Origin of the sequence: Neorhodopirellula pilleata, assembly GCF_007859915.1 — a bacterium.
Classification (GTDB): domain Bacteria; phylum Planctomycetota; class Planctomycetia; order Pirellulales; family Pirellulaceae; genus Rhodopirellula; species Rhodopirellula pilleata.
On sequence record NZ_SJPM01000001.1, the window covers coordinates 344187 to 401857 of the forward strand.

37 protein-coding genes and 1 other RNA gene (2 of these 38 cut by a window edge) are annotated in these 57671 nt (G+C 56.0%); 13 read left to right on the top strand and 25 right to left on the bottom strand.

Translation table 11 applies throughout. From position 1 onward, the window contains the following. Positions 1–746, top strand: the 3' portion of a protein-coding gene (locus Pla100_RS01035; protein ID WP_231602528.1) for a sodium:solute symporter family protein. It extends 712 nt beyond the left edge of the window; the window shows 746 of its 1458 coding nt (coding positions 713–1458); its start codon lies off the left edge, out of view; it ends in the stop codon at positions 744–746. Between the two features lie 48 nt (positions 747–794). Here the strand turns inward: Pla100_RS01035 and Pla100_RS01040 are convergent, their stop codons facing one another. From Pla100_RS01040 to Pla100_RS01070, 7 genes are all read right to left on the bottom strand, one after another. Then, positions 795–1250, bottom strand: a complete 456-nt coding sequence (locus tag Pla100_RS01040; protein WP_146575842.1) for a molybdenum cofactor biosynthesis protein MoaE — start codon at positions 1248–1250, stop codon at positions 795–797. Next, positions 1243–1509 carry a MoaD/ThiS family protein gene (locus Pla100_RS01045; protein WP_146575843.1) on the bottom strand — a complete coding sequence of 89 codons (267 nt, stop codon included), beginning with the start codon at positions 1507–1509 and terminating at the stop codon, positions 1243–1245. Before Pla100_RS01045 ends, Pla100_RS01040 begins: the two co-directional genes overlap by 8 nt. A gap of 121 nt (positions 1510–1630) precedes the next feature. Then, complete coding sequence (moaA, locus tag Pla100_RS01050; RefSeq protein WP_146575844.1) at positions 1631–2611, bottom strand: GTP 3',8-cyclase MoaA; 981 nt, start codon at positions 2609–2611, stop codon at positions 1631–1633. A 5-nt stretch (positions 2612–2616) separates the two neighbouring features. Further along, on the bottom strand, positions 2617–3696 hold the full coding sequence (locus Pla100_RS01055; protein WP_390620542.1) for an SMP-30/gluconolactonase/LRE family protein: 1080 nt from the start codon (positions 3694–3696) through the stop codon (positions 2617–2619). 130 nt (positions 3697–3826) lie between these two features. Beyond that, positions 3827–5671: a mechanosensitive ion channel family protein gene (locus Pla100_RS01060; protein WP_231602530.1), complete on the bottom strand. Its 1845-nt coding sequence runs from the start codon at positions 5669–5671 to the stop codon at positions 3827–3829. A 69-nt stretch (positions 5672–5740) separates the two neighbouring features. Further along, positions 5741–7558, bottom strand: coding sequence for a hypothetical protein (locus tag Pla100_RS01065; protein WP_146575845.1), 1818 nt, complete (start codon positions 7556–7558; stop codon positions 5741–5743). 1316 nt (positions 7559–8874) lie between these two features. Further along, positions 8875–12573 carry a caspase family protein gene (locus Pla100_RS01070; protein ID WP_146575846.1) on the bottom strand — a complete coding sequence of 1233 codons (3699 nt, stop codon included), beginning with the start codon at positions 12571–12573 and terminating at the stop codon, positions 8875–8877. 175 nt (positions 12574–12748) lie between these two features. Here Pla100_RS01070 and Pla100_RS01075 point away from each other — a divergent pair, with 175 nt between their 5' ends. After that, positions 12749–14785 carry a vWA domain-containing protein gene (locus Pla100_RS01075; RefSeq protein ID WP_231602532.1) on the top strand — a complete coding sequence of 679 codons (2037 nt, stop codon included), beginning with the start codon at positions 12749–12751 and terminating at the stop codon, positions 14783–14785. An 87-nt stretch (positions 14786–14872) separates the two neighbouring features. Next, the gene (locus tag Pla100_RS01080; protein ID WP_146575847.1) at positions 14873–15481 is read left to right on the top strand and encodes a hypothetical protein; all 609 of its coding nucleotides are present in this window, start codon (positions 14873–14875) and stop codon (positions 15479–15481) included. Positions 15482–16028: 547 nt separating this feature from the next. Here Pla100_RS01080 and leuD read toward each other — a convergent pair. The 8 genes from leuD to Pla100_RS01120 form a co-directional block, all read right to left on the bottom strand. Continuing rightward, positions 16029–16619, bottom strand: coding sequence for a 3-isopropylmalate dehydratase small subunit (gene leuD, locus Pla100_RS01085; RefSeq protein WP_146575848.1), 591 nt, complete (start codon positions 16617–16619; stop codon positions 16029–16031). 164 nt (positions 16620–16783) lie between these two features. Further along, positions 16784–18268, bottom strand: a complete 1485-nt coding sequence (gene leuC / locus Pla100_RS01090) for a 3-isopropylmalate dehydratase large subunit (protein ID WP_231602533.1) — start codon at positions 18266–18268, stop codon at positions 16784–16786. Between the two features lie 247 nt (positions 18269–18515). After that, a complete protein-coding gene (locus tag Pla100_RS01095) occupies positions 18516–18716 on the bottom strand; it encodes a hypothetical protein (protein WP_146575849.1) in 201 nt (66 codons plus the stop codon). Positions 18717–18835: 119 nt separating this feature from the next. Continuing rightward, positions 18836–20689, bottom strand: coding sequence for a glutamine--fructose-6-phosphate transaminase (isomerizing) (gene glmS / locus Pla100_RS01100; protein ID WP_146575850.1), 1854 nt, complete (start codon positions 20687–20689; stop codon positions 18836–18838). Positions 20690–20836: 147 nt separating this feature from the next. Continuing rightward, the gene (locus Pla100_RS01105) at positions 20837–23746 is read right to left on the bottom strand and encodes an FG-GAP-like repeat-containing protein (RefSeq protein ID WP_197167618.1); all 2910 of its coding nucleotides are present in this window, start codon (positions 23744–23746) and stop codon (positions 20837–20839) included. A 263-nt stretch (positions 23747–24009) separates the two neighbouring features. After that, positions 24010–25179, bottom strand: a complete 1170-nt coding sequence (locus Pla100_RS01110; RefSeq protein ID WP_146575852.1) for a DUF1559 domain-containing protein — start codon at positions 25177–25179, stop codon at positions 24010–24012. Positions 25180–25443: 264 nt separating this feature from the next. Next, positions 25444–25629: a hypothetical protein gene (locus tag Pla100_RS01115; RefSeq protein ID WP_146575853.1), complete on the bottom strand. Its 186-nt coding sequence runs from the start codon at positions 25627–25629 to the stop codon at positions 25444–25446. A 174-nt stretch (positions 25630–25803) separates the two neighbouring features. Continuing rightward, on the bottom strand, positions 25804–28794 hold the full coding sequence (locus tag Pla100_RS01120; RefSeq protein ID WP_146575854.1) for an FG-GAP-like repeat-containing protein: 2991 nt from the start codon (positions 28792–28794) through the stop codon (positions 25804–25806). A 472-nt stretch (positions 28795–29266) separates the two neighbouring features. Here Pla100_RS01120 and Pla100_RS01125 point away from each other — a divergent pair, with 472 nt between their 5' ends. Further along, positions 29267–32263, top strand: a complete 2997-nt coding sequence (locus Pla100_RS01125) for an FG-GAP-like repeat-containing protein (protein ID WP_231602534.1) — start codon at positions 29267–29269, stop codon at positions 32261–32263. Between the two features lie 21 nt (positions 32264–32284). Here Pla100_RS01125 and Pla100_RS01130 read toward each other — a convergent pair whose 3' ends face one another. From Pla100_RS01130 to Pla100_RS01140, 3 genes are all read right to left on the bottom strand, one after another. Then, complete coding sequence (locus Pla100_RS01130) at positions 32285–34258, bottom strand: cytochrome c3 family protein (protein WP_146575856.1); 1974 nt, start codon at positions 34256–34258, stop codon at positions 32285–32287. Positions 34259–34387: 129 nt separating this feature from the next. Continuing rightward, complete coding sequence (locus tag Pla100_RS01135) at positions 34388–36076, bottom strand: MBL fold metallo-hydrolase (RefSeq protein ID WP_146575857.1); 1689 nt, start codon at positions 36074–36076, stop codon at positions 34388–34390. Further along, entirely contained in the window at positions 36073–38454 is a 2382-nt protein-coding gene (locus Pla100_RS01140; protein ID WP_231602726.1) for an FG-GAP-like repeat-containing protein, read from the bottom strand. The genes Pla100_RS01135 and Pla100_RS01140 overlap by 4 nt, the downstream gene beginning before the upstream one ends. On the opposite strand from Pla100_RS01140, the gene Pla100_RS31430 reads away from it, so the two are divergent. Beyond that, a complete protein-coding gene (locus tag Pla100_RS31430) occupies positions 38336–38641 on the top strand; it encodes a hypothetical protein (protein WP_231602744.1) in 306 nt (101 codons plus the stop codon). The genes Pla100_RS01140 and Pla100_RS31430 overlap by 119 nt on opposite strands. A 46-nt stretch (positions 38642–38687) precedes the next feature. On the opposite strand, the gene Pla100_RS01145 is transcribed toward Pla100_RS31430, so the two are convergent. Next, positions 38688–39137 carry a cupredoxin domain-containing protein gene (locus Pla100_RS01145; RefSeq protein WP_146575859.1) on the bottom strand — a complete coding sequence of 150 codons (450 nt, stop codon included), beginning with the start codon at positions 39135–39137 and terminating at the stop codon, positions 38688–38690. A gap of 452 nt (positions 39138–39589) precedes the next feature. Here Pla100_RS01145 and Pla100_RS01150 point away from each other — a divergent pair, with 452 nt between their 5' ends. The 4 genes from Pla100_RS01150 to Pla100_RS01165 all read left to right on the top strand — a co-directional run bounded on the left by Pla100_RS01150 (position 39590) and on the right by Pla100_RS01165 (position 46217). Further along, positions 39590–41014, top strand: a complete 1425-nt coding sequence (locus Pla100_RS01150) for a hypothetical protein (RefSeq protein ID WP_231602536.1) — start codon at positions 39590–39592, stop codon at positions 41012–41014. Positions 41015–41233: 219 nt separating this feature from the next. Then, positions 41234–42619, top strand: a complete 1386-nt coding sequence (gene ectB / locus Pla100_RS01155; protein WP_146575860.1) for a diaminobutyrate--2-oxoglutarate transaminase — start codon at positions 41234–41236, stop codon at positions 42617–42619. After that, positions 42616–45333, top strand: coding sequence for an amino acid adenylation domain-containing protein (locus Pla100_RS01160; protein WP_146575861.1), 2718 nt, complete (start codon positions 42616–42618; stop codon positions 45331–45333). The genes ectB and Pla100_RS01160 overlap by 4 nt, the downstream gene beginning before the upstream one ends. Further along, on the top strand, positions 45333–46217 hold the full coding sequence (locus tag Pla100_RS01165; RefSeq protein WP_146575862.1) for a serine aminopeptidase domain-containing protein: 885 nt from the start codon (positions 45333–45335) through the stop codon (positions 46215–46217). Before Pla100_RS01160 ends, Pla100_RS01165 begins: the two co-directional genes overlap by 1 nt. Positions 46218–46220: 3 nt before the next feature. On the opposite strand, the gene Pla100_RS32130 is transcribed toward Pla100_RS01165, so the two are convergent. Continuing rightward, entirely contained in the window at positions 46221–46472 is a 252-nt protein-coding gene (locus tag Pla100_RS32130) for an FmdB family zinc ribbon protein (protein WP_146575863.1), read from the bottom strand. 124 nt (positions 46473–46596) lie between these two features. Here Pla100_RS32130 and Pla100_RS01175 point away from each other — a divergent pair, with 124 nt between their 5' ends. The 3 genes from Pla100_RS01175 (at position 46597) to Pla100_RS01185 (ending at position 51877) form a co-directional block, all read left to right on the top strand. Beyond that, positions 46597–47415 carry a methylamine utilization protein gene (locus tag Pla100_RS01175; RefSeq protein ID WP_231602537.1) on the top strand — a complete coding sequence of 273 codons (819 nt, stop codon included), beginning with the start codon at positions 46597–46599 and terminating at the stop codon, positions 47413–47415. A 461-nt stretch (positions 47416–47876) separates the two neighbouring features. Next, positions 47877–50474 (top strand): DUF1592 domain-containing protein, encoded by a 2598-nt coding sequence (locus tag Pla100_RS01180; protein WP_146575864.1) that lies wholly within the window; start codon positions 47877–47879, stop codon positions 50472–50474. After that, on the top strand, positions 50471–51877 hold the full coding sequence (locus Pla100_RS01185; protein ID WP_146575865.1) for a DUF1552 domain-containing protein: 1407 nt from the start codon (positions 50471–50473) through the stop codon (positions 51875–51877). The genes Pla100_RS01180 and Pla100_RS01185 overlap by 4 nt, the downstream gene beginning before the upstream one ends. A 111-nt stretch (positions 51878–51988) precedes the next feature. Here the strand turns inward: Pla100_RS01185 and Pla100_RS01190 are convergent, their stop codons facing one another. Next, the gene (locus tag Pla100_RS01190) at positions 51989–53038 is read right to left on the bottom strand and encodes a ThiF family adenylyltransferase (protein ID WP_146575866.1); all 1050 of its coding nucleotides are present in this window, start codon (positions 53036–53038) and stop codon (positions 51989–51991) included. Positions 53039–53058: 20 nt separating this feature from the next. Further along, an RNA gene (gene rnpB, locus Pla100_RS01195) (RNase P RNA component class A) lies at positions 53059–53505 on the bottom strand. 308 nt (positions 53506–53813) lie between these two features. Between rnpB and pyk the strand changes: the two genes are divergently transcribed. Further along, positions 53814–55277, top strand: a complete 1464-nt coding sequence (gene pyk / locus Pla100_RS01200) for a pyruvate kinase (protein WP_231602539.1) — start codon at positions 53814–53816, stop codon at positions 55275–55277. Positions 55278–55335: 58 nt separating this feature from the next. On the opposite strand, the gene Pla100_RS01205 is transcribed toward pyk, so the two are convergent. The 3 genes from Pla100_RS01205 to Pla100_RS01215 all read right to left on the bottom strand — a co-directional run. Beyond that, the gene (locus Pla100_RS01205; protein WP_146575867.1) at positions 55336–56127 is read right to left on the bottom strand and encodes an Fpg/Nei family DNA glycosylase; all 792 of its coding nucleotides are present in this window, start codon (positions 56125–56127) and stop codon (positions 55336–55338) included. After that, positions 56120–56935 carry a glycosyltransferase family 2 protein gene (locus Pla100_RS01210; RefSeq protein ID WP_146575868.1) on the bottom strand — a complete coding sequence of 272 codons (816 nt, stop codon included), beginning with the start codon at positions 56933–56935 and terminating at the stop codon, positions 56120–56122. The genes Pla100_RS01205 and Pla100_RS01210 overlap by 8 nt, the downstream gene beginning before the upstream one ends. A gap of 611 nt (positions 56936–57546) precedes the next feature. Further along, a protein-coding gene (locus Pla100_RS01215; RefSeq protein WP_197167620.1) for a hypothetical protein crosses the window boundary here: on the bottom strand, positions 57547–57671 show its end. Its footprint extends 172 nt past the window's final position; 125 of the gene's 297 nt are visible here — the last part of the coding sequence; its start codon lies off the right edge, out of view; its stop codon occupies positions 57547–57549.

Here is a 57671-nt window from a genome sequence, read left to right on the forward strand (position 1 = left end):
TGACGGCGGCGTTGGGATCGATTCCGCAACAGGACGTGTTCCAGCGGGTTACCAGTGCCAAAGACGAAAAGACAGCGGTTCGCGGGACTTTGTTGGGCGGGATGTTTTACTGTATGTTCGCGTTCGTGCCGATGTTCATCGCCTACGCGGCCGTTGTCATCGATCCAGAATACTTGGCCCAATTCGCCAGCGAAGACAACCGCGAAGTCCAACGGGCGTTGCCTTCGGCGATCATGTTGTCAACGCCGTTTTGGGCTCAGGCTTTGTTTTTAGGTGCACTCGTATCGGCGATCCTTTCGACCGCAAGCGGTACGCTGTTGGCCCCCACCAGTTTGATCGTCGAGAATGTCATCAAGCCGTTCGCACCTGAGATGAGCGACCACGTGATGTTGCGATGGTTGCGAGTGGTGCTGTTGATCTTTGCCGGTGTCGCACTGTACCAAGCCCTCAGCAGCAACAACACGATGTACGAGATGGTGCAACAAGCCTACAGCGTTCCGTTAGTCGGAGCACTCGCACCGTTGGCAGTCGGATTGGCTTGGAAGGGTGCCACGACCCAAGGCGCCTTGTGTAGTATCGTCGCGGGCGTGAGTACGTGGTTGCTGGTCGGTTATTTCTCGCCTGACTTCATCGTGCCTTCTCAACTGTGTGGCTTGGCGGCAAGCTTGATCGCCATCGTCGTCGGTTCGCTGTTGCCCCAAATGAGCGGCGGTGGCCCAGCGACTACTCCTCACCCGTCTGAGTGAATGCTACGCGGTTGAACCCAAACGTCGGCTAAAGAGAGCAACGAAGCCTTAGGTTCGCGAGATTTGCCAACGCGGCACTTTCCAAATCGGCACCTGCCGTTTCATTTCGACGATGAACTCATCGATGAACCGGATCGCTTCGTCGCGATGTTCGCCCGCGACTTGTAAGACGAACGAGCATTCGCCGGCCGCCACGAACCCTTCACTGTGATCGACATCCACGGCGAGTATGCCGTGTCGTTGAGCCTGGGCGGCGGCCAATCGCGTTAACTCGCGAGTCGTCATGGGTTGATAGACTTGGTACTTCAAACCCTCGATCGGCTTTTCACGAGCGGCGTTTAGGTCTTCCACGTCGATAGATTTTTCATTCGGCCGGACGATCCCTCGAAACATGATGACCGCACCGGCGTTATCAATCGACGCCGGCGGGAACGGATATGGCGAATGGATCGGCCCGTTGGTCACGCGGACTTCAACGAGCGTCTCAATGGGGCGTTCATCCACCGCTAATCAATCCGATCAAAGCGACTTCGTCATCAGCCTCGATGAGCGATTCGGGTGCTGCGAATTCTTGATTGACGGCCAACCGGCTGACCGCGATCGACGGCTCGAGCGCGGGATATTGCCTTACCAGTTCGGAGATCATGTCGGACACTCGGATCGGAAATTCAACGTTGCTGACCAAAGCCTCGTTGGCTTGAAGCGTTAACGCCTGCGGGCCAAAGACAAGGATTCGGCATGACGGGTTGGTGGGGATTTTCATTGATGACTTCGTTTCCATTTAGAGCCTATCCGAAAAGGGGTCTGACCCTTTGGGGGCGAGTCAATTTTCGTTGCTTTTCTGGTTTCGCGGGAGAGGGTCAGACCCCTTTTCGGATAGGCTCTTAGCCTCCGATCGCGTGCATGGGACGAGATGGTCGCAGGAACGTCAGATCGTCGGTACCGTGGCCGGCTCGTTTGGCGGTGATGGCGGCGACGATCAAATCACGGATCGGCTGGTCGTCTTCACTAGTACGCAACAAGGCACGCACGTCTCCGTTGTCTTCGCCGAACAAACAATTTCGCAGCTGACCGTCCGCCGTGATGCGAAAGCGATCGCAACTGTGACAGAAAGGCTCGGTCACCGATGCGATCACGCCCACCCGACCATGGCCGTCGGCGAATTCATAGTCTTTCGACGGTGACGAGGTGTTCGCCGCAACAGGCTTCAGTGGTCCGAAGTGATCCGCAAATCGTCGCAAAATCTCTTTCGCCGAAAAGACGGATGTTTCGTCCCATTGACCGTCACTGTCGAGCGGCATGAACTCGATGAACCTGATCGGGATATCCGTTCGTCGTGTGAATTCGCCGAACGCGGTGATCTGGTGTTCGGTCAAGCCTCGCATTGCGATCGAATTGATTTTGACCCGCATCCCGATCTCGTGGGCCGCGTTGATGCCGCAGAGAACTCGGTCGAGTTCATCACGACGGGTTGTTGTTTGAAACGAAGCCGCGTCGAGTGCGTCCAGACTCACGTTGACGTATCGCAACCCGGCCGCGAAAAGTTCCTCAACTTGATCGGCCAGAAGAACGCCGTTGGTCGTCAGCGCGATCTTGCCAAGACCTTCGATACGGCTTAAGGATCCGACCAGACGATGCAATTGAGATCGAACGAGCGGCTCGCCTCCGGTTAAACGCACGTCATCGACGCCCAACGAAACGGCCACTCGGGTGAATCGCTCGATCTCCTCGAACGTCAAAATCTCGCTGCGGGGTTGATAGTCGGGGGTATGCTCGGGCATGCAGTAAGTGCATCGCAGATTACAGCGATCCGTGACGCTGATGCGAAGACTACGGTGAACTCGCCCAAAGCGATCGACTAACATTCCATTTACTTCATGCGGACGCGGCAAAGGTTGGCATCGTTGGTGATGAATAACCATGACTCACTCGGGTCGAACGTGCAATTGCTGGTCCGTCCACCGGTTACAATTCGGCCGATCAGCTTGCCTGCGGGCGTCATCACGTAAATTCCTCCCGGGCCGCTGCCGAACAACGTGCCGCTGGAATGCACCGCCATCCCGTCGGGTAGACCGGGGAATTCTTTCATGAACTCCGATGCGTCGGCCAGTTCTCGTTGGGGCCCCAGCTTACCATCTTCCTTGAGGTCGAATGCGACCCACACCGGTCGCTGCGGATCGCTTTGAGCGATGTAAAGCGTTTTTTCATCCGGCGACAAACCGATTCCGTTAGGGCGAGTCATCTCAGTGGTCAATAACTCGATCTTGCCATCGGCCGAACGCCGATATACGCCAAAATGATCGAGCTGTCGCAGTGGATCGCTTTCACGGTTGGGAAGGCCATACGGCGGATCGGTGAAGTACAGGTTGCCCGCTTGGTCGAATACCAAGTCGTTGGGGCTGTTGAGCCGTTTTCCATCATATCGATCGGCGAGGGTCAACTTGCCGCCTCCGGGCGTCAACATGGAAACGCGGCGATCCCCGTGTTCGCACATGCACAGTCGGCCTTCGCCGTCGAGCATCAAACCGTTGCTGCCCGGTTCGAGTCCGTAATAGGAAACCCCGGTGTAGCCGCTCGGGTTCATGAACGTGTCGATGCCGCGACCGGGCGTCCAGCGAAAGATCGTGTTTCGCGGAATGTCCGAGAACAACAAGCATCCCGATTCGAATTCGCATCCATCGACGCTCGCGTTGCTCGGTACCCATACCGGCCCTTCGGTCCAGGTAAACCCGCTGGCTAAGACTTCGATCTCGGCATCCTCGCCGATCAGGTTATTGAACGACGAATCCAACGATTCGATCCGCCCAAGGGTTCGGTACAGCGGGGTGGTTTGAGAGTAGGCTTGAGGCATTTGAGAGACCATTGCGATGCCCGAGATCGCAACGCAGAGAAGTAGGTGACGCATGATGGGGGACGTGGGTGAGAGGAACCGTTTGGTGGGTGTCATCATCTTAATCGCTCCGACGCCCGAGCGGTTGGGGGTTCCTTTTTTTACCACAAGGCGCCAACCAACGAGCGACTAGGTAATGGCGACTTTTAGTCGCCAATCAGGATGCGTCGACTGAAAGTCGACGCCACGTTCAGAACGCTTCCTGCAATTGCCGCGTCTGAATCGTCAAGTTGCGATCGGGATCGTCGGTCAAGTAGACCGATTGCGTCGGGAAGGCGAAATCGATGCCGGCTTCATTGAATCGTTCCAAGACCATTCGATTGACCCGTGTGGCGTGGTCCAAGTAGCTGAACCAACCGCGTTCCGTATCACGTTGAACACGGTTGGACTCCCGGTCCATCATGTACCAATAATCCGCACGCAGATTGAGGTAGTACGCCCCAAACCGATCAAACCAAACCTTCGGCGGATGAGCTTCCAGATCACTTTGGCCATCGCTGACGATGTCGTCGCTCGTCAGAATGTCTTGGAGTATTGAGATCGCTTCGTCGACTTTTTGGGGCGGTGTGTCGTAAGTGATTTGGACGTCCATCATGCGTCGCAAATATTTTCGCATCGATAAGTTCTCCACGGGATTGTCGATGAACTTCATGTTCGGCACCGAGAGAATCTCACCGGACAGCAGACGAATGCGAGTCACCTGCAACGAGACATCCTGAACTTCGCCGATCTCGCGATCAAACTTTACCCAATCGCCGTCGAGAAACGGTCGGTTGGCGAAGATCGTCAACGCTCCAAACAGATTTTTAACGGCGTCCTGCGCGGCCAATGATAACGCCAAGGCGACGATACTGAACCCGCCGATCAGCGCGGCGACGTTCCATTTAAAAACGTTTTGAAAAACGAATAATAGAAGTACGATCGTCGCGATCACCCGCAGGCTGCGACGGACGACCAGTGACATCATCCGTGCGTAGGGATCCGTATTGTTAAAAAAGCTTCTTCGAACGCCCAGACACATCAATTCAATGACGCTGACGAGCATATAAACGCCCGCAAGCACGATGGCGGCCTCGATGACATTCCAGCGGAAGTTTGAAAGCACGGGATGCATATAGATTTTCGCCGATCCGATGGCGAAACCGAAAACGGTCACCAAAATCACCGCCGGAATCATCAAGCTAGTCAACATCGGCGTGATTAAATCGTCGCCGCTATTTTCGCGTTTGTCAATTAAATGATTGACGAGCTTGTAGATCAGCCAACCGCACGCGATGCCGCCCAGAGCCCACGTCAGCGCGAGCAGCCAATCCGACGTGGCGGTTTTTTGGAAGGTCGGTTCGACGACGCTAAGAAACAACTGCCCTTCGCGTTGCTTTTGCGTTCGCGGTGGAATGTCTTTCATGCTGTCGAGCAACTTGTCGACACCTTCGGCGGTATTGGGGCTGAATATCCAACGACCATCTTGATGAACCAATACGATGCGTCCCTGGGGAGCTTCGCCCAAGGCATCGTAAGCCCACGCGTTCTCGATCCCACGAGGGAATAGTTCGTAGCGGCTAGTCTTTTCCTGCTCAACCGTCTTTTCGCCGGGAAGCAAACCGGGCGTGATTTCAGGAAGTCGATCGAAGACGCGGAACAAGTCCCTCGCGACTTGCTCTTTCTGATCGGTGGTATCGGGCAAACAATCCGTTGCACGAGAGAACGGTTCGAGTCGTCCTTGAACCACGTGATTCATTGCTTCCAAGAAAGTCATCACGGTGTCGCGGGGGCTCGCCTGTGAATCATATTCGGGAGATTCGACGCTCGGTTGATGCCCGGCGGGCTTGAACCAATCGAGCATCGCGTCGCCCCCGGATTCCATCAACTCGAAAAAACCAACTTGAGTCGATTTCGGACGACCGCCGTCAGGTTTGCTCTCCCCCGAGGATAGCAGCGACTGAGCCGACGTCACCGATGCCAGTCCGGTGGTGAGCAGAAGAGAAACGATAAGCCGAGAAAACATAAATGCTGCCGAAGCGAGACGGAAAGACATAGCCGTCTGCTATCGGTTGCAATGTTCATGCCAATGTGATTCTCGCCTAGTTCGGCGAGGCAATTGCCACTAGTGCAAGTAGTTTACCTGCACAAGCGCTTCGTAATCGAACTGCTTATCGAAACCATCTCGAAGAGGAATCGCCATGGCTGGGGTGACGATGAAGTCGTTCTTTTTGCCGAAGACAAAGTGCGCTCCGAGCGTCGTGTTAACGATGTCGAAGTTGTTTTGTAGGGCGGTGTAGTCAAACGTGTTTTGCGTGATGAGGTCAGCATCTTGCAATGTAGTTGTGTAATGCAATTCCGCGTTGCTGATCACCGCGTTCAGACCGTTGTCCGATTGGGCTCGTTGATACAAAAGACAGTGAAGAGAAAAGTCCAAGTGCATCAAGTTGGAATCCGTGAACACACCGACCTGCTCGAGGGTTCCCAAACCAGGATCGTTGAGGTTGTTGTTGACGTGAACGGGGTCGCCGTTGGCAGCGAGATCCAATTGCATGTAGGCCTGAGCGGTCCAGTCGCCCCAACGCTTGAGCACCGACGTGAACGGTTGAATTTGAACCGTTTTGTTTTCGATGTTGACCAGATCAAACCCGTCCATTGTGATCTCGGTATCGTCGGCGGTGGGGATGGACACGCCCAAACCTCCTACCCACATGAAGTCATTTCCTCGGAACAGCGAGGCTTTCCCGATAAACGCGACATTTCCCACTTCCATGTCGCGTGCTTCCGCGTCGTTGAGACTTTGGCGGCTACCATAGGTGGCAGCGACCGGTAAACGAACTTCCATCGAGAAAAGATCTTCGACGACCACGCGTTCCATGCCGACGACAAAACGGCTGATATCCCCCAAACCGCCGACGAAGTCATTGAAGAAGCTGTAGTTGAAGAAAGCTCGGTCGCGAATCTCAGGGCTGTAGTTCTCAGAAATTTTGACTCGTCGAACGCTCACCCCAGGACTGGGGACCGGACGGAGTTCGCCGTCACCGCCACCACCGATGCCTCCGAGGCTGCGAGTGTACACATAATTGTAGTACCACAAATCACCGTCCAGCGGATCACCGGCAACCGCGTCCGTTCCCGTCGAGCCGTTGGTGTAAACGATCGTTCCACCGTCATAAGTAAAACCGGGTCCGGGAGCCAAGGGTGCGTCGGTCGGCGGCAATGGTTCAGCCAGATCATAGGTGTCGATGAAGGAATCGTTTCCCGCCACATCAAATCCGGGTCCGACGGAGATCAAGTCCGGAAAATTGGAACCGCCGGGTGCGATCAGGTCAAAGGTAGGATTGGGAGACCCGAAGCCAGCCGCATAGCCGCTCGAGATGACTCGAATCGTTGTGTTGAACTGCGCAAACCCGCCGCCGGCGAAATCGCCAATGACCGTTGGAGCCGCCGAAAAAGAGCTTTGCGTGCTCGCAAAACTCGATTGAAAATCCGATGCATTGATGTTGTCAAAATTGTTCGTCGCCGGAGTATCGTCGGGTGCCGCAGCGGGAGGATCGTTTTCGGACTGCGCCGGCGGCACTTCATCCGAGGGTGTTTCCGACGGATCATCCGTTACCGGCGGATCGAAGGGCTGCGACGGTTGCCCCATCGGTGCCGACATCCCCGGTGAAAGCGGAATGGAGTCGTGATACCAACTCGGTGGCACAGGTGCCGAAGGACTCATGGGACCGTGCGGATAAACGTGCGGGTTGCAGTCGCTCGGTGGACAGTGCTGAGGGATCGTCGGTGGGCAAGCTCCGTTCCAGTGCGCGTCCGCCGCCGCCAAACGGGACCGTTCCACGACCGAACCGCCCGCCGAGAACGCTATTCCCAACCCAATGCTGGCCAAAAGACGCAAACGACGCTGGACGACGCTGGGTGACATTCTGGATGACGGCATCATGGCCTCGGGACGGATTCGATTAACAAAACGGGACAACCGTCATCACTCTGACGGTCGATTCAACCCTCACTATCGGATCACCCTCCCTCGGGGAATCATCATAATTGGTGTGATCGGAAGCCGGTCTTTGGCATTCTGACGCCGCTTTGTCAAACTGTACCGATTAACCAGCCTGGTTGATTTCAATACGTCGATCGAGGTTCAACGTAGGCTGGGTGGAGGAGAGCTTTGGCAACGAACACCCGGCGGGTCGGGTGTGTTTGGAAAGCTAACGGCCAGATGTTGAATGTCCTTGGGGACTGCCGGGTCTGCGCCGAAGCGGCTGCGACCCAGCCTACTTCGTTAAGGACGGGTTAAGGGGAGTCAACGTAGGCTGGGTGGAGGAGAGCTTTGGCGACGAACACCCGGCGGGTCGGGTGTGCTTGGAAAGCTAACGGCCAGATGGCGAATGTCCTTGGGGACTGCCGGGTCTGCGCCGAAGCGGCTGCGACCCAGCCTACATCGTTAAGGACGGGTTAAGGGGAGTCAACGTAGGCTGGGTGGAGGAGAGCTTTGGCGACGAACACCCGGCGGGTCGGTGTGCTTGGAAAGCTAACGGCCAGATGGCGAATGTCCTTGGGGGACTGCCGGGTCTGCGCCGAAGCGGCTGCGACCCAGCCTACATCGTTAAGGACGGGTTAAGGGGAGTCAACGTAGGCTGGGTGGAGGAGAGCTTTGGCGACGAACACCCGGCGGGTCGGGTGTGCTTGGAAAGCTAACGGCCAGATGGCGAATGTCCTTGGGGACTGCCGGGTCTGCGCCGAAGCGGCTGCGACCCAGCCTACATCGTTAAGGACGGGTTAAGGGGAGTCAACGTAGGCTGGGTGGAGGAGAGCTTTGGCGACGAACACCCGGCGGGTCGGGTGTGCTTGGAAAGCTAACGGCCAGATGTTGAATGTCCTTGGGGACTGCCGGGTCTGCGCCGAAGCGGCTGCGACCCAGCCTACATCGTTAAGGACGGGTTAAGGGGAGTCAAAGTAGGCTGGGTGGAGGAGAGCTTTGGCGACGAACACCCGGCGGGTCGGGTGTGTTTGGAAAGCTAACGGCCAGATGTTGAATGTCCTTGGGGGACTGCCGGGTCTGCGCCGAAGCGGCTGCGACCCAGCCTACATCGTTAAGGACGGGTTAAGGGGAGTCAACGTAGGCTGGGTGGAGGAGAGCTTTGGCGACGAACACCCGGCGGGTCGGGTGTGCTTGGAAAGCTAACGGCTAGATGGTGAATGTCCTTGGGGGACTGCCGGGTCTGCGCCGAAGCGGCTGCGACCCAGCCTACTTCGTTAAGGACGGGTTAAGGGGAGGTTGAGTCGATTGATTAAATCGGGAGGACCAGCGGTGGGATGCTGCATCATGCCTTCTTGGCTTGAATCTTCGGCGACGGTTCGTGAAACATATTGCACCGTTTCACGAAGACTCACTTCGCCATCGCGGTCCAGGTCCGCTTTGCCCGCCAAAGCCTCGAGCAACCGAGACGTGAATCGACCCAAACCGGCTTCGACGACTTCGGCGGCCTCTTCACGTCCTTCGCTCGCCGTGATCGTCATCACGACATCGTCCTGCAGCACTCGAATCGCCGACTTGAGGTCATCCTCACGCATGAAACTTTGCACGGCTCCGCTGTGGCACGAATCGAGGATTGCCAGTTTACGACACGGTAGACTCGCAAACACGCTCAAGTCAGATAACGACACGCAGTCGTTGTATTGATCGTTCATGAGATCCCGATAATCCGCGTCGGCTGAGACGAAATACCATTGTCCGGTTCGACGGTCCCGCATCCCGTGGCCGCACAAATACATGACTACCAAATCATCCGGTCCGACTGCTTCTTTCAATTGATCCAATGTCGATCGGGCATAGATTCGCCACAACGATCGAGTCGCTTGCGAATCAACCAGTTGCGTCGTGGTCACGTCATAAAGCGGTTCGGCGTACTGCCGCAAAGCGTCCGCGACCGCGTCGGTGGCTTTGGCGGCAAAGTCGAGTGGTAGGATGTTCGGATCGGCGTATCGGCTGATTCCCATCGCGATCAAATGCATCTTAGCTTTGGCCGGTGGTGTCGCTTGCAGACGACGCACGACGATGGTTTCGCGTGCCGCCGATTGCGAATTGGTTGCCGCATAAACATCCAACTGCAATTCCGTCTGTCGCGGTAATTCGAAGTCCCAGCGGAATTCGGTCGTCGTCGCATCGATCGTTTCTTGAGACTTCAATACACCGGGAATACCATCCATGAACGCTTTCACCGAAGCAATCCCCACACCAGCCGGGCTTTCGATGCGAGCGATCACTTCGGTGCTCGGTCCAGGGCCCACCGTCGGCGTCTTGCCTAGCATTTCGGGAATCGGAGAAAGAATTCGGATGCGAGGTCGCGACGCGATCTGATTGATGATTGCCGTTTCGCCCGGCGGAGGTCCGCCGCCGAGCGTCACTCGCATCGCCGCGGCCAACGACCCCGACGACAATAGCCGCCGCATCACAGCGGGACGTTCTAAAGAAGCACGAAACTGATCGGCACGAAAATACTCGACGTCTGCACCGAGTCCCCGGTTGAGTTGCCATCCGAAACGTTGGTTGCCCGCCAACGACGCGTTGTAAATGCCTGTTGGTGTCCACATCGCCCATTCACGTTCCTCATCGATCAACACCGTCGCCAGCGGATACCATGCGGGAAACATTTGGAACGTCTCGATCGGTCGGCCTTGTCGGTCCACTTCAAAAACGACTTGGGTATCGAACGTGGTTTCTGCAAGTGCCTTCCCGATCGTCTCGGGTGTCTCGGCCGTCACGGTCTTGCCCTGTTCATCGGGCCACTTCAAGCGACTGACTTGATCCCCGATCCGAACGCCACGAAAAAACAACGGACCGGCTTCATCGATGCTGGCCACAGTGAGTTTTCCGTCGAGGGTCTCGAACGTTGCGCCCCAGCGATTGACCATGTCGGATGTGGTCATGACCTCACCCAAGTTCCAAGCACACAGCGTCGCATCGTCGCTGCCGGTCAACAGGAAGCGTCCATCTGCGGAGGCACTGGTCGATCGCACGGTGCCGAAGTGTCCGCGAAATTGCCGGACAATTTTCAGCGGAACATTCGCTATGGCTGATGGGTCTGCAGCGAGTGAAAACACATAGACATTGTTTTGGCCTTCGGTGCCGACGATGGCCAACGGTTGGCCTTGGATTTCTACCGTGCTTACCGTCGTCGGACGGCCGTGAAGTTCGGGACGCAGCGGAAGGGTGCCGAGGAGCGTTTCATCCCGATACAGCTGGAAGACATTGAAGTCGGTGGCCGATGGCCGAACGGTAATTTTTGTATCGAGCCTTTGTCCTTCCAAGAACTGATCGTCTGCGATGTCATCGACGGGGACCGATTCGAGTGACAGATCCGAAAGATTGAAGACCTCCGAAAACGGCTTGTCACCATCGTCGGTTTTTGCACGAGAAATCGCTACCCGCACAGGATCGGCTTGGGCGCTCGCGGCGATCCGAGTGATCGGCTTGATCGGAGTCTTGAGCACCTGCCGTGCTGAAGTGTTCCATCGTCCCTCGGCGTCGGTGTCATGGATTTGCAATGCGTTTCCGATCGCCAAGACCACGGATCGATTCGTCGGGTCGAACACACCCGACGCTGCGGTTTCTTTCAGAACCATCGAGTCGATCAGACGGGTGGGTTGGGTGGTCAGATCGTACAACGCAACGATGGCGGGGGAATCATCCGCCTCGGTTCCGACGAGTAACCGCCCGCCGGACGCATCGATGTCCACGAACAACGGGCGACCATCGACGGAAACGTTCTCGACGGCGAGTGTATTTGTCTCCGGTTGTCGTCGCCATAGTTTCACTTCGCGGGCGGTATGACAGGCGACCGCGAGTACTCGTTGGTCAGACGACGAACGCAGCTGAGTGATCAGTCCCGGTATCTCGCCGTCGAGTCGAACGGGCTGACTGCCAGACTCCGGTGCATGCAATTGCACCTGCCAAATCGGAAACGTGAATTCGCCGCCACCCGGGATCGGGTTGCGGTGCAAGCGATTGAGATGAGTCGTGGCGATCTGGCCGCCGAAGGTCGTCATTGCGTGAAAACGACGAAACGGCTTCAATAATTTCGCGGTCGAATCGCCGTACGTACTCGTGTCTTCGCCGATGATCGTCTCCGGTCGCCATCGACCCGATGACGGATCCGTCGTCCAACGCACAACGCGTCCCGCCAAGTCCGCCGAGACCAATATGGGCGTAGCGTCTTTCGACCATGACAAACTATCCACGGTCACGCGGTGCGCGGCCGTGTAGTCGGCAAGCGAACGAATCCATTTTCCGGTAGCGGCATCGGCGACCCACACTTCCCCGGTCCCCCCCATCGCACCGTAACCGGCCATCGCAATTTCGTTTTGACGAATCGCCAAGTCATTGATAACACCACGGGGGCCACGCCAAACTTGCCATCGAACCGTCCGGGTGTGAACCCATTGCTGCGGGTTCCGCAGATCCCGTTGCCAAACATGGACATCCTTGTCTTGCCCGGCGGTGATCAAACGGTCGCCCGTCTCGTTGAATCGAACGACGTTGACTCGGCTGCTGTGCCCGTCGTAGTTCAATCGCAAGATCGGTCGCTGATCGCCTGGCGTGTCGTCATCCGCGTCCGTTGGGTCTTGGTCAGCCTTGGGGGTGGCATCGGCAACAGGGGCGTCTTTCATGTCGCCTCGCTGCAAAACCAACTCCGTCGGCATCATCGGCAACAGATTCCCGGCATCGCTTGAGTCTTGGACCACACGTTTTGTTCCTCGCAATGACGTTTCGCCAGGAAGGTCTTGAGTCGACTGGATCGCTTCCTGAGCGGCACGTCGCTCGTTTGCGTTGGGTAGACGCGTCTCGTCAGGCAATTGTGCGGTCGCAATGGCCGTCGCCGACGCGAACGCCCAAACCAAAACTCGCGTTAGCCCGCTCGGCATCGATTTGTAGAGTGCGCGGTTAATGATCATGAGGCGTTTCAAAGAACGTGGGAAAAGTACCCAAACCGGAGAAACCTTTATGGTATCCTAAAGCCCCCCGGAGTGTCGGAACCGTTTTGTAATCGCTTCGACTGGGGAACCGATTCTGACATGCTCGCGGTCGGCTTTCCGCATCATTTTCCATTTTTCATGACGGTCTGAACCCATGGGTATCTTCACCTCTCCCTTGAAAACGGGTGGCGTTGTCTTGCTGGTGATCTTCGGATTGGTGTGGCATCCCCGGGGCATGGTTTCCGCCGACGAACCGATTTCAGTGGTCGGCAATGCGATCGAATCGATGTTTTCGCCGTTGGCCGCGCCGAAACGCAAAACAATGGGATTGCTGCAGCGAAACTTTCTCGACATGGCGGGCCAGTCGGCTGAATTGGAAGTCGCCATCGTCGTCGACGGGACCGATTCGATGGCCGGAGAGTTGCAAGGCATCCGAGAATCATTGCTGCGAATGATCGGTGACCTCCGTCGGCTTCGTTCCGGTCAAGTTCGCGTTGCCATCGTCGTCTATCGTGATTTCGATTCACCCGCATCAGAAGTTGAGATGCTGTTGCCAGCCTTTTCCGCTGACGATGCCGAGATTCAATCCGCGATCGATTCGTTACAACCTCAACAAGGGGCGCCGTTCTATTACGAGATGGTCGATATCGGCGTGCATCGTGCCGTGACGAAGTTGAATTGGAGTGACGATCCGACGGTTTCGAAATGGATCATCCTGTTCGGCGATGCACCGCCCTATCCGAGTGACTTCAGCGACAAAGAGTTGCCCGACGCCAAAAGGTATTTTGCCGATGAAGTCTTGGTATCGCTTGCATCATCGCGTGGCATTCAAATTCATTGCATCCTCTGCAAGAGCACCGAGGAAACCAGCGAGCCGCACCTGGAATCGATCGGCAGCACACGGCGAATGATGGACCGATTATCGACGGAGACCGGGGGAATGGTGTTGGACCTCTCTTATCCCGTCATTCGCGAGGCGTTCACGAAGAAAAGCCAACCGCCGCCGACGCAGTACACACCAGTCCAACCGATCACATTGCGAGACTTGGCCGCCGATCGCAAGTCAAGACCGCAATCGTCGTCGATGATGATCGCGGTGTTGCCGCACGAACCTGTCTCGCAAATCTCGTTCGACCCTGAACGTCCCGCCGCTCAGGTCGCGACAGCCTTGGTCAATAAACTACGCCAGCTCTCGGGCGTTCGTATCAAGAACCCGCTCGATGTCGAACGCCAGCTACGTCGAATGCGAGCCGAAGGGCTCGACGAAATGGAAGCCATTCGCGGTTTGGCGGCGCGGTTGCGAGTCGATTACGTCGTGTGGGGTCGTTTGCAAGACGAAACGACGATGCGAACGGTCGCGTTCCGCCAACGCGACGGTTTGCCAGTCATTCAAGTGTCCCATCGTGGCAGCCCCGATGGCCTCGCCAAAGTCGTCCTGCAAGCGGCCGCTCGATCGCCCGGGAGCGATCCTGATTTCGCGAGGTTTGCCAGTGAAGTGTTGGAAAGTGCTCAATCGTCGATTTTGCAAACTCCGATCGCTGGCAATGCGTCCACGACGTCGGCCGTCCTAACCGCAATCGGATCGCTCGAACAGTCGCTCGGTGAAGCCATCGGTAGCGACCAATCGCAGCGGTGGCTCGATCGTGCCGAAGCGGCCGCAAAGCAAGCGATCGAGCAAGAACCCGACAACGGTTTGGCTCATTGGGTCTTAGCCAACGTGTCGTTCAACCAAGCCTCTGCCTTGTTCCGAGATCAAATCGAAGATCGTGCGACCGAGGCAATGAAAGATTGCAAATCGGCGTTGCGGTTAGCGTACAACCAACGCGACAAAATCGGTTCGCAACCACTCGCGTTGGAAGTCGAAGCGGACTTCCGGTTGTTGGCCCGGCGGGAAACCGACCAAGCGATCACCTTGTACGAAAAGATGACCGATCCGGAGATGCCTAGCGACACGCAGCGGCGCGGCCACTGGATGTTATCGGGTTTATACGCGGGCGATTGGGGCGTTGCGGAAGAAGTCGTCGACGCGAAACTCGCCCGCCAGCACACCGTCGCCATCCTCGCCGGTTGGCCGGACAGCCCCGAAGCGGAACAGTTACGGCAATGGTTGCAATGGGACGAAACCCGCGACGAAACCCGCCACAACTATCTTCCCAAACTCAACGAAGCGTTACCGGGTTTGGATCAATAGTGTTTTGATCCGGCGAAGCCGAATGATCGTTTCTTAAGCACGTTTAGCAATTCATATGTTTGTTCCCCACTTTCAAATGGAAATTTGATGATGCGTTTATTTCTTTGTCTTGGCTTGGTAATGGGATGCCTCTCGTTCTGCTCGATGGTCGGGTTTGCCGGCGAGCGTGCGACGGCAAGTTTTGAATCCGACGCTCCGTCACAGTGGAAGTCGTCGATCGGCAAGTGGGAAGTCCGCGACGGCGTAATGCACGGGGCCGAGCAGGAATCGGACCATCACCCGGCGGCGGCCCGTTGGTTGGTGCCGTTCAAGGACGGCAAGGTGACCGGCAAGTTTCGCAACGTCGATGCTCGCGCGGTCAACATCGGGTTCGATCCGGCACCGAGCGAACTCGACAAAAAAGGCCACCTATGTGCCCTGACGGTCTTAGCGAACAAGGTCACGCTCGCAATCGCTCCGAACAAAGCCGACCCGAAATCAAAGGCTCAATCAATCGCTCAAGCGGACATCCAAACTCCCAAGAACGAATGGGTCGACTTCACCATTACCAGTGAAGGGGACACAATGACGGTTCAGATCGGTAACGCGACTTTGAAAGCAACCCATCCGGAAATCGCCGCGAAGAAGACTGGTGTGGTCGTCCGCGTGATGGGCGGGTCGGCTCAGTTTGATGAACTGACGATCGAGTCCAAATAATCGACTCGATTGTGCGTTGTCACGCTTGAGACTTAAGGGGAGCGAACTCTCGCCAAGAGTTTCGGCTTGTTGCACTCGTTCCCAGTCTCCTGCCCTCTTAATAGGCCACATCTTTTTTGACCCCCACAAGCTCGTCTCGTGGGTGAATTAGGTTTGCAAGCTAGGCACCGCCGCCTCCCATCCTTCCGATTTTCACTTGTGCTCGCCGCTTGAAGCGGCGAGCACAAGTGAAAATCGGAAGGTTGGGCGAAGCGTCTAGCTTGTCAACCTCGGCTTCCTGCCAGACGAGCTGGCAGGGGAGCAATGCATAGAGGATTTAGTGGCGTTGGATCCCTCGCTCACGCTTTTTGAAGTTGCGCTTTTGCCTGTGGCATTGGTTTATCGTAACCCGACGCGTAAGCGAGGGATGAGTCAATATCAATTATCCCTCGCTCACGCTTCGGGTTACGATGCAAACTAAACCGAAAGCCCGCTAGCGGCGTGGGTCCGAAGGAAACCGCGTGCGGTCGCATCGTGGATTACCTTGCCGTCACGCCATGGAAGCCCGTCACGCCATGGAAGTTTCGTAGGCGGTGATCTTGTCTTCGTGCAGAAGAGTTTCGGCGATGTCGTCAAGGCCGTGCAACAGCTTATGCTTGCGGCTTGCGTCGACCTCGAACGAACGATCGAAGCCTTGACCATCGGTGATGGTTTGGTCTTCCAAGTTAATCGTCAACTGATAGGGATTTCCCTTGGCCGCTCGTTGAAACAACTCTTCGATGTCTCCTTCGCTGAGCGTGATCGGCAACAAGCCGTTCTTAAAGCAGTTGTTAAAGAAGATGTCGGCAAACGAGGGTGCGATCACGGCGCGGAAGCCATAATCGTCCAACGCCCATACGGCGTGTTCGCGGCTGCTGCCGCTGCCGAAGTTCTGTCGGGCGATTAAGATCGACGAACCTTTAACGTTGATTCGGTTAAGCTCGAAGTCCGGGTTCTCGGTCTCGCCATCATCCATGAAGCGCCAATCGAAAAACAGGAACTGGCCGAAACCGGTCCGTTCGATTCGCTTGAGAAATTGCTTAGGGATGATTTGATCGGTATCGACGTTGGCGCGATCGAGTGTGGCCACAACGCCTTGATGAACCGTGAAATTTTGCATGGTGGGAAGCCTTTGGCTTCGGCTGTTGGCGTTTAGCGGTTGGCCGAAGCGAGTGGAATGAATACGGAGGATAGGGGAGCGAAACTCGCCAAGAGTTTCGGTCTGGATGGTCGATCACCGAAAGTCGTGTCAACTTTCGCTACGGCAAACTTTCGCACTAGTTCCTAGCGGTATTGCCAATCGCGGATATCGACGAAACGGCCTTCGATCGCGGCGGCGGCGGCCATCGCGGGGCTGACCAAGTGCGTCCGTCCGCCTTTGCCTTGCCGGCCTTCGAAATTGCGATTGCTCGTGCTGGCGCATCGCTCACCGGGGGCGAGTTTGTCGGGGTTCATCGCCAAGCACATGCTGCAGCCCGCTTCACGCCAATCAAACCCGGCTTCGATGAAGATCTTGTGCAAGCCTTCTTTTTCAGCTTGAGTTTTGACTTGGCCGCTACCGGGCACCACCATCGCGCTAACTTGATCGCTGCAACGGTGACCTTTGATCACGGCGGCGGCAGCACGCAAGTCTTCGATGCGGGCGTTGGTACACGAACCGATGAAGACGCGGTTGATATGAATGTCCGTGATCGGCGTGCCCGCTTTCAGGTCCATGTACTGCAGTGCGAGTGCGACCGTTTTTTGTTCATTCAGATCGCTCGTGTCACCGGGATCGGGAACCTGCGCATCGATGCTGAGCACTTGGCCGGGGTTGGTACCCCAGGTCACTTGGGGGCGAATGTCGCTGCCTTGATAAACGTTGCTGCGATCGTAGGTGGCTCCCGCATCGGTCGGCAATTGTTTCCAACGCTCGACGGCGGCATCAAAGTCCTTGGGTGCTTCGGGGCGACCGCGAAGATAGTCAAATGTCGTTTGGTCGGGCGCGATCATGCCCGCTCGGGCTCCGGCTTCGATCGACATGTTGCACACGGTCATGCGTTCTTCCATCGACAACGCACGAATGCAATCACCGGTATATTCCAGAACATAGCCGGTGCCGCCGGCGGTGCCGATTTGGCCGATCAAGTACAGGATCATGTCCTTGGCCGTCACGCCTCGGGACAGTTCGCCGTCGACGCGCAATTCGAATGTCTTGGGTTTGAACTGCAACAACGTCTGCGTCGCCAAGACGTGTTCGACTTCGCTGGTTCCGATCCCGAAGGCGAGAGCCCCGAACGCGCCGTGGGTAGCGGTGTGCGAATCGCCGCAAACGATCGTCATGCCCGGTTGCGTGTAGCCGTTTTCGGGACCGATGACGTGCACGATGCCTTGGCGAACGTCATCAATGTCAAACAAACGAACGCCGAATTCCTTGCAGTTTTCTCGCAGCGTGTCGATTTGCTTTTTGCTGATCGGGTCGGCGATCGGTAGGCTGCGGTCCGAGGTGGGCACGTTGTGATCCGGCGTGGCGATCGTCCGCTCGGGCCGACGGACTTTTCGCCCGTTGATCCGCAAACCTTCAAAGGCCTGAGGCGAGGTGACTTCGTGAACCAGATGCAAATCGATGTACAGAATGGCCGCTTCGTCCTTGGGAGCGTGGACGACGTGTTGGTCCCAGATTTTGTCGAGCAGCGTCTGTTGACCGGGCTGCGAAGAGGTACCGGCTGCGGATGCGTCCGCGTCAGTTACCGAGGAAGAAGAAACCGGGGGTGCGGATGAGTCGGGCATCGAAAACAGGCGGGATTCGGAGAAATCAAGAAGCGAGAACCGATTCTCGCAGTGCCGCCACTGTCGACACTGAGGCCGAGAATGTCAAGATGCGCCCCGGGCGAACCTCCCGAATCAAAAGTAAATCGGACTGAAGCCTAAAGGTCTGGGACAGCTAATAGTTAGGGTTGTGGATCTTGTTAAAGATCCTACCGCTAAAGGATCTTTAACAAGATCCGTTACCCTAACTTTTTGCTGTTAGACACCACTAAACAGGTTCTTCGATGTACTCGCGCGCTGGTTCGTTTTGGCCGGGCACGATCCGCGTGATGCTGACCTTGGTGCGGCGGAGTTCTTCGACTTCGTCCAACAACCGGGTCAACAGATCCGCAACTTCCGAGCCCGCGTTTTCACCGATATTGACCATCAACGCTTTGCGAGAATTGTAGCTAAGGCCGCGTTTATCCATTTGAGGTGACTCCAAATGTCTTTGTATCGGTAAAAACAGAATAGCGGGTGCGTAGGGACGCCACCCGAAGAAGAGGGACGTCCAGAATAGACACTCGCAATTCGCCTACAACGACCACTTTACTCAACCGTCACACTTTTTGCCAAATTCCGAGGCTTGTCGACGTCGCAACCCCGTAAAACGGCAATATGGTATGAGAGTAACTGTAGCGGTATGACTGATACAATCGGCTGCAGGAACTCCGGAACTTCGGGGATCATGATGACATCGTCGGCGATTTTGCGAATTTCTGTGTCATCACTGCTCGCAATGGCGATCACGGGGCCGCCACGGGCTTTGACTTCCTCCATATTCGACATGACTTTGTCGTAGGTGGTGCCCCGTGGCATGATGAAGATGCTCGGTGTGGCGGCGTCGACCAACGCGATCGGACCGTGCTTCATCTCCGCAGCCGGGTAGCCCTCGGCGTGGATATAGCTGATTTCTTTGAGTTTCAGAGCCCCCTCTAGGGCCGTGGGAAAATTGTAGCGTCGGCCGAGGTACAACACGTTGGAGACGTCCTGGTACTTTTGGGCGACCCGGCGGACCTCCGAGTCGCACGTGAGCGCCTGCTCGACCGATGACGGCAATCGTCGCAGATCCTCGATAATCCGGCCGCCGGTTTCGAAACTCATGTGCCGCATCCGCCCGAAAAACAACGCCAGCATGGCCAGGACGCAGCACTGGCTCGTGAACGCCTTCGTGCTCGCGACTCCGATTTCCGGTCCGGCGTGCAAATAGACGCCTCCATCAGAAGCCTGTGCGATCGAGCTGCCGACGACATTGCAAATCGCCAGCGAGCGGTGTCCCTTGCGTTTGGTTTCATTGAGTGCGGCGAGGGTGTCCGCCGTTTCACCGCTTTGTGTGATTCCGAATACCAACGTGTTGTTTTCGATCGGAGGATTGCGATAACGCAATTCGCTCGCATATTCCACGGCGACCGGGATCCGGGACAATTCCTCGATCAAGTATTCGCCGACCAGCGCCGAGTGCCAACTCGTGCCGCAGCCGGTCAGGATGATCCGCTCGACGCTGCGGAGTTGTTGCGGGGTCAGGTTCAACCCGCCGAATACGGCTGTGGCGTCTTGGTCGTTGAGCCGACCTCGCATCGCGTTTCGCAGAGCGTCGGGTTGCTCGAAAATTTCCTTGAGCATGTAGTGGGGATAGCCGTTCATGCTGACTTGGCCGGCATCGGCTTCGAGCGGTTGGATGTTGACGCGGACCTTGCCGCTATCGCGATGCAGCACCGAGAATCCCTCAGCGGTCAAAACCGCGAGCTGGTGATCGGCCAAGAACACAATGCGGTCGGTCCGCCCGGCGAGCGGCGATGCGTCCGAGGCGATGAAGTTCTCACCCCGGCCGACGCCGAGGACCAAGGGGCTGCCGAATCGGGCGGCGATCATGAAGTTGGGCTTGTCGCGAAACAGGATTCCCAACCCGTACGTGCCGCGAAGCTGGGCGATCGCCCATTGAACCGCAGTCACATACCGGGCGTGTGGCTGGCCATCGATTTCGGGGGTGTTCTCGAGCCCCTCGGCGATCAGGTGGGCGATCACTTCGCTGTCGGTCAAGGACTTAAACGTATAGCCTTTTTCGATCAAACCGTCCTTGAGGACTTGGTAGTTCTCGATCACGCCGTTGTGCACGAGCACGACTTCGCCGTCGCCGCCGACGTGCGGGTGAGCGTTCTCTTCGGTGGCCGGTCCGTGGGTGGCCCAGCGGGTGTGCCCTAACCCCAAGGTGCCCTCAGGCGGCGCGCCCAAGCGGTCGGCGAGCGATTGAATACGACCGACCGAACGGGTGATTCGGATCTGGTCGTCCCCGGCGATCGCGACGCCCGCGCTGTCGTAACCACGGTATTCCAATCGCCGCAAACCGTCGACGAGAAACTCTGCCGCGTCTTCGGCACCGACGTATCCGACAATTCCACACATGCGATCGCTTTCAATCGGGAAAAAGGGTGAGAGTTCACACTTTCGTACTCCAGGCCAGGGTGTCCCAATTCGTCAGTGAAAAGTCAAGACGAAACAATCAGACCCTCGGCCCCGCGGCCCCGCTTCAACTTGAGCCTGAATCTGAACTCAGAGTCTGTCCACGGCCGGGTTCGGTGGCTGCGGTGTGTCGTGTTTAGGTTCGGTGCGAGCGAAGATCGCTTGGCTTTCGACTAAAAGATACCGCCGATTCGTGGCAACGTTTCGAAAGGTTTGGGTCAATCCGCTGGGCCAAGCGATAACGAGCTCATCGATTTGGCTGGTTTTCCCTAGTCCCAGATGCACGAGGGGCTCGTTGGAACACATGTATCCGTCCCCCGCTGTGTTCCATGCTTTGAACGTTCGCTTGCCGACGCGGGCTGATACCGTCGTACCGATCGCATCACGCTCGCTCGTGCTGCCGACTAGCTCCAATTGAATCCAATCACCGAGGGGTTCTGTGCGGTTCTCTAGCAACGAGATCTGACGATCCAAGTAACTCCCTGCGAAATCCATTCTCCCGTCGCGGTTCCAATCGAGGAGGACGAGTGTTCGACCGAGATTCGGCTGATCCCAGTAATTGCCCGAATCCTTGGGAAGGTGCAACTTAAAACCACGTTCGCCACCACGAAAGACTTGCGATTTCATTTGAAAGGGAACGCCGCTCTTTCGCTCGTCGTTCACATGTCCGTTCAGCACACACAGGTCCAACCATCCATCGTGATCGATGTCGGCGGCTTGGGTACCGAATCCGAGGACGTTGAACGAAGCGTCATGTAGGCCGTACTTTCGTTCTTCGTCAGAGAAGAAGCCATTCTTTGTTTGGAGAAACAGGTTGGCAGGCTCTTCAAAAAAATTGGTGACGTGTAGATCAAGTGTCCCGTCGCCATTGAAGTCACCCGAGGCGACCCCCATACAGGCTTGGCTGTTGCCACCGCGTCCGATGTTGCAGCCGCGAATGTTCGCCGACTCGACTAGTTCAAATTTCGATCCGCCCGCTGTTGTTCTTGCTTTCCGGCTACTCCAGAAATGATTGAAATCACCGTCATTGGCAATAAAACAGTCGTTGCCATTTCGATTGTCGAAATTGGTGATGACGACACCGAGCCCCAGTCGTGCGGGGGCCTCGAGCGTATCCCACCTGAGAAAAGTCCCATCCGGCTGACAAGTGTAAAAGTCGTCCGTTGCTTTGGCAAATTTTTGCGGCGATGCACAACTCGGATCACATTTCGACTCATGCGATGACGCATCATCGATGTAATTGACTTCCACGATCTCTGGTAAGTGATCACCCGTGAGATCCGCTACCGCCAAGCAACTGCTCCAGACCTTCGTTTTTTCGGAAATCAAATCTGGTGCGGGCCTGAAAGTGCCATCGCCCTGATTGAAGTAGACGTTGTTCTCTCCAATATTGCTGACCAGCAAATCAGGAAATCCATCTTGGTTAATATCGCCGGCGCAGACGCCCTGCGAGAACCCTCGATCGTCTGCACCGGAAGATCGGGTGGTTTCGGAAAATTGAAAATCCAACAAACGGAACATTTGGTTGGGTTGGGAACCTCCAGGCTCCCCTGGAGTCCCTCCGGCTTGGCTGATGTAAAGGTCAACTGAGCCGTCGAGTTCATAGTCAACCGCCGCGATACCACCGCCGTTGATTTGGTAAACATACATAGGTGTTCCGCCCAGCTTCGCGTCGTCGATCTTATCGAACGGGAAGCCTGAATCGTACTTCGTGACGAGTCCCAAGGTGGCTGCGACATCGATTAACCGATAGACGACTTGCTCGGACGGATGAGAAAAGTCTAGTCTCGACGCATGGTACGCTCGGTTCAAGTCGGGAAGCGGCCATTTCGATGCGGAGAATCCGAGTAATTGACGTTGTTTGGCCAATTCGATCCGATCTCGAGAAGTGGACTTTTCCCAAGCCCATGTCGCTTGGAAACGCTGCGTGATTTCGACGGCGTGTTCACGCAGTGTTCCCTGCAGTCCCTTGGATTGAATTAGCCAGCCGATGGATTCCCACGGCCTCGCGTGCTCTTGCAACGTCTGTGAGATCCACAGTGACTGTTCGTGATCGGCGGATTTGGCGATTCGAAAAATCTGGTCCAGGTCACTCAGTCGTTGCCGAAGCTGAGTTGCCTTTTCCGTTTCATTGAGCTCCTCTAAAGCAGTGATCATCGTTCGGAGCGACTCGCGGTCGGATGGGTCTAGGCGAATCGCTTCGGCACATGCTCTGACCGATTCTTTGAGACGGTTTTGCTGGCTAAGCCAAGTTCCCAAGCTGCTCCAGTACTCCGGTTGTCGCGTGATGCCATTTGGTAGTTCGGAGTATAGCCATTTCTCGTAGGATCCCGTCGGCCCGTTCTCGGCCAAGACCCGGCCATAAAACGCCGCTACCGCCGAGCTCTCGGGGTACTTCTCGGTGAGCGGGTTCAGAATTGAGATGGTCTCGTCGGCCGATCCACGCACACTCGAGTAGAGCTGACGAGCACGCCCCAGTTGAAACAACGAGACATTGCGCACGTCGATCAAATCCCCATACTCGACCAAGTGAAACGGGCCTCGAAGATCGATTAGGCTGAGCAATTCTTCGGGGCGAATTTGCTCAAGCCGAATGAGATTGCGGACATAGACGCTCGCTTCGGCCCGCCTCCCTTGCGAGTTAAGCAGTTGGGCGATCAGTCGATTGAGCTTGATGCTATTGGGTGCGACAGCGAGTCCGTTCAGGAGATCTTTTTCAGCACGTTCGTAGTCGCCGGCTCGAAGATGCCAATCAAAAGCGAGGACAAGGCGATTCTCTGAATTGAAACCCGGTTTCGATGCCAGTTCAGCCGCTAGGTCGGCCGCCGGGCCAAACTGCCCCAGCTTGTGATAGCAATCCATTGCCAATTCAACCGCAGCGGTATTACCGGGATCGTCGAGCAACGCTTCCTGTGCAGCCTTAAGAATGGACTCGGTATCTCCTGTTCTCTCCAGGTTCTGCGCGGACTCGAAAGGACTGTTGCTTTCACTCGTTGGCAACCGGGGGGATTCACGATTGCAACCTGTTAGTAGCCAGCAACCGAGCAAAACGAAAATTCCGCAGCTCGACAGAAAGTTATCGTTCAAGCACTTCGCTTGGAAATGACTAGCCATCAACCCTGAAGTTCAACTAGACGATGATCGACTCGCTTCCAAACTTCCAAAGGGGCAGACCCCTTTGTGAAGCCACTTAATAACCAGAAACGGGCGTTGCCGATGCAACGCCCGTTTTGTTTGAATGCTTATTCCGTCGACGGGGCTCGTTAGAACTCTTGGTCGATCATCTCTTGCATCTCGTCCGTACCCAGAGCACCCCACAATCCGTAGGGACTTGGCAGGCCGACATGATTGTTGGTGTTGAAGCCCGCACCGCCATATGCGATTTGGGCTTGGTTGCCCGCTTCGATCGAATCGGTGACGAATTTCACGGCTCCATCACCCATCAAGATATGGCACCCACCCTGGTGACGACTGCTAGCGGAATAGATTCCAAAGTTACCTTCACCGCGGCAAACATTGTACCCGTTGGGTGGACGGATCGTTAGGAAGGTGGTGTAGGTGGGGCGTCCATCGGACCATCGTCGCCCACGCTGGTGGTTCTGGTCGGTGTCGACGTTGGCTGGCGCTGTCGTTGACCAGAAGCGAGGGCGTGCCGGATCGATGAGCCCTGGAACCGTTTCCCAATAATTCGGTGCTCGGTCAGCGACACCATTATCTCGGTGGATCATGTTGGTGATTTCCCGAGTGTTATTTCCACACTGAATCTCACCCATCGCGATCGTGTTGGACAAACCATCGAGAACGTCGCGGAAGCCAGTGAAGGTGCGTCCATGAAACATCCCGCGTGCCCAGCGATTACCATCTTCCGCTCCCCAGGTCCCGTGGGTCGAAGGCACACCATTATCATCTTTGCCGTTGTGATGCTGTTCAAAGAAGGCATCTCCGACACAAAACACGTAGTTGGTGAATGCGACTCGATTATTTCCGGGCCTCGCAGGGTCGCTCGGGCAACGATAACCAGGGACTTGAGTAAGCCATGGCTGATAGTTGTCGTCCCAAGGTCGTGGTCCCATCGCGGGATAGGGAGGATTCCTCACCGTGTCGTCGCGGTTGAATCCAAATGGATTCACGACCTGTTCCCATAGGCCTTGTTGCTCAATGAAGGGCAGCAATCCGACGAGCCCGGAAAGGTAGTTCGCATTCCCGCCAGCGCCGGTGCCGCTTTTGTGCTTGGGAAGCTTGTCATAAGCGGCATGGTAATTGTGCAGGCCCAAGCCAATTTGTTTAAAGTTGTTGCTGCAACTCATGCGCCGTGCCGCTTCACGGGCCGCCTGAACTGCCGGAAGCAGCAGCCCAACCAGCACGCCGATGATCGCGATGACCACCAGCAATTCGACAAGCGTGAAAGCTTGCCGGTCCTTTGAATACCTCATGTCTGATAACACCCTTTTTTAGAGAAGAATATTTCTGGGAGAATCCCCAACCACTACCGGGCTCCAAGCGTAAGCATTTGACCCTTGCGTGTCAAGTATACGAGAACATACCGTTGAAGTCAATGAAAAGAGGGCCCGCGACCTGGCAAGGTCGCGTTGGCCGGTGGAGAGAGTAAAAATGCTTCGCAAGCCGTTGTGGACGCGGTTCAACGCGAAGCTCTCCTTGTCATCCACGGATAAAGGACGAGAAGTTTTGACGAGCCACTAAGATTGTTCTTTCATTTCCTTGAGCCGTTGTGCCTCGTAGTCCTCAGCGGCTTTTTCGTCTTCGGCGGTATACGGATCCGCAGTTGATGGGTCGAACTCGGCTGGTCCACCGCCACCACCACAGCCCGTGACAATCGAGAACACAGCAACAAAACAGAACGGGAACAGAAGTTTTTTCATCATCGGTAATCTAGTTTTCTTGGAGGGCACGGACAGTCGAAAGATAACGCGACCGATTCGACTTAAGCTAATCAAACTACTTGACAGAGCAAATTAAACTAACTGACACATCAAGGAATTATATTGCGGCTAGTTTGGGATGACAAGATACCAACAATCCCCTATCGGATGTTCGGCTTACTCATGACGCTCTAGCTGGGTCGGGGCGAGTTCTCCTTCAACCCATCGGTACGTCCTCCCACTTTTGATAGGGCCAGATGTTTGCACCGTCCCGGATGGCCAACGAACCTGTAGGCTGTCAACGTGCTCGCGACCTGCCGTTGCGATGACGATCCGACGTTCGTTGCTGCACATATATCCGTCGCCGGCTGTTAGTTGATGATGCCGAGTATCGTCGCCCACAGTCGCTTGCACGATGGTGCCGATCGCGTCACGGTGAGATTGCGTTGCGGTTAAGAGCAAATCGACGCTTTCAGCCTCGACCGGCGATTGGTTGATAAGAAGAGCCACTGGCTGGAACAATTGGGTGATTACGACATCGGACAATCCGTCACGATTCGCGTCGAGCGTGGCAAGGGCGCGTCCCAAATGAACATCCTCGAAGTATGGGCCAATTTGTTCTGCGGACACTTGCCGCCAATGACCACCGGCTTCTAGCTCGAAGAGTTGCGGCCGCATTCGATACTGAATATCCGTTCGTCCGGTATCGCTCACGTGGCCGTTGGTGATGATTAATTCGAGCTTTCCGTTGTTGTTCAAATCCACGAACTGGGTTCCAAAGCCAAGCATTTTGAGCGATGGTTCGAGTAAGCCGACGGCAAAGGTGCGATCTTGCCAAATTCCGGCCGAGACTTGTTCGTAATACGTGTTGTGCTCCTCGGCAAAGTGAGTCAGGAACAAATCGAAATCGCCGTCAGCATCGGGATCACCGACGGCCATTCCCATCGAAGCTTGCGAACGAGATTGGCCGCTCATTGCGAGCCCACGCACCGTGGCCACCTCGGCGAGTCCGAAGCCGGTTGGTTGCTTTTGCGCAGACCAAAGATGATTGATCGACATATCGTTGGCGACATAAAGGTCAAGGCCAGGACGTTCGTCAAGTTCGCCCGCGATCACGCCTAACCCCCGGCCGGGGTCAGACGGGCCGAGCCACTGCTTGCGGCGATCGACGAATTGGCCGTCGGGTGTCAATGACCAAACGCGATCCGCAGCGGCATCGAAATGCAGAGGTGGGCAACTCGAGTACAGCCCTGTCGTTTCACTTCGACAAGGCTGGGTCATCGGACGCGTGCCTGCGCAGTAATTCACCTCGAAGATATCGGCCAACCCGTCGGCGTCGATGTCGGCGATCACTGCGGACGTCGTCCATTCGTCGCCCTGTAGGCCGACTTGATCGGTGACGTCGCCGAAAGTGCCATCGCCGTTGTTGCGATACAAGCGATTGCGACCGATGTTGCAATCAAGTACGTCGGCGAAACCATCGGAGTTAAAATCACCGACGCAGATGCCTTGAGCAAACTCAGTGTCGTGGTAACGCGTGTGGGCGGTTACGTCGAGGAATCGTCCGGATAGGTTACGAAATAATTGATTGGGCGATGAGTTGCTTTGGCGAGCTTGGCCATCAAGATTGGCCAGAGCGAGATCGGGCCATCCGTCCAGATCATAATCGACGACCCCGACCCCGCCTCCGACACTGTGGTGAATCCAAAAGCCTTCTGTCTCGGCATCCGGTGGCAGTGCGACTTGATGCTGCAAACCGAGCTCGATCGCTCGATCGACAAGGCGTAAGGGCCGTCCCCCGTCCGGGGTGTGCTCGACAACGGTTTCGTGTTGTTGGACTGACCAGTCGATTTCAGTGATGTCGAGCTCAGGCAGGTCAAGGGATGCCAGCCACTGTTCATCCTGCCAAGCGTTGGTGCGTCCCAATCTCGCCAGAATGGCTTGGTGAGCCCGGTCAATTTCCACGACCGGATCGTCGGGTAAAGATTTGGCCAGACGCGTCCAAGCTTCAGCTTCCCAGTGCCGACCGAGTTCCACCAATTGATAGGCGATGAGCATCGCCGACCGTTGCGATCGGGAGTGACGTTCCAAGAACGTGGTTGTGGCGTCTTGAAGTTGAGCAAGTTGGTCCAAGTGTTTAGCTACCACGTCGGCACGTCTTTGATCGCCCGATGCAGTTAACGAGGAGACGAGTTCCGTCAACGAGGAGGTATCCACGGCTTGTTCGAGCACAACGGCCTTGGCGAATGCTCTCGAAGCGAGATTGTGATCATTCGTCGAGTGGTGGTATTGCCCCACAAGCTTCCAGAATTCAGGATTGGATTGCATCTCGTTGGACAGCGTTGAAGCCCATTTGGCAAGTTCGCTGGTCCATGGTTCATTCGACGTTGGTCGATGAAGGCTCAGTGCAAGCAGGGCTCGCCCATAAAGCACGCTCGCGGGCAAGAAATCAGGGTGCTTCGCGATTACGGGTTGTAAACGGCTCACCACCGCCTCCCAGCGAAACGCTTCGGCGTCCATCCTCGCTAGGCCATAGTGAGGACGAAGGTCACTCGGGTATCGGGCTAACAACTTCCGGCATGTTTCAGGATCGGGTTCACTTCGCATCGGGTTCGTCAGCATGACTAGACTTTCAACATCACCCAAACGTTGTTTCACCAGCCATCGAAGCGGCTCGATCGCCATTCGATTCAGGCCGACGGCGGTGGCCAAACCGACCAGATCGAATCGTGGTTGGATCGCCTCGGGATAGTCTTCTAAAGTCTGTTGCCATACCGAGAGCGTTTCGAATGCGGCTCCTCGGGCAAGGTGCGTTTTGGCTAGCTTATCTAGGACCATGAGCGTCGGGCGTTGGGTGTTCTGAATCGCAGTGGCGTAGAATTCCGAGGCCTGCTCGAGGTCTCCTTCGTGAGTGGCGAGGTCACCGGCTAGCTCCCAAGCCTTCGCATCGTTGGGCCGCATCAGGAGATGCTGTTGAACTAGTTGTTGTCCGCGTTGCAGATCGCCGCTTGTGATCGCTTGTTGAGCACGAACCAAATGTTCGTGGGCTGGTTGCTCGATCCGGTTTGAGTTCCGCGGTGGCGTGTCAGCGGGGCCGGCCGAATTCGAATCGCATCCCGACGAGAGCGTTAAGCCGAGCAAGCAGGTAGTGATCCCAACAATCAACATCGTCGGGGGCCAGGGAGCATTTATTCGATCCGAACTGATCCATCCAATACACATTTCGACTAACTCAATTCTTTGAATCCATGCGATCGATTTCGTATTGATTCATTTGGTGGTTGTCGCCGACCGGGCGAACCGGATCTCGCTTCCCAACATGAGCGAGAGCAGACCGCCAGTGTAACCGTTCGGAACGCACTTCGTGAAACCACCCGTTCGGTGAACACGGCTCGAAACGAGGGCATGGGATCGTTGGGAAATACCTGCGACGAAGCTACGCGGAAAAGGGGGGAAGCCGTGTGAAGTGACGAGCGAAAATCCGTCCAGGATCGTTCCTGTATCATCTTGGTGCTCTCATCTCGTATAACCAGTGTCGAGTTTGCGGCATCCCGATCACTTCCCTTTTTCATTTGTTTTGATGAAATCACAAGTCAGTACCGTCCGGCTACGTGCCGTAACACTTTTGTCAATTCTCGTCGTGTGGGCTATTCCCGGATGTGGATCGAATGAGTCGTCGAAGTTTGAGGAGTTTCGCAAACGGCAAAAGCAACGCGAACTCGACCAAGTTGGACAACCGCAGGACTTAACCACCGCTCTGAACAAGGCCAATCACGAGTTGAAATATGGGGCGCCCTCTCGGGTCCTGGCCATTACCGAGCCTTTACTGTTAGTGCATCCCGAGGACCCGGAATTGATCGTGTTGACCGCGAAGGCGTTGGCCGCAACGGGCTCCCAGGCAGATGCTGCAAACTTGATTGCGTCGATTCCCGCCGATGAACCGCGATTCGGAAACCTGTCGATCACCGAGTCATCCAAGTGGTTCTTTGAGGCTGGCCAGGTTGACGAGGCGATCGAGCGGCTAACAAACCATTTGCATGATCATCCCGACGACAACCGCGTTCGTCGCCAAGCGATCCGAACATTGAATCGATGCGGACGTCAGCTCGAAGCATCCGAGCACCTGACGGCATTGCTTCGCCGGGGTGAGATTCAGGAGAAGGAATTGTTTTCCATGTTGAACCTGAACGACTTACTATTGGATGAAACGACGGAGCCTGAAAAAAAATCGGACAGGCCTGAGAATGGTCCAGAGGCGAATGGTCCAGAGGCGTTGTACGAGTCCAAGCGGTTGAGGGAAGTGGGGCAGTATGAAGAGGCAATCCATTTCTGCCGAATTTTGCGAAACCGATTCCCCGACTCCACTCCAATCGCGGCGTTCTTGGGCCGACTACTGGCCGAGCGGAATCGGTTCGAGGAGCTGGCAGATTGGGCCGAGGGGCTCCCCAGCGAAATCCAGCGAGAGCCGGAGTACTGGTATGCGATGGGAACACTGGCGGCACATCAAGGTCAGGATCCAGTTGCAGTTCGTTGCTTCGCTGAGGCGATCAACCGGAATCCGACGGACCGACATTCAACCATCGGCTTAGCCCGCGCTTTGATACGTTGTGGGCAAGGTGATCAGGCAAGCTGTATCGAGACCAGATTTCAACACCTCGACGAGATCGCCAACCTTGCTTTGGCACTGGGGCGGAGAGCGGGCACCACAGATCAATATCACCGACTGGCAGACCATCTGGATCAACTCGACCGGCCGCTCGAGGCGTTCGCCTGGAAACGAATCGCGATGTCAAAGTCGGGTGCCACGGCCGAGGATTATCAAGCCAATGACCAAGCGAGATCCGAGTCGGGCTCCGCCTCGGCGACAGGGCGAACGCGAGCCGCCGATCGTTGTCACATCGAGTTGTCTCGGTGGCCGCTGCCGTCAGGAAATTTGGGTCAGGTTCTCCCGACTGAAAAGGAAACGCCGGCATCGTTGCCGAGCTCTCAACACGCCGAGTTAAATGACATCGCCGCCGTAGTCGGGCTGGACTTCGAGTATCAAAGCGGCGATGACTGGAGTGACGATCTTTTCTACCTTCATCAACAAACCGGCGGCGGGATCGGCGTAATCGACTTCGACCAGGACGGATGGCCCGACCTGTATTTCACTCAGTCGGGTGGCAGACCGAACGCCGAATCGGAATCGGGCCCCAATCGGTTGTTCCGAAATCTCAATGGCGAACAATTTCAGGACATCTCGGACTTCACCGGAACGGCAGACCGTGGGTACGGACAGGGCGTCAGTGTCGCTGATTTCAACCAAGATGGATGGATGGACATCTGGATTGCCAATATCGGCCGAAATGTTTTGCGAATCAACAACGGCGATGGAACATTCCAAGATCAGGCGTTACCGATCGCCAACGACAATCACTGGACGACCTCGGTAGCGGCGGGCGACCTGGATGGAAATGGACTCCCTGAAATTATCGAGGTCAACTACATCGACGATCCACGAGCGTTTCAAATCGCATGCACGCCTGCGGAAACCTGCGGCCCGAACCAATTTCATCCCGGACCGGACCGATGGTTGACGGTGACACCTAACGGCGGAATCGAACGATGGCGAGCCGGCCCGAACTCAAACAGCCCATCGTCGATCGGTCAGCAAGTCGTCGCGGCGGTCGGTCGGTCGGCTCGTGAAGGTCACGGGTTCGCGGCGATCATTGCCGATATTGATGGGGCCGGCGGCAACGACGTTTACGTCGCCAACGATGGTGACACGAACTTTTTTTGGAACCGCCAAACCGAGCCGGGGCACGCGGCCTCGCTGTCTAACGATTGGTCGGATTCGGCCGATTTGGCGGGCTGCGCCGGCAGCGCACGAGGTGGCCGCCACGGATCCATGGGACTGGCGGCGGGTGACTTCGACCGCAATGGAATGATGGATCTGTTTGTCACAAACTATTGGGACCAGGAAGCCGACCTGTATCTGCAGCAAACTCGCTCGTTATTCCGACATGCCACCGAGACGAGCGATTTGACCGAGTCGAGTAAACCGACGGTGGGCTGGGGGACGCAGGCGATCGACATCAACCGTGACGGTTGGTTGGACATGATTGTTTTGAACGGACACATCGTTGACCACACCGCTCGCGGCATTCCGTTCAAAATGTTGCCACAGTTGTATCTAGGTTCAGCGGACCGTTTTCATCTTGCCCATCATCCCGTTGAGCGGGAGACTTTCTGGTCCGAGCCGACATTGGGGCGGACGCTTGCGACGCTGGATTGGAACCGCGACGGACGCCCCGATTTCGTTGCCAACCGGCTTGACGGCCCCGCTGCGTTATTGCAGAACAACACCGACGTCCAAAACTGGCTGCGTCTTAAGTTGGTCGGCGTTGAAAGTGAGCGGGACGCCGTCGGCGCGAAAGTCATCGTGGACGCCGGCGAGCATCAATGGACCGGGTGGGTCGTCGGCGGTGGGGGGTTCCTGTGCAGCAATGAAGCGATTTTGGATTTCGGCCTAGCCGATCAAATGCAAGTCGATCGCCTCGAAATCATTTGGCCCTCAGGAACACGGCAAACACTCGATGAGGTTGAAGTCAATCGAACCCACCTGATCGTTGAAACACAGTCGGATAGTCGCCGTTAGTGTGGGACGGATCGTGTGGGACTATTCACGTAGCACGATTGGACGATGGTTGCGTTGATCCAAAAGCGCCCGGACGCGGACGAAATCGATGCGGCCCTGTTCGTCGATCAGCACTTCTGGACGTGAACTCGCGTTGAGCTCTTTTTCCATGATCTGGATCGATTCGTTGAATGCGGTCATGCGTTTGGATGCTGAGTCGAGTGGGTCGATGGGTAGGCTGAATCGCTCGGGAAGCGTCTTCATCGAACGGGCCGAGAGCAGTCTGACCGCGTCGTACGGGTCATTCAATGCGAGCAACAGAAACGGCTCAATCCACTTGGTACCGGACGCTTCCTGAGCCGGCTGCCAACCCATTGCGGCGACTTGCACCGCCCGCTGCGCCGCGTCGCCCCGCAACAAGTGTGAGACCGAAGTCGCTACCGCATCGCTACCGGAAGATCCAGCACCGGTTTGACCGTACCAGTTTCTTAAATGGCTGCTGACCCAGGCAAAACTCTGGTCCAGATGGCACAATGAACACGCATCCGGTCGATCGCTCGTTTGGCTGTCGCGGATCGACGGACTGGTGATCCGGTGACTGCGGATCGTCTTGAGAAGCCCGTATGTGGTGTGAGGCATGTGGCAGTTCATGCACCGGCTACCGGATGATTCGATCGGGTGATGGGTGTGCTCGGCGATCTGGTCTCGATAGTCATCGTGACACTGCAAACACGCTTCGTCGCCACGCATGCCTGGCTTGAGTTGGTCATCACGCCAATCGGTCAAGTCCTGATCGCCTGACGGATGCATGGTGTGGCATGACAAGCACGTCATCTCTCCGTCCTGAAAGCAGGGCGATTCGATTAGACCGTTGTATTCACGGCCCGCGATCCGGATCGTGCCATCGGACCAAAACGTGCTTCCGAGATCTTCCATCTTGGACCACCGCACAAACGCTTCGGAATTGCGATATTCCTCGGTGGCGCGGACCACTTTGGAAAACCCGGTATCGGACAACAGTTGTCCCGGTCGGAACGGATTGCCATCGCGGGCGTAGTCGGCTTCGCTAAGCACGTCGTAATCGGGAATAAAAACGCTGTGACATTGACCGCACAAATCCGCAGATGCGTGTTTGGAAAGTTGGCTCGGGTTGACAATCTGGTCCGCTGCTGAGTCCGCTTCTGTAATATCCTGCGTGTTCGCATTCTGCCCCTCGGCGAGCAAAACGGCGGCACGCGTTGAATGTTGCTGAATGTGGTCATTGCCTTGTCCATGGCAGGCTTCGCAAGCGATCCCGTGTTCGACCACTTTTGTCTCCCAGTCCTGCGTTGCGTTTCGGTAGCCTTCCTTTGGATGGGTCGCGTGGCAACGACTGCATGTCCGATTCCATGTTCCCAGCTCGATAACGTTGGAATGATGGTTCGGTTGAAGAAAACTGGAGTCACGGGGAACCCAGCGTTGCTCCTGCTTCAAAAAAACGATGTCTAATTGCGCAGGTGTGCCGTGCACGCCCGATTCGTACCAAAATACGTTCATGTGGTGAGACCCGGTCATCAATACCAGCCGTCGCCGATGGACCTGACCTCCGAGTAACGGATCGGGAAAAGTAACCGAATAGTGATCGCCTTGTTTCTCAAACGCATACGTTTTCCCTTGAACCTCGACCACTTGTCCATTAATCGCGGCCGGCGCTGTCTCTGAGTCGACCGGTTGCGTCATTGTCCGGTGATAAGACGCGTGCCAGGAACGGTGAGTCTCGACATGACATTCTTGACAAGCGTCCGACGATACATAGCCATCGGAAACGACTTCTTCGGGGCCGATCGCTCGAGAGGTTTGGCGGATTTCCTGAACAATGACCTCCGGCGCGGCCGATTTCGGTCCGACGGTCTCCGGTTCATTCGATCCCGATGAAGCAAGCGGATCAGATTCAGGAGAACTGCATCCAGCCCAGCTCAGGAAAAACAACAGGCATAAGCGTGGAGGTAATCGAAGAGCGTTTTGACGAGCGATCATCGGCAACAATTCCGTGGTGTTTTACGACCATAACTGACGAAATGAAATCAAGCGATTCCGATAGCATACGGTCTCTTCGAACATTCGGCTAATCAAACCGCGTGGGCGGATCGATCGAAGAAAGTGCACTTAAGGAGCGTGCTGCTCGGCGACCTTCCGGTTGGATTCGAGAATTCGCTGCCAATCGTCATCGTACAAATTCGCGTTCTGTCCTGAAAATGGACGAGCGGGCAGCCAGATGTCCGCTCGGATCGACCCTAAACGTTCCACGGTCGCGAGGTAGTCTTCCGCCATCGCGGTCGACTCGTCCAGCTCCCCTTGCAGATTCATTGCTTGAGGTTGAAGCGGGCTCGTCGTTCGCTGGCCTGACGTGCGTGTCGTCCAAGCAATGGAAATGTTGCGTGGTGCCGGTGGCGTTATTAAAACCTGTTTTGATTGCAAGCGGATCAAGCATGCCACACCCAACGGCAACTCGATCACTTCCATACGATCACCGAACCGTTCGGTCCATCGATCGAACGACTCGATTACCATCGCATTGGATTGAAGCTGATCGGTGACCGAACGAGGGGCGAAGATGGTCGTGGATGGATCCAACGAACCGATCCCTGAGTAAGCCACTTCCTCCGGCGTCGTGATCACCACCGCGTCAGGCTGGACCGAAGGGAGCTCGAATTCTCGGGCACGCTTTTCAAAAAATTCCCCGAATCGATCGCCACCGGGTGCGTTGAACGCAATGACTTTGCCATTTTGAACACTCGCATAAACAGCGACTCCGTCTATCTCGCCGAAATAATACAGCTCGGATTCGACCTGCTTGGCCAGTCCGTCCAAAAAATCTTTGCCGTCATGAAGTTGACGTGCGACGGCTTGTTGAACTTCTTCGCGTGCCGGCATCAGCAGTGATTTCCATTGCCCCGAGGACAGTCGCACGTCGTACCCACGAGTTTGTTGGCGTGGGTGACCGGGCAGCAGAATGTCCGGCGGGGGCATGGCTAACAAACGATCGAGCGTTGCGAGATACTGCTCGGCATCGCCCCGAAACTTGGGTGAAATATGCACCGGGTAGGTCGCCGGTCCGAAGTTCAACGAGGAGATCACATCGCCACTGAAAAAGATCCGCGTTGAATCTTTCTCGAGCAGGAAACATCGGCACCCCGGTGTGTGACCGGGGGCCGCGACGACCGTAATGGTCGCGTCGCCGAGATCGATGACGTCGCCGTCATCAAGCGTTTGGTCAACCTCAATGGGCCCGCCCTCGTAAGGCGTCCTCGGAAACAACGAATAGAGCGCATCCAAATCTAACGTGCGAAGGACATCCGCGTCTTCGGACCCGATCGCAATGGAAGCTCCCGAGAGTTCGCGTATCCGATTGGCACCGAAAACATGATCGTAGTGAGCATGGGTAATCAAAACTCGACCGACATCGCTTAGCTGAAGCCCGACCTTGATCATGCTTTCGTGGAGCAAGTGACATTCGGCTTCGACCCCGGCATCAATCAATACAATTCCCTTTTCCGATTCGATCGCATAAACCGCACTCGGAAACAATTCAGAAAGCGCGTGCACGCCCGGAAAGACAGTAACAGTCTTAGGCCCCAACCAGTTGGTTCTCACATCCATACCGGCATCGAGGATCTTCGCCGATTCCACCGTGGCGTACTCGATCGGTGGGCGAAATTCAACCTCATCTCGTTTGCCGCATCCGACAAGGAGCATGCTCGACCAAACGCAGACCGGGACTCCCCACATCCTCCGCAAAACGCCGGCAAATCGCGGGATATGGAATCCGATGCGACAAGAGATCCGATCGATCATCGACTGGCCCTAGTTACGTCATCTCCCTCTTCGATGGTGATCAACTGGTTTACCGATCCGGGGGCGGGAATTGATTGTTCAGTTCCCGACGGCCACAGCACTCGAATCGAATCGACGCTTTTCGCTTCACCGAGTCCGAAGTACAAGGGAATGCGACTTTGTGAAAGATAGCCGGATTTGCCATCGTTGACCGTCCGAAGCGTTCGGTCGCCGACACCGATTTCCACGATCGCTCCGAATCCATCGCGGTTCGATGGACCACCTACTAGATTGACCTCGAGATAGTGGATCGTATGTCGATCAGTCAAGTCGCTGATCAATACCGACGGAGTGCCACCAAAGTCATGCGTGACAATATCAAGGTCGCCATCGTGATCGAGGTCAAAGATGACCGAACTCCGCGTCCCGACGGCAGCCCAAACCGACAGTTTGCCGCCATGATTTTTGCATAGTGGGTGGCCGGCGTCTTCACCACTGCAATCGAGTTCCATCCACGGCTGAGCGGAACCTTTACTTCGCGGTTCGACGCCGAGAATGAACTCGCTATCGACAAAACGTTTTCCGTTCTCGTTGAGTAACACCGAATTGATGCCATAACGATAGTTGTAGCTCATGCTTGCGGCGATGAAGACGTCTTCAAAGCCATCCGCATTGAGATCGGCGACACTGATGCCCCATGGCCAGTAGTTCTCGGCACCAATCGAATCGGAAACCTCGGTGTATTGGTCTTTACCGGTTTTCTTATAAAACGCATTCCCGAGAATGTGATTGCCGTCGGTGGCGAGAACATTGTTTGGCAAGTTACGCCGCATCTTGGATTTTTCTTCGGCCGGGTCCAACGCATGGACCATGTCTGTGTGCATGTCGGTCACGAAAAGATCGAACATTCCGTCCCGATCGAAATCAAAAGTCTTGACTCCCATCGTTCCCCATGCGGACTCGGGGAACAACTCGCGACTGCGTTTAACAAACTTCTTGCCTTGTTGGTTCTCATAGTACTCATCATGACCCTGCATGTTGAGCAAATAGATATCGGGCCAACCGTCTTCGTTGGCATCGATCGGGCTGGCGTCGCCCGACCAACTTTTGTCGTTGAATCCGACCGCTTCGCTGACGTCCTTAAATCGACCTCCGCCGAGGTTTCGAAACAACAAATTGGCTTCATGTCGCTCTTCGTGAAGGTGGCCCATGAAGGCGGCGGCGTAGGCAAGATAGTATCCACCCGGCCCACGTTGTTCTGTGGTGTATTTCCCGACATTGGTGAGCAGCAAGTCGACCAATCCGTCGCGATCGTAGTCAAAGAACACAGCACCCGAGGAATGCCCGACGTGATCGAGTCCGGACTCGGCCGAAAAGTCCGTGAAGTTTCCCTTTCCGTCGTTGAGAAACAGCTTATTACCAGCCCGGATGCGAGTGACGTAGAGATCCGCGTCACCATCGTTGTCAACATCCGCAAACGACGCTCCGACAGAAACCTCGTCGGGCACTCCCACACCGGCGCGATCGGTGATGTCCTCGAATTTCCCATTGCCAAGATTTCGCCATAACTCATTGGTACCCAATTGGCAGACGAAATACAGATCGAGCCATCCGTCGTTGTCGACATCGGCCACCGCGACGGCCGCTCCGTGATCGTAGTGTGCAGCCTTGAAATCACGCTTCACATCCTCAACGACTTGATCGTGAAAAGTAATCTGGGTCTGTTCGAGTTGATCCTGAAATTTGAAATCGTGGAGCACTTCGTAGCTTTCCGCTTTTTTTATTTGGGATACCGCACGGTCGGTTAACCAAGCCGGATCGCGAACGTCTTCGGGAACGTCGACTTGCGTCACTTCATCGAAACGATCTGGATTCTGCTCGTCCAACAGCTTTTGAATGTCACTTCGAAGTCGAATTTTGGCGTCTTCGGACAGTGCCGGGTAATAGCCGCGGATCTGAGCGTCGTGATCAATCAGTACCAACGCCTGGCTGTGGGTGATCAACGTCGTCGCGTCGCGTGCCGACTCGACATTCATCTTGAATCCGTCCTTGCACAGTTCCCACAACTCGTCGCGATCACCGGTCAAAAAATGCCAATGGTCAAAATCAGCCTTGAAACCCTTGGCATAATCCAAGAGCACATCAGGTTGGTCGAACTCAGGGTCGACCGTAATCGAAACTAATTCAACCGGCCCCAGTTCGCCCCGGCTTCGAAGTTCGCGCTGTAGATCGGCCATCGCAGCGGTTTGAAACGGACAGGTCGCCGTGCAACGAGTGAAGATGAATGTCGCAACCCATATTTTGCCATCAAGTTCCGAACTAAAATACGGTTTACCCGCTTGGTCGGTCAGCGTGAATTCCGGAATCGAGCCAAGGATCCGAAGCTCTTCCCTCGCCATTGTGTTGTCGGTATTCGTCGCGTCAGTCGTTTCGACACCGACCGAGTTGTTTCGTTGGCTCGATTTCGTCGGAGGGGTTGGCGATCGACTGCAGCCCGTCACGGCAACCATTGCCAATAAGCAAAGTGCAGTTAGCCAACTATCGCAGCAAACCAATTTGGGCGACCTTAAGTTCGTCGCCGAATAACGAATCGATCCGGGGTGAAAAGCGATTGCCGAGTTCAACGCGTTTGTTAATCGAAGACCCATGGTGGTGCCGTAAGAGGTTGAGCGGTGGGTAGGTTGGCCATTGACCGGGCAAAATCTGGTGACGGTAGAACAATCATTCGACCGAGTAAGTTCGGATGGTCGTATCCACACATCTGGCTACCTAACAGCTCATACTGTCCGGAAGCCGGGGCCTTAAAGGAAGCCTCGAATACGAGCCCCGGTGCAGCCACTTCGTAGAGACCCGTTTCTGGAATCTCTACCAAGTATGCAAAGTCTCGGCTGGTCAACCACAAACGGACGTTCGCCCCCGACGGAATAATCCAATTCCTCACGCCCTGACGATCATCTGGGGTAAACATGATCCCGTCGGCTCCAGGATAGCGAAAGAAGAGCTGGAAATCATCCCCGACGACGTACGCTGAAACCTCTTTAATCGGGGATTCAGCAATAAAGGGCGTCGTCGCGGTGCCCATTGACCTTAAATGCGAAAAACACCAGAGGGCAGCCCAACCCACTGGGACCGACAATATCCCAAGTACAAGTACGGCCACCCGGAATCGCATGCGGGGAACAGACTGGCACATCATGGTCTGAGCCATCGATCGTCGAGAGCGGCGGGTGATTCAATGGTAACCTGAAGGAAGCGAGGTCACCTTCCTTGAGGAGTCAAAACCTACCTGGGCGACTCCATACTTGTCCAGTACTTGTTTCTTGAACTTCGTTTTCGAGGTAAGCAGCGAGCGACACCTTATTAGCGATAACGGAGGAGCCAGGAAACAAGGCCTGGGGAGGCGGGGTGATTGAGGCCTAGGCGGAGCGCAAAGACCCGCGAATGGTTCAAACTTGGTCGTCCGAAGGTTCGAAAGATCATCGGCAGGCGATGATCTGTGTTGGAGCTCGGCCGACGGTGAGCTAGAATGGTGGTATGAAAAACCTGCGTTCTTTTCGTTGGCTCACGTTTCGGCCGATTCCTGTATTGAAATGGACGGTTTTGATCGGGCTGGTCGGATTGGTCGGCGGCGAGTTGAAAGCGGACATGCGGACCTGCGAAGGAACGTATCTGCGACTAACGAGCGATATCGCCGACGAAGCTTCGCTGGCTGATTATGTCTCGTCCTTTGACGCCGCGGTGCCCCAGTGGTTGGCATTTTGGGGCCTACCGATCGACCGCGTCACCGGCTGGCGGATCGACGGTTACCTGATGGGCGACGAAGCCGCGTTTCGAGCTTCGGGAGCATTGCCCGCCACAGTGCCCGCATTCCGGCATGGTTTTGCGTCTCCCGAAACGGTTTGGGTTCAATACCAATCGACCGCGTACTACAACCGGCACTTGATTTTGCACGAAGGCGTTCATGCGCTCGCCATCGGATTGTTCGGTGGCGGTGGCCCGAGTTGGTATATGGAGGGTACGGCCGAATTATTGGCTACCCATCGAGATCCAGTCGAGACGACGACGAATGCTTCCTTACCTCTGCTCGCTCAATCGGTTCGCTCGTTTCGAATCAACGACTTGCCTCGCAACCGACAAGAGTCACCGATGTGGGGACGCTATCGGGTCATCGACGAGAAGCGTCAAGCAAACGCTTTGCCGACGCTGGCGAGTGTGTTGAAACTGCCAATGAATCTGGAAGGGGACGTGGAATCGTACACCTGGACTTGGGCGGCGGCGTTGATGTTAACGCACTATCCCGACACGCGCGACGTGTTCGTCGGTGCCGCGTTCAATGGTCTTGATCAGTCGCCCGCGTTTACGGCGAAGTTCGCGCGAGAGATCCAAAATCGCTGGCCAGTCCTGAGGGCGCGGTGGCAATTGTGGTTGAACGACATGGAGTACGGTTTCGATCCACGCATCAGTCTTGTCGGATTATCCGTCGATGATCCGCGATACGATGGCAGCCCGCTGGATTTGCGAATTGATGCGAATTACGGTTGGCAATCCGCCGGCGTTTGGTTCCCGGATCAGTCGACGATACGGGTCCGTGCCGACGGACGGTGCCGAATCGTTGCGCAATCATCGCTTAAGACGGCCGGGAGCGATCGCCCGGATGGGAACGATACGCCTGAGTTACCGCCGCAGGTCCGAGATTGGATCAGCGAACCGGCCGGAATCACCGCGAAATATCACCGGGGACATCCGATCGGCCAGCTTCAAGTTTGTGTCCTTCCAATTCCGAACCAAGACGACCGGGTGGTCAACGCCTTGGACGTGCGCCCTTGGGTCGGTCCTGTCATGACGATCCCAGTTAACCGTCCGTCGTGGTTGTTGTTCCGGGTCAACGACGTCCCCGGTACCAATGGGGTTTACCAACGCGGTGATAACGGTGGTGCATATCAAGTGATGCTTCAGTAAGCGTCTGACTTCTATTCGACAACGCCACAACTGTTATCGATGAGGTCCTGAAACAGGCCGCAAGTTCGAAATGATCCACACAATCGGCTTACTTTGACGCGACTCGCCGTCCGATTGGTGACCTCTTGAACGATGTGTGCATGCCGGTGTCGTAGGTTTCATCAATCCGAATTGCAAACTTCGGCGAACCAGCACCTTGTCTTATTTGGTCACCCGTCAATGAACGACCCCATCGCACGATTCGAATCCAACGTTCGCGGATACGCGCGATCCTTTCCCGCCGTTTTTGAATCGGCGGTGGGCTCGACCATGACCGATCAGGCTGGCCGAGAATACATCGACTTTTTTTGCGGGGCCGGTTCGCTCAACTATGGGCACAACCATCGAGGTGCCAAGGAAGCGTTGTTGAAATACATCGCCGGCGACGGCATACAACATTCTCTGGACATGGTAACGGTAGCGAAAGCCGAGTTTGTGGAATCGTTTCGTCGCACGATTTTGCATCCGCGTGATTTGAATTACCGATTGCAGTTCACCGGTCCGACGGGGACCAATGCCATCGAAGCTGCGATCAAGTTGGCGAAGAAACAAACCGGTCGGTCACATGTCGTCGCGTTCACAAATGCCTACCATGGCCACTCGCTCGGTTCGTTGGCGCTGACCGGCAACCAATACTACCACCACGAAAATTACGGTTCGCACAACAACGTTACGCATTTGCCCTTCGACGGCTATCTGCGCGGTGTCGACACGAGTTCCATCTTCGAGAAGATGTTGTTCGATCGCGGCAGTGGATTGCCCATGCCGGCGGCGGTGATCTTAGAAACGATTCAAGGCGAAGGCGGCGTCAACGTGGCCGGCGACGGATGGCTGCGACAGATCGCCGAAATTTGCCGTGTGCACGACATTCGTTTGATCATCGATGACATTCAGGTCGGTAACGGGCGCAGCGGAAAGTTCTTTAGTTTTGAACATGCGGGCATCGTCCCCGATATGGTTTGCCTGTCGAAATCGATCGGGGGTGGCCTGCCGATGTCGTTGGTCTTGATCAAGCCGGAGTTCGATGTGTGGCGTCCGGGAGAACACACCGGTACGTTCCGCGGCAACAACTTGGCGTTCGTTGCCGCAGCGGCCGTGTTGAAGCATTGGGAATCGTCGGAGTTCGAAACCGAGATCCGCCAACGCGGCGACATCATCCGCGAACGATTCGAATCGATCGCGGCACGTCATCAAGATAAAGGCATCACGGTTCGCGGTCGCGGCATGATTTGGGGATTGGATCTCCAGTGCGGCGATCGAGCATCCGCGATCACACGTCAAGCCTTTAAGTCGGGATTGTTGATCGAATCGGCTGGAGTTCGAGATCACGTCCTCAAGGCCATGCCCGCCCTCACGATCGAGATCGATTTGCTGCAAGCCGGGCTGGAAGTTCTCGAGACTGCGATCGAACAGGTTCTTGCTCAAGAAACGCTCGTACAAACCGCGCCGCTGGAGACCCCAGTAGCGATTCCAGAATCGAACACCGCGAAGACACCGATCGTTCCGATCTTGGACACGACTACTGGATTGTTGGGAATCACCTCCACGGATTTATCGCTTTCATGAGCACCGCTTCACTCGAAGAACTCAACGTCACCATTCTGTCATCTTGGTCGATCCAGTGTGAACGACACGCCGAGTCGATCGCGATCGAATTCGAAGGCCGCACCTGGACCTATCGACAGCTCGATCAAATCGCGGGCGGGATCGCCGCTTGGTTGATTCAAGATGGTTTGAAAGTCGGCGAAAGTGTGGGATTATGTTTGGATCGTTCCGCCGACGCGATCGCGGCGATGCTTGGCGTGATGAAATCGGGTGGCGTGTTCGTGCCACTGGATCCGGAATATCCCGCCGACCGAATCGCGTACATGATCGATGACGCGGCCGCCACGCGTGTAATCGGGCACGATCGCTATCGCGGTCTGTTCGAGCAGGTTTTGGAACAAAACGAACAGGTCCGCTGGATCGACGCGAACACATTGATGGGTTCGACGAGCGAAGTTTCGGTCAATCTGCCTGACATCGATCCGGCAGCACTTGCCTACATCATGTACACGTCGGGATCGACGGGCAAACCGAAAGGTGTGGAGATTTCGCACTCGTCGCTGGCGGTGTACTGCGATGCCGACATTGAATGCTACCATCTGACCGCCGCCGATCGAACGTTGCAGTTCTCGACGTTGTGTTTTGACATCGCGATCGAAGAAATTTTTCCGCCTCTGTTGACCGGTGGGACGGTCGTCGTCCGTCCGAGAGAGCGTTCCGACGACGCCAATGAATTATCGTCGATCATCGATCAAAATAACGTCACCGCGATTCACCTCGCGACCGCCTATTGGCACCAATGGGTCGACTTGATGGTCGCTACCGGTGCCAAGGTTCCAGCTTCATTGCGATTGGTCATTGCGACCGGTGAAAAGGTCTCGGTGGAGCATTACCACCGTTGGAAATCGTTGTGTGCGCATGACGTCTTGTGGTGCAATGCGTACGGCCCGACGGAAACGACCGTGACGGCCACGGTGTTCATCCCCGACGATGATTTTGATTCGCCGCATATGCCGATCGGCAAACCGCTCAAACGCTATACGGCGTTCATCTTGGACGAGGACCTGCAACCGGTCGGCGACGGACAAACCGGGCATTTGTTTATCGGTGGTCCCGCGCTTGCGATCGGCTACCACCACCGGGAAGATTTGACCCGTCGGGCGTTCGTCGACACGACGATCGACGGGGTCGCTCGACGACTTTATCGCACCGGTGACCTCGCCCGATGGCTACCCGACGGCAACATCGACTTCGCCGGTCGTGTCGACCATCAAATCAAACTCGGGTCGTATCGGATCGAACCGGGCGAGATCGAGGCGGTCATGAATCAATTGCCGGGCGTTCTGGAATCGCTGGTCGTTTACGAACAGGTAGAGACACAAAAATTCCTGATCGCTTACGTCGCCACACAAGATGAGTTATTGACGGCCGATCAGCTCGCCAATGGTTTGCGGACTTCATTACCGGCTTACATGATTCCGTCGCGTTACGCGTTCTTGGAGTCATTCCCCAAGACAATCAACGGGAAGATCGACCGGCCTCGTTTACCCGATCCGTCGTTGGCATTGACGATCGGCGGTGACGACTACGTCGCGCCGCGAAACGATTTGGAACGTCGGCTCGTGACGCTATGGGGCGAGGTATTGAACGTGCCCCGAATCGGTATTCACGATGACTTCTTTCTGCTCGGTGGAAGTTCGCTGTTGGTGACCCAGGTGATCACGCGATTGACCACTGATATGGACTTCGCGATGCCGGTTCGCGATTTCTTTGCCAACCCGACGGTCGCGACATTGGCGCGGCATCTTCAATCAACGCACCCAGATCTGTTTGCGAAGTTTCTGACCGATAGCGAACCGATCGATCAAGACGCACAGCGCGAGGCGGACTTAGTCCAACTGCGACGTCGTCTACCGACGGCAACTCCATTGTTCTTCCACAGCGGTCTGGCTGAGGATCGCATTGCGAGACTTTACGCCGTCGAGTACCGACCACCGGAAGCCGCGACCGTCTCCGATAGGACGTCGCCATCGGCGGTTTTGCTGTGTCACCCGATCGGTCACGAATACACGCGAGCGTACCGCAACTTGCAACAACTCGCCGTTGCGTTATCGAACGCAGGTCATCACGTCATGCGTTTTGATTATTTCGGAACGGGTAATTCCGACGGTGATTGCGACGCGGCAACGTCGACAATACTGCTGCAGAATATTCGCGATGCCCATAGTGAAATCGTATCCCGTTCAGGAATTATGCGAGTCGACGTGGTCGGTTTGCGACTCGGAGCCCTTTTGGCTGCGGAAGTTGGCCCAAATCTTTTCGACCGAACCATCCTTTGGGATCCGGTTCTCGACGGGGAAACGATGTTACGAATGTTTGATCAATTCCATCAACAACAACTGGTGGGTTTGACTCGATATGAACGCCCCCGAACTGAGTCGATTTTCGACCAGAGTTACGGGCATGCGATGTCGCCGGAAAAACGCGATAGTATTTCGTCGCTGCGAATACGGCCGTTGACGGAAAATGATTTCGTTGTCGTGAGTGATGGCTACTTATCAAGCCTTCATGATCGCGACTGGTTGATGCAGCAACCACACCGAACTCTAACACACGACGTGATCGGTTGGGACGATCCTCGATATACCGAAAGTGCCTTCTCGTCACCTGATAGCTTTCAACAGATTGTCTCGTTGCTCGGTTCAGATCAATCGTTTTCAATAGGAGCGAAGTAATGGAACATGCCGTTCAATTCGGTGCCCATCAAAACCTTTCGGGCATTTTCAACGACGCTCAATCCGAGCCGCACAACGGTGGTTCAGAACCGTGTGATACCGCAATCATCATGGTCACGCCGGGGATGTTGCATCATGCCGGACCGTTCCGGTTGCACGTGGACTTGGCAAAATCTTTAGCGGTACAACACCTGCCTTCGTTTCGATTCGACCTGTCGGGGATCGGCGAGAGTTTTGGCATTGGCGCGGGCGGCCGATCGCTCGATCGCGCCGTCGGTGAAATCCGAACCGCGATCGATTGGCTCAACGAGAACCATTCCATCCGCCGCGTGATCTTATTCGGATTGTGCAGTGGAGCCGACGATGGGTTGGCCGCCGCCGTGAACGATCCGCGAATCGTGGGGTTGGTCGCAATGGACGGCTGCGGGTATCGAACTCCCGGCTATTACTGGCACCGGATGATTCACCGTTACCTTCGCCGGAGTTTGGACGCTCGCAAATGGAGAAGTTGGATTCGGCGGCGGTTCATGTCCGCCCCAGACTCGCCCGCTTCGCTGCAACCAGGCGACGACATTCGTGAATTCCCTTCGCGAGCGACCGCCGCGTCTCAGATCGCTCATTTGCTTGACCAGGGAACTCAGTTCCATTTCCTCTACACCGGTGGCGTCTCGGACTACTTCAACCACGCCGGGCAATTCTCCGCGATGTTCCCGGAACTCGCCGGAGCGTCCGGAGTGACGAGTCAGTATTGGCCGGAGATCGATCACGTCGCTTATCTGTGCGAAGACCGCCAGCGGTTGGTGCGTCATGTAACCGATTGCGTGATGGAGATGGAGAGACAAGGTCGACTAAGCGGTTTCGCATCCCAAACACACCACGTGTAGCGACTACATTTGGCAACCGCCGCCGCAACATCGCGGCATTCCGCACGCTTCGCCCGACGCGGCACCCCCGCTGACCGGGAGAGATCGCCCGCCCATCGCCGGGGCGGCGGTAGCGCTCATCAAGCGGTTCAGTCGATCGTCTCCGCAATCCGGGCAAACCGGGGTTTCACTTGGCGATCGAACTAAAATCTCTTTAGTCGACGACGTGCCCGAAACTTCCGAACACTTCTTGCATTCAAACTCGTAAAGGGGCATCAACAGGACTCCGATTGGGTCATTGAAAGGACTCGACAAACGTTGCGATTGGACATTTTAGCTCATATGTCTACAATGCAACTCCCTTCCACACGATGCCCACCCCCCAACTAGGAGAAACAACTTGGCTCTTTCTGTGAAATTTCGTCGCGAAACCTCCCATCGATTCCGTCGCCTGATCGCGACCTTGGCCGTCGGGGCCGCAACTTTTGCCGCCGGCAATGTCGTTTCGGCTCAAGACGCTAGCTTGAAAATGCGGTTTGTCTACGACGGTGCTCCACCGGTCGTCGGGAAGATTGATCCGAACAAGGACCAAGATTTCTGTGGCAAACACGACATTCCGAATGAAAAATTGATCGTCAATTCGGAAAACAAGGGAATTCAGAACGTCATCGTTCACGTGTACACGCGGTCCAGTGGCGACGATCTGCCCAAGACTTCACCTGGCTCGACGACGCACGAGTTGGCCAACGATGAGTGCCGTTTCCAGCCGCATATCGTGATCGCGCAAACCGGTGACAAGCTGAAAATCACCAACCCCGATCCCGTCGGGCACAACGCCAATTTGAATTTCATCAAGAACACCCAACAGAACTTGATGATCCCGGCCGGGCAAGAAAAAGTGGTTGATCTGAAGGAAGAAGAGCCAGCACCGATTCCCGTCGAATGCAACATTCACCCTTGGATGAAGGCTTACGTTGTCGTTCTAGAACACCCGTTTGCCGATGTGAGTGATTCCGACGGCAATATCGAAATCAAAGGCTTGCCATCTGGCAAGGAGATCACATTCGCGGTTCGTTACGAAGGTGGCAAGCTCGACGAAGTCAAAGTCGGTGGCAAAGAAACCGAATGGAAACGCCAGCGATTCGAAGTCGAATTGAAAGCCGGTGAAAATGATTTGGGCGAGATTTTGGTTCCCGCCGGAGCCCTTTCGGCCGATTGAGAAATAGCACAATTAGTGCTTCGTCAAGATTTAATAATTTTAGGGTGAGCCGAACACGCTAGCGGGCTGTTGATTTAGTTTGCATCGTAACCCGAAGCGTGAGCGAGGGATACCTACAAAGGATTTAATGGCGCTGAATCCCTCGCTGACGCTTCGGGTTACGATTAAATCAACACGCCTCTAGCGGCGTGTTGGTTTAGTCTTCATCGAAACCCGCTGCGTAAGCGAGGGATACTCACAAGAGAGTTAATCGCGTTGAATCCCTCGCTGACGCTTCGGGTTACGATTAAATCAGCTGACGCTTCGGGTTACGATTAATTCAACAGCCCGCTAGCTTCGAACCTCATCGAAATGCCACGTGACGTTTTGGTGAGCCCCCCCCGCCCCTCACGCCTCGCCTCTCCTTCCACTTTTGGAAGTCCCTCCTTCATTGACCACCGTTTGTGTGGTTTGACTCGCTCATGCGAAATCTACTCCCTTACCATTGCTTCGCCTCGGCAGTTTTCGGGTCGGCGGTCTGCATGTTGCTATCCTTGCAGTCATGGTCGCAAGCCATCGCGGACGTCGTCGATCAGTCCGCCAAACAATGGGAACAAACCGGTTGGCCGTTGTTGGAAACTTACTGCGTGGATTGCCACAGCCCCGACTATTCGGAAGCCGAAGTTGACCTGACCTTACTCAAGACGCTCGAAGGCGTTCGCGAAAACGGTGACTTGGCGACCCACGTGTTGGGAATGATCCGTTTCGGCGCGATGCCGCCTGAGGACGCCGAACTTCCGACGTCCGATGAACGTCGCGAGATGGCCGATCGGCTCGACAACTTGGTCTTTCACAGCACCTGTGATTTACGGCCTCGCCCCGGCAAGACCACCGCCCGGCGACTCAACCGGGCCGAATACAACCATGCGATCCGAGATCTGTTCGGGATGGATTTACGTCCGGCCGATCGATTCCCGTCCGATGAAGTCGGCGGCGGATTCGACAACAACGCGGACGTGTTATCGTTGTCCCCGATGTTGATGGACAAGTATCTGACCGCAGCGGAGTTCGTGACTTCGCAGATCATTGTCGATCCGGAAACCCTCCCCAACGTCAATCAAACCTTCACGGGCGTGACGCTGAACCTGATCGGCGACACCCGAACGGGTAGTTTCGGTCAACGTTACGTGCAATCCGACGGAGTCGTTTGGGTCGAGTTCGACGTTCCCGTCGGCGGTCAATACTCGATCGAGATGATTGCTTCGCCGTCGAAGGCAGATTACGGCAAGGTGTTGTCAACGATGCACTCTCCCGACGGAATTTTGAAGGCGGTATTTGAACACGAAAGCCGCGACAGTTCGGGAAGCGACGACCACGAGTCGACCCGCCTAACGCTTGCTCCAGGCAAATCACGGTACTTCTTCCGCACGACTTCCATTCCGGCTGAAAAGCGTGAGGAGCTGTTGAAGAATGATCCTCATTGGCAAATCAACGAGTCGCGATTCGAACCGATTACTCAGCTAACTCAAGAGGCGATCGAAGCTTCGCGTTTGCCTGCCGGAACGTCACTCAAACCGGATCGAAAAATCGATGAGGACGAGTTTCCGTTTCGCTTCCGTTCGATCGTCGTCCGCGGACCGAGCGAATCGACGCGGGAAGATCTTCCTCCAGCGCAGCGGATGGTACTTCGGAAGATGGCGTCCAAGCGAGGCGATTATTTCGTTAACGTCGCGCCCTCCGCCAAGGAATGTTTGAAACCGATTTTAACCACCGCGTTCCGTACTCCGGTCACCGATGAGGATTTGGCTCCCTACGTATCGGTTGTCGAACAAATGACCGAACGAGGAAGCACTTATCACGAAGCGATGCGAGTCGCAATCTCGGCCGTTTTGGTTTCGCCACGCTTCCTGTTCCGGGTCGAAGTCCCCGAGACCGATGCGGATCGCAAGCTTGCCGAGTCGGGGCAACCGGTGCCGCTGTCGTCGAATCAATTGGCCAGCCGTTTGTCGTTCTTCTTGTGGAGCAGCCTGCCGGACGATCGACTACTCAAAGCTGCCTCGAACAATGAATTGAAATCGCCGAAGAAACGAATCGAGCACGTTCGACGGATGTTGTCGGATCCCAAAGCGGAATCACTCGGTTCAGAATTCGCACGCCAATGGTTCGGACTTGGTGGCCTGAGCGGTCGAGACTTCAGCGAACTGAATCGATCCGGTCGATCGGAGACGCCGGTCGAACTGAGTGCGGAGACACTGTCCCGTGAAACGGAAGCATTGTTCTTGCATTTGTTGCGAGACAACCGTCCGGTGACCGAATTGTTGACTGCCGATTACACCTTCGCCAACGAAGACCTAACGAAATGGTATGGGCTCGATCGTCCCACCGATCCAAAAGTCCCTGCCGACCAATTCATCCAAATCAATGGCGTCGATCCGGCTCGGCCGGGAATCTTGGGTCATGCCGGAGTGTTGGCGTTGACGAGTTATCCGATCCGCACGTCCCCGGTACAGCGAGGCAAATGGATCCTTGAAAACGTGCTCGGCACGCCGCCACCCGAGGCCCCGCCGGGCGTTCCGGGTTTGGAAGAAACCAAGACCGCGTCGGCCGATGCGACGCTGCGTGAACAACTCGAACTGCACCGCGCCGATCCCGGTTGCGCTTCATGCCACCGGGTGATGGATTCGCTCGGATTCGGTTTAGAAGAGTTCGATCACCTCGGACGTTTGCGTTCATCCGACAACCCCGCTCGGCGGGAAGCGGGTGGGGAATTGCCGGGCGGTCGGGCGTTCCAAGGGACCCGAGAATTGGCGACCTTGATCGCCGATTCGGAAACTCGCAAGCTCGCCGAGACCGCCGTCCGGCGGATGTTGGCGTTCGCCATCGGACGTGAACTACGACCGAGCGATCGATGCTTCGTCGAAGCCATCTTGGACGAAACGGCCAAGAATCAATACCGAGTCCGTGACTTGCTCGAACAAGTAATCGAAAGTCCGCCGTTCTTAAACCATCAAGCCGAACTGCCGACGCCGTCGGACCAGGTCGCTGATGACACGACGCCTCCAACGAAAGGGAAGTCATGACGAACCGACATCTACCAACCAACCTCAAGGGCGGTCACCGCATCGATCGTCGTACCCTGTTGCGTTCGACCGGTTTCGCCTTGGGCTTGCCGATGCTCGAATCGATGACGCCGATGGCGAGCAGCGCGTTCGCTACGCCAGACTCCGGTAACGCGTCGCAGTCCGCCCCCGTTCGCATGGCTTGCGTGTTTTTTCCTAACGGAGCGATCCCGTCGGCATGGCGTGTCTCGCCAGAACTCAAAGCAGAAAACACTGACCTCGTCACGAAAGACTGGGAGTTCAGTGAATCCTTGCGTCCGCTCGAGAACGTTCGATCCAAGATCAACATCATCGACGGCTTGGCACTCGATAGCGGACGATCGAAGTCCGACGGCGCGGGCGATCACGCGCGGGGTGGATCGACTTTCTTGACGGCAGCCCGACCGGTGAAGACAAGCAGCAACATCCGTTTGGGTATCTCGGTCGATCAAGTCGCCGCGACCGCTCTGACCGGACAAACGTTGTTGCCTTCGATCGAACTCGGATTGGTCGACAGTCGCAACGCGGGCAGTTGCGACTCGGGATACAGTTGCGCGTATTCGTCGAATATATCCTGGCGAAATGAAACGCAACCGATGCCCAAGGAAACGATCCCGCGTTTGGCGTTCGAACGATTGTTCGGAACCGGTGATGCCGCCGCCGAGCGTGAACAACGGATGGTCCGAAAGAGCATCTTGGACATCGTCCGACGTGATGCCGAGAAGTTAATGAAACAGGTCGGTCAAACCGATCGTCGCAAACTCGACGAGTACTTTACTAGCATCCGTGAAATCGAATTACGGATCGAACGCACCGAAGCGGAAGACCAAGCCTCTTTGCCGGACTTGCAAGTTCCCTTCGGTCGCGTTTCGGCGTTCCGTGAACACGTCCGCTTGATGTACGACTTGATGGTCGTCGCTTTTCAAACCGACACCACCCGCGTCGCGACGTTGATGGTCGACAACGCTGGGGGCAATCGATCGTACACGGAAGTCGGCGTGAAGGACGCCCACCATGGCCTGAGCCATCACCGCGAGAAACCGGACACGGTCGAAAAAATTCGCAAGATCGACCATTATCTTGTCGAGCAATTTGCGTACTTCGTCGAGAAACTCGATGCGACCAGCGACGCCCATGGATCGTTGCTGGATCAATCGATGATTCTCTACGGCAGCGGACTCGGTGACGGAAATCGACATACCCACCATGACCTGCCGATCGTGGTCGCCGGTGGAGCGGGCGGCCGCATCGAAGGCGGACGATTGCTGCGATACGCGAGCGAGCAACCGATGGCCAACTTGTTCATGTCAATGCTCGGAGGCATGTCGGTTCAAGTCGATTCGATCGGCGATAGCACCGGAACGCTCGCAGGATTCTTGTCGTAACCAATCGCCCCGAAGCCAATCGCCCCGTCGCGAAACTCGCCAAGAGTTTCGGAAATGTCCGATCGGTTCGCTCGCGAACTTCAACGCGATCGCGTTGCGTCGGATCCACTCTTACGATCCGACGTATCGATCGTATAGCGATCGCGCGTGCGGAATATCGCGAACCCCGTTGATCACGGCCCGCCCGTCGCGAAATAGCGTCAACGATTGGTTTTCGGAGAGGATCAGTCGGACGAAGAACCTCGACGATTGAACTTTGCCAACTTTTGCCCACGCCGTCGCGATGCGGGTAAGGTCGATCGATCGATTAACGTCGGTGCGACCGGTGATTTGAACAGCATTGCGTCCGCATAGTGTTTGAGACTGTTCGCTCGACTCTTCGGTCGCGTTTAGGAAATCGTAACGTCCTTGGCCACATGCGACGCAGTTGGTTTGGACGCAAGACGCCATCGAGATCGATCGCATTTGATTGGTCCACAAGTCGATCGACTGCACGTTCGTGCTGACCGCGTTGCGATTGCCTGAGATCCACTTCAAGGCCTCGCACGCTTGTAGGCTCGCGATCAAATGAGTCGCCGGACCGATCACACCGGCGGTATCGCAGGTCTCCGTTTCGCCGGGGGCGGGAGCCTGAGGCAAAAGGCACCGAAAGCACGGCGAGTCACCTTGAAACAAATGCACTTGTCCCGACGCGCCGACACAACCGCCATGGACCCAAGGCGTTTGATTGGCAAGTGACCAATCGTTGAGCAACAAACGCAGACCGAAGTTGTCCGACGCGTCGATCACCAAATCGCAACCGCGAAGATGTTCGTCGATATTCCATGACGTGATGTCGACGACATGTTCGCCAATTTGAATCGACGAATTGATTCGTCGCAGATGCTTGGCGGCCGCCTCGGCTTTTGCGGATGCGGCAATCGCATCGGCTTCGTCGTAGAGCGACTGCCGTTGTAGGTTGCTCCACTCGACCAGATCACGATCGATCAATCGCAATCGACCGACACCGGCGCGGGCGAGCAATTCGGCTGCAACCGAACCGAGCGCGCCACAACCCAAGATCGCGACGTCGGCGTTCTCGATGTTGTGTTGGCCGGACTCACCGATCGCGGCGAATTGCGATTGGCGAATGTAACGGTCTTCGGGGCGTGAGATGCTCATGTCGAACGAGAGAGGAAAGCCGAATCAGTGGGTTTGTAAGCCGGGTTTTGTAACTTCGGTCATCCGCCCGCTCCGAGAGCGAACCGACAACCTCCGCCGGTGACCATTTATCTGTGCACGACGATTGCTCGCCGCCTCAATTGCGACCTACCCGGATGTCGGGCGAAGCGGGCCGCTTCGACAATCCACCCTGTTTGGTCTAGCTCCGGATGGGGTTTACCAAGCCGAACGAGTCACCCCGTCCGCTGGTGCGCTCTTACCGCACCGTTTCACCCTTACCACGCATGGATCCTTGCGAACCCACCGTTCGGCGGTCTGTTCTCTGCTGCACTTTCCCTAACCTCACGGCCGGTCGACGTTATCGACCATCCTGCCCTGTGGAGCCCGGACTTTCCTCCAGTGTTCGAGATCGACCGGCACCAATGGAGCCGACCAACCCGAGCACCAGCGATCACCCCACCCACTGAATCGGCGACCAAACAGCATCGCGTTTGGATCAAGTGACCGCAAGCGGGCCTACCGGGTTACGCCGGCTCCGTCATCGTTTGAACTCGCAATGTGCAATCGAAGAAACCCGCGGGTAAAGGAAGAAACCTGCAGCTAACAATGGCTTCATGACGAGAATCGAGACCTTCTTGTTCAGTTGCCGTTTCAGGCATGTTCACCGCGACAAAGGACCGCTATAGGAAGGCAGCGTCCCCAGATCGCTTTCTTTTCTTGTATGCAACGGCATCAACACGTGGCTCCATCGAATACTCCAATCCAATCGAACGCCGTGGCCATCCAGGCTTCCGCGGTCGATCAAGAAGCCTCTCCCAAGACGATGTCGGCCTACCGGCATACCAAGATCGTTGCGACTTTGGGGCCGGCGACCGAATCTCGAGAAAAACTTACCGAGCTGATTGTCGCAGGCGTCGACGTCATGCGTTTGAACATGGCACACGGAACGGGCGATTGGGTCCGTGAGATCGTCGCGCGGATTCGAGAGGTCTCGGTCGAAGTCGGACGTCATGTGGCCGTGATGATCGACGTGAAGGGCCCTGAGATTAGGACCGGGCCGGTTAGCGAACCGATCGTCTTGGCTTCCGGCGATCGTCTGCGACTTTGTGTCCGTGAAGAGGATCTCGTCGGAGACGTACCGTCGGTGACGGTGAACTATCCGGAGCTGCCGCGCGACGTCGAAGTTGGCGCGACCGTGTTGATCGACAGCGGTCTGATGCGATTGAAGATTCTGTCCAAAGACGAACACGTGATCGTTTGCAAGGTGATGACGCCGGGCAAGATCGGTTCACGACGCCATATCAACTTGCCGGGCATTGAAATCAAACTGCCGGCGCTGACGGAAAAAGACAAGAACGATTTGCGAGCCGGTGTCGAAGCGGGCATCGACTTCGTCGCCTTGTCGTTCGTTCGACAAGCCGACGATGTGCATGCGCTGCGTGCGTTCTTGGACGCCTTGGGATCTCCCGCAAGGATCATTGCCAAGATCGAAGAGCAAGCCGGCGTGCGGAACATGCATGCGATCATCCGCGCGGCCGATTCGATCATGGTTGCCCGAGGTGACCTCGGGATTGAAATCGATTTCCATCGATTACCGTTGGTTCAAACCGAACTCGTCCAAGCTTGCCAAGCCGAGGGCAAACCGGTGATCATCGCGACGCACCTGCTCGAATCGATGATCGAATCACCGATCCCAACGCGAGCCGAGATCTCCGATGTTTGCAACGCGGTACGCGAGCAAGCGGACGCGGTCATGCTTTCCGGCGAAACGACGACCGGCGCCTATCCCGTCGAATCTGTTGAAGTCCTCAAGAGTATCCTGCTGAGTATCGAACCGTCGGTCAGCAGCCAACTGAATCAGCGAATTCAACTACGTGAACCCAAAGCCAAGATGCTGCGTTCTTCGGCGATCTTGGCGCAAGACCTAGGCCAATCCGGAATCGTGGTGTTCACCCGTAGCGGATTCTTGGCCTACGTGTTGGGGGCACTTCGCCCGCGCGGCATCCCGATTTTTGCCTTCACCGATGTGGAAACCACGTTTCGTCAAATGCTGTTGCCTTGGGGTGTTGAGCCATTCCTGATGGAATTTTCCGATGATCCCGAGGTCACCATTCAAGCGGCGCTGGAAAGGCTGCGAAATAACAAGTGGTGTCCCTCCGGTGTGTGGTTGGGCGTGATTACCAACGCCCTAGCCGACGACAAAATCATCGACACCTTGCAGTTGCGACAAGTCCCCTAAGTAGGCTGGGTCGCAGCGATAGCGAAGACCCGGCAGTCTTATAGCCAATAGCCAATCCCTACGTTCCGCGTTGGCAGCGTTCGCAAAAATACATTTTTCGCGACGCGATTTTGTCCTGGCTGATCTTGCCGTTGCATCGTGGGCAATGCGTTTTTCCGTAGACACGAAAACGCTCGTCATTGCCCAATTGCGTCAGCGGCTTGCCGGCTTCTTTTGACGTGACGCTGATGATTCGTCCGTGTTTCAGGCTGACCCGCATCATCTTCGTCATCGACTTCCACAAATCGTTGAATCGTGAGGGATCGATTTCGTTGCCCGGCAACTTCGGGTCCATTCCAATTTCAAACAGGATCTCTGCGCGGAATATGTTGCCGACTCCTGCCAAGATCGTCTGGTCCAGCAAGAGTCCTCCGATCGGCTTGCCGCTGGCGGAGACCTTCGCAAACACATCCGACTTTTTGCCGCCCGATAAAGGATCCGGCCCCAGCTTTTCACAGATCTCGGTTTGGGTTTCGTGATCAATGACACGGCACTGCGTCGGTCCGCGTAAGTCCAACGTCTGTGCCGAGCCGATCCAGCGCATTCGCACTTGGCCACGCGGTGGTCGTGGCGGAGAGTCTTGGACTGCGAAGCTGCCGTAACGCCCCAGGTGGACGTGAACGATCCGGGCGTTTTCGAACTCGTAGAACAGATGCTTGCCCACGGCCCGGACGGACGCCAGAACGCATCCGTCGATCTTTTTTGCATCCGCCGAAAAACGGCCCTGGGGCGAGGACACGCCCAACGTCTCGCCGGCGAACAGGGCGTTGTGTTCGCTAGCCAAGTAATGCGTCTTGTGGCCCTCAGGCATGAGACGACTTCGCCGCGATACGCTCGGGCAGTCGTCCTTCGCTGCGTACTGTTTCGATCGCGGAATCGAGGACTTGGTTGTAGTACTTCAGGCGGGTTTCGGCATGGTCGAGCGACCCGCCGAAAGAGCGATCCAGGTCCAGATAAATCAGCGGAACCGGAATCTCCAAAACCGACAGTCCCGCCGCCGCCGCTTGCACCCAAAGTTCCAGTGGCATTGCGTAGCCGTCGTCGGTGATTTTGAATGCTTGCAGCGCTTCGGCGCGATAGGCCTTGAAGCCACAGAAGGCATCCGTCAATGAGAACCCGAGACGCTCGTTGATGTCGGCGGTGATCCGGCGATTGATGAACATTCTTTCCTGGGGAGGCTCATCATCGCCCTCGTATTTTTTCAGATACCGGCTGCCTGAAACAATGTCTGCAGTTTTGGCTGCTTCGATGAACCGTGGGATTCGGTGCGGTTGATGTTGGCCGTCGCAGTCCAGCGTCACGACGCCCGCATATCCATGGTGAAGCGTGTACTCGAAAGCCGACCGCAAGGCCGCCCCATAGCCGCGATTGCGTTCATGGTGAATCACGTCGATTTGATCCGGTTGGCCGTCGCGGCGACTCCTCAGTTTCTCGGTCGTTCCGTCGGAGCTGCCGTCGTCAACGACCAAGATTCGATCGCTGTGCCGCAGAACCTCATCAAGAACCCCGTCGACGTAGTTCACTTCGTTATAGACCGGTAACGCCACCAGCCAGCGCGGCGGTTGAGAGGCGGAAAGATGAGGACCGGCAGACGAGTGTTCGGAAACGGATCGCGACATAAAACTTCTCAAAAAAACAGATTCCTTGCCAATGCGGCAGGTCGCACAGCGCGATTGAAGCATCATAGCGATGATGCAAGGGCTGTACCAATCGCCGCCTGGGCGGGCAAACGCAGAGGCCGCGAAGACGCGGAAATGAATGTTGATTGAAAGTTCGAGGTTCTGCGGCCCCTTTGTGCATCAGATATCACCGCTTCTGATATTGATTGAGAACAATCGATACAAGCCCGACGCGCGACGGTCTGTTGATTTAATCGTAACCCGAAGCGTCAGCGAGGGATTCAACGCCATTCATTCTTTTTTAAGTATCCCTCGCTCACGCATCGGGTTTCGATGAGAACTAAATCAACAGCCCGGCGAGCGAGGGAATTCGTTCCAGTCTTTTCAATACCAGCGAATCCACTCGCTTGCCGGCGTGTTGATTTAGTCCGTTCGTCAGTTTTTGTGAGCCGATGGCGCTAGCCACGGGTTCCGAATGGTGGCTTAATTGCCGTAAAGCCCGCGGCTAGCGGGCTGTTGATTTAGTCCTCATCGAAACCCGAAGCGTGAGCGAGGGATACATACAAAGGACTTAATGGTGATGAATCCCTCGCTCACGCTTCGGGTTACGATTAAATCAACACGCCGCTAGGCCGTCGGCTCACTAAATCAACACGCAGTTGCGCGCCGGGCTTGTCTGTTTGCGGCGTTGCCGCTTTAAGAATAGCGTGGGTAAGACCCGCTGAAAAAAATCCCC

What these genes read in the sequence shown, in the direction of transcription:
- Pla100_RS01045 (WP_146575843.1), bottom strand. Translation starts at nt 1,509, where the DNA reads ATGAAAATCCCCACCAACCCGTCATGCCGAATCCTTGTCTTTGGCCCG.
- Pla100_RS01075 (WP_231602532.1), top strand. Translation starts at nt 12,749, where the DNA reads ATGGGTATCTTCACCTCTCCCTTGAAAACGGGTGGCGTTGTCTTGCTG.
- Pla100_RS01080 (WP_146575847.1), top strand. Translation starts at nt 14,873, where the DNA reads ATGATGCGTTTATTTCTTTGTCTTGGCTTGGTAATGGGATGCCTCTCG.
- Pla100_RS32130 (WP_146575863.1), bottom strand. Translation starts at nt 46,472, where the DNA reads ATGCCCCTTTACGAGTTTGAATGCAAGAAGTGTTCGGAAGTTTCGGGC.
- Pla100_RS01120 (WP_146575854.1), bottom strand. Translation starts at nt 28,794, where the DNA reads ATGTTGATTGTTGGGATCACTACCTGCTTGCTCGGCTTAACGCTCTCG.
- moaA (WP_146575844.1), bottom strand. Translation starts at nt 2,611, where the DNA reads ATGTTAGTCGATCGCTTTGGGCGAGTTCACCGTAGTCTTCGCATCAGC.
- Pla100_RS01185 (WP_146575865.1), top strand. Translation starts at nt 50,471, where the DNA reads ATGACGAACCGACATCTACCAACCAACCTCAAGGGCGGTCACCGCATC.
- Pla100_RS01145 (WP_146575859.1), bottom strand. Translation starts at nt 39,137, where the DNA reads ATGGGCACCGCGACGACGCCCTTTATTGCTGAATCCCCGATTAAAGAG.
- Pla100_RS01210 (WP_146575868.1), bottom strand. Translation starts at nt 56,935, where the DNA reads ATGTCGCGATCCGTTTCCGAACACTCGTCTGCCGGTCCTCATCTTTCC.
- Pla100_RS01205 (WP_146575867.1), bottom strand. Translation starts at nt 56,127, where the DNA reads ATGCCTGAGGGCCACAAGACGCATTACTTGGCTAGCGAACACAACGCC.
- Pla100_RS01135 (WP_146575857.1), bottom strand. Translation starts at nt 36,076, where the DNA reads ATGATCGATCGGATCTCTTGTCGCATCGGATTCCATATCCCGCGATTT.
- Pla100_RS01070 (WP_146575846.1), bottom strand. Translation starts at nt 12,573, where the DNA reads ATGATCATTAACCGCGCACTCTACAAATCGATGCCGAGCGGGCTAACG.
- leuD (WP_146575848.1), bottom strand. Translation starts at nt 16,619, where the DNA reads ATGCAAAATTTCACGGTTCATCAAGGCGTTGTGGCCACACTCGATCGC.
- Pla100_RS01095 (WP_146575849.1), bottom strand. Translation starts at nt 18,716, where the DNA reads ATGGATAAACGCGGCCTTAGCTACAATTCTCGCAAAGCGTTGATGGTC.
- Pla100_RS01060 (WP_231602530.1), bottom strand. Translation starts at nt 5,671, where the DNA reads ATGTCTTTCCGTCTCGCTTCGGCAGCATTTATGTTTTCTCGGCTTATC.
- Pla100_RS01110 (WP_146575852.1), bottom strand. Translation starts at nt 25,179, where the DNA reads ATGAGGTATTCAAAGGACCGGCAAGCTTTCACGCTTGTCGAATTGCTG.
- Pla100_RS31430 (WP_231602744.1), top strand. Translation starts at nt 38,336, where the DNA reads ATGAATGTCGCAACCCATATTTTGCCATCAAGTTCCGAACTAAAATAC.
- Pla100_RS01140 (WP_231602726.1), bottom strand. Translation starts at nt 38,454, where the DNA reads ATGGCGAGGGAAGAGCTTCGGATCCTTGGCTCGATTCCGGAATTCACG.
- Pla100_RS01065 (WP_146575845.1), bottom strand. Translation starts at nt 7,558, where the DNA reads ATGATGCCGTCATCCAGAATGTCACCCAGCGTCGTCCAGCGTCGTTTG.
- Pla100_RS01150 (WP_231602536.1), top strand. Translation starts at nt 39,590, where the DNA reads ATGAAAAACCTGCGTTCTTTTCGTTGGCTCACGTTTCGGCCGATTCCT.
- Pla100_RS01130 (WP_146575856.1), bottom strand. Translation starts at nt 34,258, where the DNA reads ATGATCGCTCGTCAAAACGCTCTTCGATTACCTCCACGCTTATGCCTG.
- Pla100_RS01115 (WP_146575853.1), bottom strand. Translation starts at nt 25,629, where the DNA reads ATGATGAAAAAACTTCTGTTCCCGTTCTGTTTTGTTGCTGTGTTCTCG.
- leuC (WP_231602533.1), bottom strand. Translation starts at nt 18,268, where the DNA reads ATGCCCGACTCATCCGCACCCCCGGTTTCTTCTTCCTCGGTAACTGAC.
- glmS (WP_146575850.1), bottom strand. Translation starts at nt 20,689, where the DNA reads ATGTGTGGAATTGTCGGATACGTCGGTGCCGAAGACGCGGCAGAGTTT.
- Pla100_RS01165 (WP_146575862.1), top strand. Translation starts at nt 45,333, where the DNA reads ATGGAACATGCCGTTCAATTCGGTGCCCATCAAAACCTTTCGGGCATT.
- Pla100_RS01055 (WP_390620542.1), bottom strand. Translation starts at nt 3,696, where the DNA reads ATGATGACACCCACCAAACGGTTCCTCTCACCCACGTCCCCCATCATG.
- Pla100_RS01160 (WP_146575861.1), top strand. Translation starts at nt 42,616, where the DNA reads ATGAGCACCGCTTCACTCGAAGAACTCAACGTCACCATTCTGTCATCT.
- Pla100_RS01180 (WP_146575864.1), top strand. Translation starts at nt 47,877, where the DNA reads ATGCGAAATCTACTCCCTTACCATTGCTTCGCCTCGGCAGTTTTCGGG.
- ectB (WP_146575860.1), top strand. Translation starts at nt 41,234, where the DNA reads ATGAACGACCCCATCGCACGATTCGAATCCAACGTTCGCGGATACGCG.
- Pla100_RS01190 (WP_146575866.1), bottom strand. Translation starts at nt 53,038, where the DNA reads ATGAGCATCTCACGCCCCGAAGACCGTTACATTCGCCAATCGCAATTC.